Consider the following 57671-nt stretch of genomic DNA (forward strand, 5'->3'; position numbering starts at 1 on the left):
AGAGTTCTTTGAGCAGCGCTTGCCATTCACTCGGCAGACACCGCTGCCACGCCAGATAGGCCGCGCTGAGGTGTTTGGCATGGCCGTCGTCAGTCATCCGTTCGAGCATGTCGAACAACTGCCCACGATCATCGATACCCCAACTGTCTTTCAGATCGATGTAGCGATCGTCGCAGAACGCGGGGTCGTCGTAGCTGGCGCCGGTATTGATCGCCGCCATGGGTGCAGACAGGGCGCACAGCCAGCGCTGCTGAATATCGTCCATGAAAAAAGGCTCCAGGCCGACCGGTGAGGAATGGGGGTCGGCAAAACTGCGGCGGATTGTAGAGAAACCGCCGCCAGCGGCAAAGTCGAACAGCAGGTTTCTTTCACCCACAAAAAAGGCCCCGACGTATCGGGGCCTTCATTCAGCGGCTCAGCGCCTGTTCAGACGATTGTGTTGCGGCACATCACTCAGTGCTGCAGAGCCGGTTTCTGCGTCCCGTTGATCGGGATGCGTTTGGCTTTCGCCTCTTCCGGGATCACCCGCAACAGGTCGATGCTCAACAGACCGTTGCTGAGGTCGGCGGCCTTGATCTCGATGTGATCGGCCAGACGGAAGGACAGCTTGAAAGCACGTTGGGCGATGCCCTGATGCAGGAAGGTCACGCCTTCGTTGGCATCACGTTTGCCGCCACTGATGGTCAGCACACCCTTCTCGACTTGCAGGTCCAGGTCTTCTTCCTGGAAACCGGCGGCGGCCACGACGATGCGGTATTGATCGTCACCGTGCTTTTCGACGTTGTAGGGTGGATAGGTGCTGCCTGGCTCGTTGCGCAGAGCGGTTTCGAACAGGTCGTTGAAACGGTCGAAACCTACCGAGGAACGGAACAGTGGCGCGAGGGAAAATGCAGTACTCATGGTTCAAATCTCCTGAAAACAATCAGCAAGGTTTTGTGTCTCCGCGACCCGAATTCGGCATCGCGTAACCCTTAGATAGGGACCGCTGAAATGTTTTCAAGAGACTGTTTGCAGATTTTTTCAGGCCGCTTCGGCGACCGGCAGACCGAGCAAGCGCGAGACTTGATCCGGCTCCGTCTCGCGGCGCAGGACAGTGAACAGCTCGGTGGCCTCGGGATAATTGCGCGTCAGCATCGCCAGCCATTGCTTCAGACGGCCCGGCGATTGGCGGGCGGTCATCTGCGCCTTGGCCTGTAACCAAAAGTCCTGGATCAGCGGCAGCAGCTCGGCCCAGTTCATCTCGATCACTTCTTCGCCAGCGCGGGCGGCGGCAATCTGTTTTGCCAGATCCGGGCGCGAAACCAGGCCGCGGCCGAGCATGATGTCCTCAACACCGCTGATCTCGCGGCATCGACGCCAGTCATCGACGCTCCAGATATCGCCGTTGGCGAACACCGGCACCTTGACCACGTCCTGCACGCGCGGGATCCACTCCCAATGCGCCGGCGGTTTGTAGCCGTCCATTTTGGTCCGTGCGTGCACCACGATGTGCTCGGCGCCGCCTTCGGCCAGCGCCGTTGCGCAGACCAACGAACCGTCCGGACTGTCGAAGCCCAGACGCATCTTGGCGGTCACCGGAATGTGCGCGGGAACGGCACGACGCACGTGCTCGACGATCTGGTTGAGAAGTTCCGGCTCCTTGAGCAGGACCGCGCCGCCACGGGATTTGTTGACGGTTTTGGCCGGGCAGCCGAAGTTGAGGTCGATCACTTCAGAGCCGAGTTCACAGGCCAGCGCCGCGTTTTCCGCCAGACACACCGGATCCGAACCGAGCAACTGCACGCGCAGCGGCACACCGGATCGGGTGCGGGCGCCGTTGAGCAGCTCCGGACCGAACTTGTGGAAGTAGGCCGGCGTGAGCAACTGGTCGTTGACCCGGATGAATTCGGTCACGCACCAATCGATGCCGCCAACGCGGGTCAGCACGTCGCGCAGAATGTCGTCGACCAACCCTTCCATGGGCGCCAGAGCAATTTGCATGGGAAAACACTACTTGAGGAAAAAACGTGCGGCAGTTTACTGGATTACGAGAAAAACCGCAGAAACCTGTGGGAGCGGGCTTGCTCGCGAAAGCGGTAGGTCAGTTGAATAAATGCTGACTGACAGGACGCCTTCGCGAGCAAGCCCGCTCCCACATTCAGATTTTCACTGCCTCTGGAGACCGGATCGCAGGACCATAGCCCTCGATGAATTCGGCCGGCATGCGCTTCGGTTTGCCGGTGGACAATTCGATGCAGACAAACGTGGTTTGCGCACGTAAGAGCGTGGCGTTATCGCTTGGGCGGATCAATTGGAAATGCCGGGTCATTTTCAGGCGCTGATCCCAATCGACGATCCAGGTCGCCAATTGCAGTTCATCGCCTTCGTAGGCAGCGGCCAGATAATCGATCTCGTGGCGCACCACGGCCATCGCCCGATCCAGGCGCCGGTACTCGACCAGATCCAGCCCCAGACGCTGCGAATGCCGCCAGGCGCAGCGCTCTAGCCAGGTCACGTAGACCGCGTTGTTCGCGTGACCCAGCCCGTCGATGTCCTCGGCGTTCACTTGCAGATCAATGGTAAACGGCGTTGCCCGATCCCAGCCCATGCCCCAACTCCCGGTCAATTATTCAACCGGGGCAGTGTAACGGAGCTCACGCCGATTGGCGCGCCTGAAGGCTGCGACCGGCCAGCAGTGATAACACCCCATCAATCACCCGAGGGTCGGCCAGCACACGCTGATGACCACCGCTTTCGAGGCGCAACAAACGACTGTCGAACCAGGACTCGTGGATCAGTTGCGATTCTTTGACCGAGACAAAGTTGTCATCCTCGGCATGCACGATCAGGCCCGGCATATCCAGTTGATAGTGGGCGACATCAAGGGTCGCGGCGCGCATACCGACGTCCCGCTCGACCTGACGAATGAACGCTGAACGCGCCCGTGGCGGCATGCCGACATAACGTGCAAAACCTCTCAGCACACCGAGAATGCGTGCGGGAGCGGCGATGCTGACCAGGGTTTCGGTACGCAAGCCCAATTGCACGGCCAGCATGGCGCTGGCGCCGCCCATCGAGTGACCGATGACCGCTTGCAGTGGCGGCAGCTCGGCGGCGGCTTCGAGCATGGCACGGGCGAATAACACAACATTCGCCTCACGCCCCGGCGAACGACCGTGGGCCGGGCCATCAAGAGCAACAACGGTGTAACCGGCTTCAACCAACGCCGTGATCAGCGAGGCGAACTGCGTGGGCCGCCCTTCCCAACCGTGCATCAGCAGCACCGTCGGGCCTTGGCCCCAGCGCAAGGCGGAGAGACCAAAGCGCAAGGTGATCCGCTCGGCGTTGGCCAGTAGCGGCAACTCCCAGTCGCGCAGCGGCAGCGCGCGTGGTGTCATGAACGCCAGACGCATTTTGCTTGCTACCTGTTGCGGTGCAATCCAGCCCAAGGTGCCATTAACGCCACGAATCCACTTCAACGTGTTCATCGCTCTCTCCTCAGGCGTGTTGCCTTCAGGTCAACGCACCGCCGACTTGGCAGCGCGCAGCAATCGATCAGACAAATCTCCAGGGCCGAGCGCTCTTGCGAGCGCCAGACCACCCACCATCAAGGCCACGTCGGCCAGGGCTTTGTCGGTGTCCTCAGGGCTGGACGCCAACTGCGCAATCATCAATTCCAGGTGTTCGTTGAGCGCCAGGCGGAACGACTCCGGCAAGCGACCCAACTCACCGATGGACGCCGGAATCGGGCACGCCGCTTCGCTGGAGTCGCGATGCTTGCGTGACAGGTAAAACGCAGCGACCAAAGCGCGGCGCTCTTCACCGGTCAGCTCGGCGTCCATGTCGGCAATCAGATCGCGGCGGCGCCCCAGCAACTGCTTGAACGCTTCGAGCATCATTGCGTCCTTGCTTTCGAAGTGCGCGTAGAAGCCGCCAACAGTCAGGCCGGCCGCGCCCATCACTTCGCCCACGCTAGGGTCTGCAGGACCACGCTGAATCAGTGCAGCGCTGGCAGCCTTGAGGATGCGTTCGCGGGTTTGAGCTTTTTTATCGTTCATCGTTGCCTCCGAATATTACGACTAGAATATTATTCACATAATAATATTCTGCAAGTCAAGGATATGACCGCTGGTCTGAAGCACAGTGTAAGGAAAAAGGAGATTTGGCCAAACGCCAGACAAACAAAAGGGCCATTCAATAATTGAATGACCCTTATAAATCCCGCAGAGCGGGTAATCGTGGCGTCCCCTAGGGGACTCGAACCCCTGTTACCGCCGTGAAAGGGCGGTGTCCTAGGCCACTAGACGAAGGGGACACAAACCCTTCTATACAACTGATCAGTGCTGAGATCTGATCGATTCAAGGCCGGTGTGGCCAGACCTTGAACTGTAAAATTGGTGGAGCTAAGCGGGATCGAACCGCTGACCTCCTGCATGCCATGCAGGCGCTCTCCCAGCTGAGCTATAGCCCCGGATTTTTCGCCTCGCGGCGGAGCGACATCTTGCAACATCGCTTCTGTAAAACTGGCGTCCCCTAGGGGACTCGAACCCCTGTTACCGCCGTGAAAGGGCGGTGTCCTAGGCCACTAGACGAAGGGGACGCAAACCCTTCTATACAACTGATCAACGCTGAGTGTTGATCGCTTCGGAGCCGGTGTGGCCAGGCTTCGAAGTGTAAATTGGTGGAGCTAGACGGGATCGAACCGTCGACCTCTTGCATGCCATGCAAGCGCTCTCCCAGCTGAGCTATAGCCCCTCATCGTTGATGTCATCGCTGAGGACGGGGCGAATCTTAAGGGCGTATCGAAAGGCTGTCAAACTTATTTTTGAAATTTTTCAAAATTTTTTGTCGGCATAACAATCACTTACCGCCCTCCCCCCGTAAAATCGGGGGAAAACGCCGAAGGCCGGATCAAATGATCGCGGCCTTCGGTGCTTGCAACAGAGTCAGACCCGCTTAAGCGATAGCGCCCAGCAGCTTCTCCCACTCTTTGTTTTCTTTCTTCGACACGCCGCCCAACAGGTCAATGGCCTGACGCAGGCGATAACGGGTCAGGTCCGGCCCGAGAATTTCCATCGCGTCGAGCACCGACACCGAACTCGCCTGCCCGGTAATCGCGGCAAACATCAGCGGCATCGCATCGCGCAGCTTCAGCTCGAGGGATTCGACCACTGCCTGAATCGTCGCGGTGATGTTGTCCTTCTCCCACTGACGCAGGCTTTCCAGTTTCCACAGGATCAACTGCATCAACTGGCGAACCTGATCGCCCGAGAGCTTTTTCGATTCGAACAGCTTGGCATCCGGATTCACGCCACCGGCAAAGAAGAAGCCGCCCAGCGGTGCAACCTGGCTGAAGGTTTCAACGCGGCCCTGAACGTGCGGCGCGATCTTCATCATGTATTCGGAATTGAACGCCCACTTCTGAACGCGAGCGGCGAACTCTTCCACAGGCAGATCACGCAGCCACTGGCCGTTGAGCCACGACAGTTTCTCGATGTCGAAAATCGGCCCGCCCAGCGACACACGCTTGAGGTCGAAGTTGTCGACCATTTCCTGCAGCGAGAACTTCTCGCGCTCGTCCGGCATCGACCAGCCCATGCGGCCGAGATAGTTGAGCATTGCTTCCGGCATGAAACCCATGCGCTCGTAGAACGTCACCGAAGTCGGGTTCTTGCGCTTGGACAGCTTGCTCTTGTCCGGGTTGCGCAGCAGCGGCATGTAGCACAGCTCCGGTTGTTCCCAGCCGAAGTATTCGTAGAGCAAGATCAGTTTCGGCGCCGATGGCAGCCATTCTTCGCCACGCAAAACGTGAGTGATGCCCATCAGGTGGTCGTCGACCACGTTGGCGAGGAAGTACGTCGGCAGGCCGTCGGTCTTCATCAGCACTTGCATGTCCATGCGATCCCACGGGATCTCGACATCGCCACGCAGCATGTCCGGCACTACGCAGACGCCTTCGCTCGGCACCTTCATGCGGATCACGTGCGGCTCGCCGGCAGCCAGACGACGGGCGACTTCTTCCTTGGACAGCAGCAGCGCACGGCCGTCGTAACGCGGGGTTTCGCCGCGGGCCATTTGCTCGGCGCGCATCTGATCCAGTTCTTCAGCGGTGCAGAAGCACGGGAACGCATGGCCCATGTCGACCAGTTGCTGGCAGTACTTCTGGTAGATGTCGCCGCGCTCGCTCTGACGATATGGGCCGTGCGGGCCGCCGACGTCCGGGCCTTCGCTCCAGTCGATGCCGAGCCAGCGCAGGGCGTCGAAGATCTGCTGTTCGGACTCGCGGGTCGAACGCAACTGGTCGGTGTCTTCGATGCGCAGGATGAACTCACCGCCATGCTGCTTGGCAAAGCAGTAGTTGAACAATGCGATGTAAGCGGTACCTACGTGGGGGTCCCCGGTAGGCGATGGCGCGATGCGAGTGCGGACGGTGGTCATGGCATGTCTCGAAAAGAATGAAAAGCAAAACTATCAAGCGGCGAATGGTAACAGGCGACACCCGCCCCGCTCCAGCGGGCAGGGCATTTAAGCCAAGTTTGCGGCTGGAGCGCCCATAGACCGTGATGAATGGCCGAATATCAACAGACGGCATTTACCGTTTATCGGCTGTATGCCAGATTCGCCTGCTGATAACTTTCCTTACAATTCCTCGACTACAGTTTGCCCATGCCTGCTCAACTCAAGCGTCGCCTGTTCATTTTCCTGTTGCTGGTCCTGTTGATTGCCGGGGGCTTCTTCGCCCATTGGTTTTTCAAGGGACGCTTTTATGAAAGCACCGACAACGCCTATGTCCAGGGCGAAATCACCCGAGTGTCGAGCCAACTGAGCGCGCGCATCGACGAGGTGCTGGTGCAGGACAACCAGCATGTGGAAAAAGGCCAGTTGCTGGTGCGCCTTGAACCCAATGATTTCCGTCTGGCCATTGATCGCGCCAATGCCGCCCTCGCCACCCGCGAAGCCGAACGCCTGCAAGCACAGAGCAAACTGACTCAGCAATCGAGCCTGATTGCCGCCAGCGATGCGCAAGTAGCGACCACGCAAGCCACGCTTGGCCGTTCGCAGATGGATTTGTCGCGCGCAGAAACCTTGCGCAAACCCGGTTACGTCTCCGAAGAACGGGTGACCACCCTCTCCGCAGACGCCCACATTGCCCGCTCGCAAGTGGCCAAGGCCCAGGCCGACGCGCAGGGTCAACGCCAACAGGTCAACGCCCTGAGCGCCGAAATCAAACGCCTCGACGCGCAGATCGCCAACGCCCGAGCCGACCTTGCACAAGCCGAACTCAACCTCACGCGAAGCGAAATCCACGCGCCGATCAGCGGCCTCGTCGGCCAGCGCGCCGCGCGCAATGGCCAAGTGGTGCAGGCCGGCGCCTATTTGTTGTCGATCGTCCCTGACGAAGACATCTGGGTGCAGGCCAACTTCAAGGAAACCCAGATCGGCCACATGCAGCCCGGGCAGAAAGCCGAGCTGACCTTCGACGCCTATGGTGACACGCCGATCGAAGCGCGGGTCGACAGTCTGTTCGCTGCTTCCGGTGCGCAGTTCAGCCTGTTGCCACCGGACAACGCCACCGGCAACTTCACCAAAGTCGTGCAACGGATTCCGGTGAAACTGACCTTCAAGGCTGATAACCCGCTGCACGGCAAAATCCGTCCGGGCATGTCGGTCACCGCCACTGTGAACATCAAAGACACCCCTGACGATGGCCGGTGATTCGCTGATCCGCCCGGTCGGCGAACCGACCCGGCGGGACTGGATTGCCGTGATGAGCGTGATGCTCGGCGCCTTTATGGCGGTGCTCGACATCCAGATCACCAACTCCTCGCTCAAGGATATTCAAGGCGCGCTGTCGGCGACGCTGGAAGAAGGCTCGTGGATTTCCACCTCTTATCTGGTCGCGGAAATCATCATGATTCCGCTGACCGCCTGGCTGGTGCAGTTGCTCTCGGCGCGGCGACTGGCGGTATGGGTGTCGCTGGGGTTTCTGATTTCGTCACTGCTGTGCTCAATGGCCTGGAGCCTGGAAAGCATGATCGTCTTCCGCGCCATGCAGGGCTTCACCGGCGGCGCGCTGATCCCGCTGGCGTTTACCCTGACGCTGATCAAACTCCCCGAACATCACCGCGCCAAAGGCATGGCAATGTTCGCCATGACCGCGACGTTCGCCCCCTCCATCGGCCCGACGCTGGGCGGCTGGCTCACGGAAAACTGGGGCTGGGAATACATCTTCTACATCAACATCCCGCCGGGCCTGATCATGATTGCCGGGCTGATGTATGGACTGGAGAAGAAAGAAGCGCATTGGGAACTGCTGAAAAGCACCGATTACACCGGCATCCTTTCGCTGGGGATCGGCCTCGGCTGCTTGCAGGTTTTTCTCGAAGAAGGCCATCGCAAGGACTGGCTGGAATCGAGCCTGATCGTGACACTGGGCAGCATCGCCCTGCTGAGTCTGATCACCTTTGTGATTGTGCAGATTTCCAAACCCAACCCGCTGATCAATCTCGGCATCCTGCGCAATCGCAACTTTGGCCTGTCGAGTATTTCCAGCCTGGGTATGGGCGTCGGACTGTACGGCTCGATCTATCTTTTGCCGCTGTATCTGGCGCAGATACAGAACTACAACGCGCTGCAGATCGGCGAAGTGATCATGTGGATGGGCGTGCCGCAGCTGTTTCTGATTCCGCTGGTGCCGAAACTGATGAAGTTCGTCTCACCGAAATGGTTGTGCACGATCGGCTTTGGCCTGTTCGGTCTGGCGAGTTTTTCTTCGGGGGTGCTCAACCCGGATTTCGCCGGGCCGCAGTTCAATCAGATCCAGATCATTCGCGCGCTGGGGCAGCCGCTGATCATGGTGACCATCTCGCTGATCGCCACGGCCTACATCCTGCCGCAGGACGCCGGCTCGGCGTCGAGCCTGTTCAACATCCTGCGCAACCTCGGCGGTGCGATCGGCATCGCTCTGCTGGCGACGCTGCTGGATGCACGAACCAAAACTTACTTCGATTATCTGCGTGAAGCGGTGGTGCCGACCAATCCTCAGGTGGCCGAGCGACTGGCATCAATGACGGACAGGTTTGGCAGTGACACGGCGGCGCTGGGCAAGTTGAGCGAGATCGTCCACCAGCAGGCGCTGATCATGGCTTACAACGATGCGTTTCACTTTGTCGGGATTGCGCTGGGGATCAGCATGTTGGCGATTCTGTTGACCAAGAAACTGCCACAGGGACTCAAGGCTGGGGAATCTCATTGAGACCGCGTCGCCCCATTCGCGAGCAAGCCCGCTCCCACATAGGATTTGTGAACGGCACAGATCCAATGTGTGGGGCTTGCTCGCGAAGAGGCCCGACCAGACGATGAAGATCAAACCGCCAAAAGCCGCTCACGCAGTTTGGCAATCTCATCGCGCATCTGCGCCGCCGCTTCAAACTCAAGATCGCGCGCCAACTGATACATCTTCTCTTCCAGCGCACGAATACGCTTGGTGATCTCGCTCGGTGAACGCAGTTCGGCTTCGTACTTGGCGTTTTCCTCGGCGGCCTTGGCTATGCCCTTGCGCTTCTTGCTGCGCGAGCCCGGCACCGTGGCGCCTTCCATAATGTCGGCGACATCCTTGAACACGCCTTTGGGCGTAATACCATTTTCCAGGTTGAAGGCGATCTGCTTGTCCCGCCGACGCTCGGTCTCGCCAATCGCCCGCTCCATCGAACCGGTCATGCGATCGGCATACAGAATCGCCCGGCCATTGAGGTTGCGCGCGGCGCGGCCGATGGTCTGGATCAGCGAGCGCTCGGAGCGCAGGAAACCTTCCTTGTCCGCGTCGAGAATCGCCACCAGCGACACTTCCGGCATGTCCAGACCTTCACGCAGCAGGTTGATACCGACCAGCACATCAAAAGTGCCGAGACGCAAGTCGCGAATGATTTCGACCCGCTCGACGGTGTCGATGTCCGAGTGCAGATAACGCACACGCACGCCGTGGTCGGCCAGGTAATCGGTGAGATCTTCGGCCATGCGCTTGGTCAGCGTGGTCACCAGCACCCGCTCCTCGACCGCCACACGCTTGGTGATTTCCGATAACAGATCATCAACCTGAGTCAGCGCCGGCCGCACTTCAACCTGCGGGTCGACCAGACCGGTCGGACGCACCACTTGCTCGACCACGCGCCCGGCATGCTCGGCTTCGTAGTTGCCCGGCGTCGCCGAGACGAAAATGGTCTGCGGGCTGACCCCTTCCCACTCGTCGAAACGCATTGGCCGGTTGTCCAGCGCCGACGGCAGACGGAAGCCGTATTCGACCAGCGTCTCTTTACGTGAGCGGTCGCCCTTATACATCGCGCCGACCTGCGGCACGCTGACGTGGGATTCGTCGATCACCAGCAAGGCGTCGGCCGGCAGGTAATCGTAGAGAGTTGGCGGCGCGGCGCCGGCCGGGCGTCCGGACAGATAACGCGAGTAGTTTTCGATGCCGTTGCAGTAACCCAGTTCGAGGATCATTTCCAGGTCGAAACGGGTGCGCTGCTCCAGACGCTGGGCTTCCACCAGTTTGTTGTTGCTGCGCAGGTATTCGAGGCGTTCCTGCAGTTCGACCTTGATGTGTTCGATGGCGTCGAGCAGGGTTTCGCGCGGCGTCACGTAGTGGCTTTTCGGGTAGAAGGTGAAGCGCGGCATCTTGCGGATGACTTCGCCGGTCAGCGGGTCAAACGCGGAAATGCTCTCGACTTCGTCATCGAACAGTTCGATGCGGATCGCTTCCAGATCGGATTCTGCCGGATAGATATCGATCACATCGCCGCGTACGCGGAACGTGGCGCGGGCAAAATCCATGTCGTTGCGGGTGTATTGCAGGTCGGCCAGACGCCGCAGCAACGCTCGCTGATCGAGCTTGTCGCCGCGATCAACGTGCAACACCATCTTCAGATAGGTTTCCGGGCTGCCCAGACCGTAGATGCACGACACCGTGGTGACGATGATCGCGTCTTTGCGTTCGAGCAGCGCTTTGGTCGCCGACAGCCTCATCTGTTCGATGTGGTCGTTGATCGACGCGTCCTTCTCGATGAAGGTGTCGGACGACGGCACATACGCTTCGGGCTGGTAGTAGTCGTAGTAGGAAACGAAGTATTCGACGGCGTTGTTCGGGAAGAACGCCTTGAACTCGCCATACAGTTGCGCGGCGAGGGTCTTGTTCGGCGCCAGTACCAGCGTCGGGCGCTGTATCTGCGAGATGACATTGGCGATGCTGAAGGTCTTGCCCGAGCCGGTCACACCGAGCAGCGTCTGGTGCGCCAGCCCGGCTTCGATGCCCTCGACCAGTTGGCGTATGGCTTCCGGTTGATCGCCGGCGGGTTCGAAGCGGGTGACGAGCTGGAATTCGGACATATACACCTCTGGATCGCGGCACTCCGAGCAAAGCGGAACACCACGGGGACGACCGCAAACGACCGGTGTCGCGCAAGAAAAAACCTGGATTGTGCTCAATGTGGTGGCGATTGCCTGTCCTTTCAAGGCAAACGTCCTACATCGGGTAGAGACTCTGACACGGCCAAGCGACTAACGGTCGAGAAATAATCCGAAAAACTTGGCCTGAAAGCCCAATCGCCTGTCGCCATTACTCGGTGATGGCCTCTATACTAGCTCCCCGTTTGTGCACCGCTCTAGTGCATTCGGCTGGAGCGCGACACGTCCCTCCACTCTCCATTCAGAGCCGCCGTAATAATGAGCCTGTTCTCCGCTGTCGAAATGGCACCCCGTGATCCAATCCTGGGCCTCAACGAAGCATTCAATGCCGATACCCGGACCGACAAGGTCAACCTGGGCGTAGGTGTTTACTGCAACGAAGAGGGGCGAATTCCCCTGCTGCGCGCCGTTATTGAAGCCGAAACAATTCGCGCTGCTCAGCACGCTTCCCGTGGTTACCTGCCGATCGACGGCATCGCCGCCTACGATCAGGCGGTGCAAAAGCTGCTGTTCGGTCACGACTCGCCGCTGATCGCAGCCGGTCGCGTCATCACCACTCAGGCCGTCGGCGGGACCGGCGCACTGAAAATCGGTGCCGATTTCCTCAAGCAACTGCTGCCGAACGCCGTTGTAGCGATCAGCGACCCGAGCTGGGAAAACCACCGCGCGCTGTTTGAAACCGCCGGTTTCCCGGTGCAGAACTACCGCTACTACGACGCCGCCACCCACGACGTGAACCGTGCCGGCCTGCTCGAAGACCTCAACGCCTTGCCGAACGGCTCGATCGTTGTCCTGCACGCTTGCTGCCACAACCCGACCGGCGTCGACCTGAGCCCGGCTGACTGGAACAACGTGCTGGAAGTGGTCAAGACCAAAGGTCATGTGCCGTTCCTCGACATGGCGTACCAGGGCTTTGGCGACGGTATCGACGAAGACGCCGCCGCTGTGCGCCTGTTCGCTGAATCGGGCCTGACCTTCTTCGTTTCGAGCTCGTTCTCCAAGTCGTTCTCGCTGTACGGCGAGCGCGTCGGTGCGCTGTCAATCATCAGCGAATCGAAAGAAGAAAGCGCACGCGTGCTGTCGCAGGTCAAGCGTGTGATCCGCACCAACTACTCCAACCCGCCGACTCACGGTGCAAGCATCGTCGCCGCCGTGCTGAACAGCCCGGAACTGCGCGCGCAGTGGGAAGAAGAGCTGGCGGAAATGCGCCTGCGCATTCGCGGCATGCGTGAGCAAATGGTCAACCTGCTGGCAGAGAAAGCACCGGGCCGTGATTTCAGCTTCGTCGGTCGTCAGCGCGGCATGTTCTCCTACTCCGGCCTGACCACCGCTCAGGTTCACCGCCTGCGCAACGAGTTCGGTATCTACGCGCTGGACACCGGCCGCATCTGCGTGGCCGCGCTGAACCAGAGCAACATCAAGGCTGTGACAGACGCGATCGTTCAGGTCATCTGATTGGCCGCGCGAATAAAAACGGGAAGCCTTCGGGCTTCCCGTTTTTATTTGTCTGAAGCCAAGCCCCATACCCTCTAGACTGCATACAAATGTCAATTGTGGGAGCGGGCTTGCTCGCGAAAGCAGTGTGTCAGCCAACATTGATGGCGGCTGACCCGGCGCCTTCGCGGGCAAGCCCGCTCCCACAGGGTATGAGTCAACCCGAGAATTCTGCGAGAACCCAAATGAAAAACGACAACCTGCGCGCCGACCGTGACGATCTGGATGACTTTATCCCCCGCGCCCCGGCCAAGCGTGAGAAAAGCCTGGTGCTGCAAGTCGCGACCGGCGTGTTTCTTGGCGGACTGGCCCTCTGGCTGGTGCAACTGGCGGCGACCGCGGCCTACGCCAAGCTGTTGCTGGGCACCATTACCTTCGGCAGTTAAGCCAGTTCCGTCGCCCGCTGGCTGGCGGCATCGTCATAAGCGACGTACAGCGATTCGGCGATCTGGCTTTTGATTGCCTTGGTGCTTTCCAGACCAAGGACAAACCCTTCAGCCTTGCCGCCGGCGCGGTTCAGTTCTTCAGCCGTGCTGGCCTGAGTGATTGCGTCGAAGAGTTTTTCGGCGTGCGGGCCTACCCCTTTGGGCAGGCTGATCTGAGCGATGCTCATGCGAGCACCTCATTGTTGCGGGACAAATGATTCATGGCGCGTACCTTTTCGGCGAATGGCCGGTAGCGCGTGTGACCACTTCCGGGCGGCCATGGTAGACCCCTGCTGCGATTCTGGTAACCGCCAATCGCGGATAAACCGCCGCCTGTCCCACGAATTCACTTATTTTCACAAACGACGCTTGACTTCTCTTTTTGAATCAGTAACATACGCACCAATTCCGCAATAGCTCAGTTGGTAGAGCAAATGACTGTTAATCATTGGGTCCCTGGTTCGAGTCCAGGTTGTGGAGCCAAATAGCAAAGCCCCTGAATCGAAAGATTCAGGGGCTTTTTTGTGGACGCTCGAAAAGGTCAAAAGAAAAGGGCCGATCTCATCACAGATCGGCCCTTTTCTGTTCAGACGCAGCGGTCAGACATGCTCGCTGCTCTTCACATGCGCTTTCGGCGCGCCATGTCCGTGGTCGTGATCATCAGGTTCGATCACCGGCACTTCATTGCCATCGCAGTCATGCAGCTTCCCGTCGCTGAAGTAATCGCCTTCACGCAGCGCAGCCAGATCGCGATAACGCAGGGTCCGCTCCTCCGCTGCCGCAAACACCGACTGCTGATCCGAGTTGCCTGCGGTGAAATGGTTGAACGCCAGATTCAGCAGGATCGCCATGATCGCCGACGAACTGATGCCCGAGTGGAAAATGGTCGCGAACCAGCTCGGAAAGTGATCGTAGAAGTTCGGTGCGGCAATCGGGATCATGCCGAAACCGATTGAAGTGGCGACGATGATCAGATTGACGTTGTTGCGGTAATCAACCTTCGACAACGTGCGAATGCCGCTCGCTGCCACGGTGCCGAACAGCACGATGCCGGCGCCGCCGAGTACCGACGTCGGCACCGCCGCGATCACTCGGCCCATGAACGGCAGCAGACCGAGAATCACCAGGAAGATACCGCCAGTGGCGACCACGTAACGGCTCTTGATCCCGGTCACCGCCACCAGCCCGACGTTCTGGGCGAACGCACTCTGGGTGAACGAACCGAAGATCGGCGCGAACATGCTCGACAGCATGTCGGCCCGCAGGCCGTTGCCCAGACGCTTGGAGTCGACCTTGGTGCCGATGATTTCACCGACCGCCAGGATGTCCGCGGAGGTTTCCACCAACGTCACCATGACCACAATGCACATCGACAGGATTGCCGCGAAGTGAAAGGTCGGCATGCCGAAATGGAACGGTGTCGGGAAGCCGAACATTGGCCCTTGGGTGACGTTGGAAAAATCCGCCATGCCAAGGAATACCGCCAGCACCGTGCCGATCACCATGGCCAACAGGATCGACAAACGCGAGATGGTCGAACTGCCGACCTTACTCAGCAGCAACACCAGCACCAGCGTCACGGCTGCCAGACCGATGTTCTGCATGCTGCCGAAGTCCGGCGCATGGCTATTGCCACCCATGGCCCAGCGTGCGGCCACCGGCATCNNGATGCCGGTGACCAGCGGCGGGAAGAATTTGGTGATTCGCGAGAACACCGGGGTAATCAACAAGCCTATCAGCGAGGCCGCGATCACCGCACCCAGCACCGACTGGAAACCGCCCTCCCCGCCACTGCTGACAATCGCGACCATGGTCGCCACGCCGGAGAACGAAACGCCCTGAACCAGCGGCAACTGACAACCAAAAAGCGGTAGACCCAGGGTTTGCAGCAACGTCGCCAGCCCCCCCGCAAACAATGAAGCAGCAATCAACAATCCAATGTCCGCCGGCGACAGCCCGGCAGCCTGACCGATGATCAGTGGCACCGCGACGATACCGCCATACATGGTCAGAACATGTTGCAGGCCGTAAGCCATATTCGCGCCGACCCCGAGATTTTCGTCCTCGGGCCGTTGGTGTGAAACATGGGGCGTTTTCATGGTGGGGGGTTCCCTGGTTTTTGTTATGCGCACACTGTATTCAATACTCGTGACAAATGTCCATAGAGTTGTATACAACTTATCAGTCACATAATGGATAGGTAGCCACCCAACCTTCTACCCGGCGCTTGCATCGCCCACAAATCCGGCAACACATCCCCTCCTGTCCGCCGTCCCTGCACTACTAGGCTGAAGTGTTCATGGCGACCGACGGTGCGGTCGCGCTCTTTTTTATACATATAAAGTATGCATAATGAAGTCATTCGACATTCAATACGACAAAAGCAAGAACGCAGCCAACAAACTCAAGCACAAAGGGCTGAGCCTCGCCGAAACGGAACCGGTGTTTCACGACGAACGCGCGCTCACAATTGAGGACAACGACCATGACGAACAACGCTGGATTACCCTCGGCCTCGACGCCAAGGGGCGTTTACTGGTCGTTGCGTACAGTTACCGTGAAGTGAATGTCGTTCGAGTTATTTCCGCACGTCTCGCCACACCGAGCGAACGTCACACATATTTTCAGGAGGATTGATCGATGAAAGACGAATATGACTTTTCTCAGGGCAAACGCGGTGCATTGGCGCCAAACAAGGGGAAAACCCGCATCACCATCATGCTCGATGACGCAGTCATCGAGGCCGCACGCGAGCAAGCCGAGAACGAGGGATTCGGTTATCAGACGGTGATCAACACCACCCTGCGCCACGCCCTGCTCAATACCGCCAGACCGGAGCAGGTCGACTCAACCACCCCTTCCGGTCAATTCAAGAAAGGCATCACCGCCACCGATCTCAAGAGCCTGGAGAGAAAGCTCTCGGCCGCCATCGGTGAAATCCGCCGGGTACTCGAACCCGAAGCCAAGCCGTAAGCTTCAGCCCGGCACGATCAGCCTCTCGAACCCTTGGCGCATGGACGGCTGATCCGCAACCTGCAGGTCGAACTCCGTTGTCAGCACATCGATCAGCTCACCGATGCTGGTCAGTTCGCGACGCTCGCTGTCGGCGCCTATGCGGTGGATGGCGAAACTGCCGTTGTTCAAGGTCTTGCGCCAGCCGTCGCCGGTGCGCGCAACCATCAGACGCTGAGCGAACGGTGAATCCGGGTGCGTCGAGACGTACCAGTTACCGATGGTGTAATCGATGTCTTCCTGGCGTTGCAGATCGAACAGGTACATCGACCGCCACTCCCCGGCCACCCTGGCGCGCAGCATGTAGCCATCGGTTTGTTTTTCGATGCGATAGGGTTCGTGGGGTGTCTGCTGCTCGGCGTCGGTGTCGAGGATCAGCGGCGCCGTCGGCACCATGCCGCCGAAGCCGACATCGGTGATGTAGCGCACGCCATCAAGGGTGACCAGACTCAAGCGGTGAGTCCGCGCCGTCCAGGTGCCTTCAGGCTGATTCATGACCACGCGACCGCTGATGGCCTTCGCGTCAAAACCCAATTCCAGCAGCAAGGTAAAAAACAGCTTGTTGAGCTCGTAGCAGTAGCCGCCACGGCCATCGTGCAGGACTTTCTGCTCGATCGAGGCGAGATCGATCGGCACGGCCATGCCGCTGATGGTCGACAGATTTTCGAAGACAAAGGCGCCGGTATGGCGCAACTGCAACTGGCGTAGCGTTTCCAGGGTCGGTGCCGGCGGTGCGTCGAACCCCAGGCGCTGCAGGTACAGTTTCCGATTCGTCAGGCGTGGCTCGCTCATTGCTCAATCCTTATGCATGGGGCCGCAGTTCACTGCGTTGATGGACGCCATGTATACGGGATCGGGCATGGGTTTCGACAATTGATTTCACCAATCGCCTCTAGCGTTTTTTCCTTGAACCAATGCAAATTTAAGTCTACTCGCGCCGGGGCGCTAACATCTCAAAATACCAACGACAGTAACTTATTCGGACAACCTACTCCCCGAGCAAGCTGCCGGCCCGCTTATTCAGTCATCTCGCGCCAAGGCATTTAACTCGTCTTTATATGGTAGCCTAGGAGAGTACAAATTGTGAAACGCTCGCCCAATGGCACCAGAAAAAATTATCAACTGTGGATTATTAGTACCTCCCATCAGGATATGGGTTACAGCAATCCCTGGATATGGATCTATATAATAAATCTCTTTTATACCTAACTGATAGGCCTTCTTCGAACATAGTTCGCAAGGGCTGGCGGTGGTAAACAGCTTCCCACCCTCAACAGGCCTTCCACCATACTTAGATATTTGTAAAAACGCGTTTTCCTCCGCATGCAACGACCGAGTATGAACTTGGTTTTTTTCTTTCTTTAGACTATTATACTCACTCTTAAAACAGTAAGACACATTCCTTCCCGTGCTGGCGATTTTTTGGTACTTAGAGTTCTCCCCACTAAATCGCTCAATATACGTCACATCAGTTTTTTCATATTCAGAATAAGCAACTTGATCATAGCCACTAACAAGATCGAATCGATTACGCAGACTGCAAGGCACTTGCCCATAGGGAGTATCGTTCCAGCCAACTGACTGCACAGAAAAATTTAAATCTGTAACGACTGCTCCTACCTGCCTCGAGATACAGCCAGAGTTTAATTTTGCAGTATAAGCCATCTGCATACATCTTTCTAAAGGTGTAGGCGTAACAAGACCCGGCCTTGTCATTAACGACACAAAAGTTATTAGTTGATTTGCCAAACTAGAAAAATCCGAAACAGCATTCTCTGAATCGGGATTACTGATATATAGTTCAGACCGCTCTAAGCAAGCCTGGATATCTTGCTTTATATATGTTGAGTGCTGATCAAGACCTCGAGAACTATATTCTTCATTATCGATCCTGTTTACCTGTTCGTCCGTATACCCTAAAAGCCGTAATCGCCTTCTACGCTGTTCATCCTCACAGGATACGGCCATCAAATAAAACGATGAATATCGATCTTGAAAATAAGTCGCTTCAAATGGGTTGCGAATAGCGTCGATAACAATGAAGGTTTTTTGCCCTTTCCCTCTAGCAGAACGTATAGATTTTATAATTTCATTTATTTTATCGGCCAATGAGTAGAAGCTACCGCCCTTAAGCTCACTAGAAGTAGGATTACCTGAATTTCGGAGGTTATTACCGACCTGCTGAAACAACTTCACATAACCTGACCCCCCAATTACTAGCTTCAGCTTTTCATTTTGCCCAGGTAAAAAATCCGCATAATACCTTCTCAGACTTTTTATATCCTCCTTTACCAAGGGCTCATTCTTTATTTCTTGCAATACCTCTACAATCCCCAGCTTAACTTTATCATCTATACCCTCAACCGAACCCAAAAAAACTGATGACTCTGTTATATCAAGCTCTGACAACATAAGAGTAAGAACCGAGCTTGCCTGAATAGTGACAAACGGTTGCCAAGTTTTTTCGAAGTTCTTTAGGACGATCTTCTGTTTTCTTTGAGGATTTGAATCAGGATTATTACCAGAAAACAAGGAATGCTTAATTTCTGCCTGCGGCTTTGAAAGTATCTTGGCAACTGTAGAGCACCCGCTCCCCGTTCGACCTGTTAGCCCAATAATTATGAAGTCGTCATCATCACCATAAATTTTTGAAATTGCATCTTTGAAATAACTGGCCATCCGTTTCGCTCCGTCGTATTTTTATGCGTCCAATAACCCAAAACTACGACATTCAGAACCAAAAAGCCACTACGGGAAGTTTGCTGCTACCAATGTATTCTGACAAACATTCTCAAATACGGTTATTTCTTATTAACGCTTTTTACGTGAACCGATACGAATCCACGTCGGCGCATGGTCACTGGCATGCGGCTCGTTGCGCACCCAGGCGTCGACGCCGGCCTCATGCAAATAAGGGCTCAGCGCCGGGTTGAGCAGCAGATGATCGATGCGCAGACCGGAATTGCTTTGCCAATGCTGGCGAAAGTAATCCCAGAACGTGTAGAGGCGGTCTTCGGGATACAGATGCCGCAGTGAATCGGTCCAGCCCTGATCGAGCAAGCGCTGATAACACGCACGGCTTTCGGGTTGTAGCAACGCGTCCTTGAGCCACGAGCGCGTGTTATAGATGTCCCTGTCGGTCGGCACCACGTTGTAGTCGCCGGCGAGCACCACCGGATGATCGCTGCCTTGCAGGTCTTTCGCGTAATCGATCAAGCGCTCGAACCAGGCCAGTTTGTAATCGAACTTGGGCCCCGGTTGCGGGTTGCCATTGGGCAGATACAGGCAACCGACCAGCACGCCATGCACCGCCGCCTCCAGATAACGGCTGTGTTTGTCATCAGGATCGCCCGGCAAGCCGCGTCGACTTTCCAGCGGTTGCGCGTCCCGGGCGAGAATCGCCACACCGTTCCAGGAAGCCTGGCCGTGCCAGATTGCCCCATAGCCGGCGACCTCAAGCTCTGCTGCGGGAAACGCGCTGTCCAGGCATTTCAGTTCTTGCAGGCACACGATGTCCGGTTGCTCGCGCTTGAGCCATTCGACCAGGTTCGGCAGCCGTGCGCGCAGGCCGTTGACATTGTACGTGGCGATACGCAGGTTTTTCATCGGCTGAGGCTCCTGCTCGTGGCATGTGAGCATTGTGACCTTGCGATCACCGTGCGGGTTGCATCGGATCAGGCCGTTACGGCGTAATAGGCGCTCGCCTTTGCCTGAACTGTCGAGAGCCACACTCCATGCACACCACACTGCAAGGCCAGGGCATTGTCCTGCGCCCGCTTGAATACTCGGACGCCGAAGCGCTGGTTCGCGCAGCCGCTGACGGCGAACTGTGGAACCTCACCGTGACCGTCGTCCCTTCAGCGAGCACCGTCGACAGCTACCTGAAAAAAGCCCTCGACGGGCGTGACGCCGGCACGGTGCTGCCGTTTGCCATCACTTTGAAGGACAGCGGCGAAGTGATCGGATCGACGCGTTTCTGGAAGATCGACTCGCTCAATCGCAAACTGGAAATCGGCAGCACTTGGATCTCGGCAAGCTGGCAGAAATCCTTCGTCAACACCGAAGCCAAATACCTGATGCTGCACCACGCGTTTGAGGTGTTCAACTGCGTGCGCGTGCAGTTCACTACCGACGAAAACAATCAAAAGTCACGCAACGCGATCCTGCGCCTCGGTGCGCAGCAGGAAGGTATCGTCCGGCATGAGCGGATCATGCCGGACGGGCGCAAGCGCAACTCGGTACGCTTCAGCATCATTGACGATGAGTGGCCGCAAGTGCGCCTGCAGCTGGAAAAGAAACTCGCCGACTACAACGCATAAGGCTCAGGCGCGATTGCGCAACCACTGCAAGAAACCCTTTTTCGGCACGACCACCGGCACATCCTCGGTCAGGGATTGTGCTTTGTGCAGGCGGTAATCGAGCAAGGTTTTCATCGCGTCACTGATGTCATGGCGGGCATCGAGGCACGGCTTCAAGTAAGTCTTCTCGATGCGATACATCGCACAAAAGGTTTTCGCGGCAAACGTCGCCGGCACCGACGTATCGGAAAGAATCCCCGCTTCGCCAATCACCTCGCCCGGCCCCATGCGCCCAGACTCGAAAGGCGTGCCGTGACGGGTCAGCGTCACGGTGACAACCCCGGACTCAATGATGAACAAGTGATCGCTGACCTCCCCGGCGGCGAGGATGGTTTCACCGGCACGGAAGGTTTGCAGGGTCATGTTCTGGCTGAAGGTTTCTTTCTCCTCCTGGCGCAACGTCGAGAAAATCGGCGAGCTGTCGAGCAACGCCCGTGGCCGGGAAAGGTTAGTCGGCGCGTTGTTTTCGTCGCTCGACAGCAGATTGACCCCGGACGCCTGCAAATGCCGGAACGCCAGATCGAATAGCTGATTGCGCACCACGCGCTTTTCGCCCATCGAGGCGACGAATCCACTGATTTCATATTCCGCGCCGCTGCTGCCGGAGCTTTTCAGTGCGACGCTCGGCGCAGGCGTGTCGAGCAACTGCCGACAACCCTGCATCGCCCGCTCCAGAGCATCGATCACCGAGTTGGGCCGCGCGTGCGGGCTGACTTGCACGCTGACCGCGACACCGAACATGTTGCTCGGCCGACTGAAGTTGATGATCTTGGCCTTGGCCGCCAAGGAGTTGGGAATCACCGCCATGCTGCCCTGACTGGTTTGCAGGCGCGTGGCGCGCCAGTCAATGTCGGTGACCCGGCCCTCGGTGCCGTCGATGGAAATCCAGTCATCCAGCTGATACGGCTTGGTGGTATTGAGCACGATCCCGGAAAACACGTCGCTCAAGGTACTTTGCAACGCCAGACCGACGATGATTGCCAAAGCACCGGACGTTGCCAACACGCCTTTGACCGGCAGATCCAGCACGTACGCCAGTGCGGCGATGATCGCGATCAGGAAAATCACCGCGCCGAGCAAATCCTGCAAAAGCCGTCCGGTGTGCCCGACACGCTGCATCATCACCGCGCCAATCAACACTGTCAGCGTGCGTGCGCCGAACAGCCACCAGCCAATCTGCAAACCGGTCGCCGCCAGGTGCAGCGGCACATTATCGGCCCACGGCGCCGGCTCCATCGGATTGAGCCCTTCGTTGAACAGCAACACGCTGAACAACGTGAAAATCAGCACCCGCACCAGCAGTTTCCACTCACTGCCACGGGAGCTGATCAGGCGCCACAGCCCCAGGTCGAGCAGGATCAGGATCAACGCGCAAAACAACGGATGTTCAGTCAGCAGAGACAACATCAAACCACTCCACAGGGGGTGTGATGGCAGGGTCAGCCGTGCATGCGACCGAAACGGCCCGACTGGAAGTCCGCGAACGCCTGATGGATTTCCTGCTCGGTGTTCATCACGAACGGGCCGTGGCCAACAATCGGCTCGTCGATCGGCTCGCCGCTGAGCAGCAACACCACCGCATCCTCGCTGGCTTCAAGGCTGAGCTGCTTGCCCTCGCGGCCAAACAACACCAGTTGCCCTTCACGCGCCGACTCCAGAGCGTTGACCTCAACCGAACCTTTCAACACCACCAGCGCGGTATTGCGACCTTCATGCAGATCCAGGGTCAACAACTTGCCCGCGTTCAGACGCAGGTCCCACACGTCAATCGGCGTGAAGGTGCGTGACGGGCCTGTATGGCCGTCGAACTCACCGGCGATCAAACGCAGGCTGCCGGCATTGTCCTTGAGCGCGATGTTCGGGATGTCGGCATCGAGAATGGTCTGGTAGCCGGGTGCTGCCATTTTGTCTTTTGCCGGCAGGTTGACCCACAGTTGCACCATTTCCAGCTTGCCACCTGTTTTGGCAAAGTTTTCCGAATGGAACTCTTCATGCAAAATCCCGGAAGCAGCGGTCATCCACTGCACATCGCCCGGGCCGATGGTGCCGCCGCTGCCGGTGGAGTCGCGGTGCTGCGCTTCGCCGTCATACACAATCGTCACGGTTTCAAAACCACGGTGCGGGTGTTGCCCCACGCCGCGCCGTTCGGTGGTCGGGGTAAATTCGGCGGGGCCCGCGTGATCGAGCAGCAAAAACGGGCTGATGTGTTGACCCAGATTGTCGTAGGAAAACAGTGTGCGAACCGGGAACCCATCGCCGACCCAATGCCCGCGCGGGCTGGTGTAAATACCGATGATGTTTTTCATGGTTGCCTCCAATTAGACGGGTGACGCTATGGATTAAGCTTAATCGCATCACCAGTTCCGCACTAGACGGGGAAAACCGGCCTCAGTGTTCTACCAGAAGGACAATCATCTGTAATTCAACGCCGAACCGATCTGCCGACAACACACGCTCCAAAAAAGATTCATGACTTGCGGTCAACAGTGCTTTGCCCCACCAGCTGTTTTTCTCAACGATTCAGACACGGATACTCCAGCCCATTCCCACTGCAATCCTGGAGTCCTTCATGTCTGTTCCCGCTTTCGGTCTTGGTACGTTTCGCCTGCAAGGTCAGGTCGTCATCGACTCCGTGCGCACCGCCCTTGAACTCGGCTACCGGGTCATCGACACCGCGCAGATCTACGAAAACGAAGCCGATGTCGGTCAGGCCATCGCGGCCAGCGGAATCCCTCGTGAAGCGTTGTTCATCACCAGCAAAATCTGGGTCGCCAACTTCGCCAAAGAGCGTCTGATCGACAGCCTCAAGGAAAGCCTGCAGAAGCTGCAGACCGACTACCTCGACCTGACCCTGATTCACTGGCCATCGCCCGAAAGTGAAGTGCCTGTCGAAGAGTTCATGGGTGCTTTGCTGGAGGCAAAGCGCCTGGGTCTGACCCGTGAAATCGGCGTGTCCAACTTCACCATCGATTTGATGAAACAAGCCATCGCCGCTGTCGGTGCAAAGAACATTGCGACCAACCAGATCGAACTGCACCCGTATCTGCAAAACCGCAAAGTGGTCGAGTTCGCACACAGCCAGGGCATTCACATCACCTCCTACATGACCCTCGCTTACGGTGAAGTGCTGAAGGATCCCGTGATCCAGCAGATCGCAGAACGCCTGCAAGCCACGCCTGCGCAAGTCACTCTGGCTTGGGCGATGCAATCGGGTTTCGCGGTGATTCCGTCATCGACCAAGCGCGCCAATCTGCAGAGCAATCTCGGCGCAACGGCGCTGACCCTGAGCGATGCCGACATGGCCCTGATTGCCACGCTCGAGCGCGGTCATCGCCTGACCAGCCCGAAAGGCATCGCCCCGCAATGGGATTGATGGGTCAAGCCGAAAGGCGTTGTTCGAGGCCGTGCATGGCCTCGAACAACACGCTGATTGCCGTTTGAACGTCCGATGTTTTTGCCTCGCGGCAAGCCTGTTCAAGGTCGGAGCATGCCGATATCACTCGCGCCGCTCCGACCATCTGCGCACCGCCCTTGATCCTATGGGCCAGATCACACAGCGCGGCCTGATCGGGCTTACTTCGTAGCTCGTCGAGTTGCAGCAGGTCACTGTGAAGGCTGTTCAACATCTCCTTGAGCAAGCGATCGATCATCGAGCGATCATCCCCGGCCATTTGCTCCAGCGCGCCCAAGTCGATATCCATCTGTTGCGACGGTTGTGGCCAGTCAACGACACTTTCACCGTGGTTGACTCCCTCCAGCGCCAACACAAGATCGCCCAGACCAATCGGCTTGAACAGGCAATCGTCCATGCCGGCCTCGAAACAGCGAAGCCTCTCTTCAGCCAGCGCATTGGCGGTAAAACCGAGAATCAGGCAAGGCATTCTGTCCCCCCTCACCTCTTCATCACGAATCGCCCGCGTCAGTTCATAACCATTGCGTCTGGGCATGTTGCAGTCGGTAATCACCACGTCGAAGTGTTGTTCACGCCACCGTTCCAGCGCCTCATCGCCGTCCGCCGTGTCAACGGTGCGATGACCGAGTTCGCTGAGTTGCCAGCACAGCAGCAAACGGTTTACCGGATTGTCGTCCACCACCAGCACGTCCAGTGCCTGCGCAGGCAAACGCTCTGATTGCGGGATAACCGGATCCGACTCCATAGCGTCCAATAATGCCAGCTCAAGACTGAACGTAACCTGCGTGCCGACCCCCGGCTTGCTGTCCAGACGCAGCGTGCCGCCCATCATTTCGCAAAGATTGCGGCTGATCACCAGCCCCAGCCCGGATCCGCTGCGCGCCGATTGTCCATGATTGCTCGCCTGCACAAACGGGCTGAACAGGCGTTGGCGATCTTCGGCGTCGATACCGATTCCGCTGTCGGCGATGACAACTGTGAAAGCCATGCGCTCGGCCGGTGTCGCAGTCACTGACAGCGACAAGCTGACCTCGCCCTCCTGGGTAAACTTGATTGCGTTGCTCAACAGGTTCGACAAAACCTGCTTGAAGCGCGTCGGATCAATCATCACGTCAACGTCGCTGCGTGCATCCAGGTCAATGTGCCAAAGCAGACGCTTCTGCCGCGCCAGCCCTTCGAAGACCCGACTCACCGACGCCACCAATTCGCGCAGATTGGCTCGCTCCGGGACGAGTGACAAATGCCCGGACTCGATGCGGGCGATGTCGAGAATGTCGCCGATCAGCGCCAGCAATTGCTGCCCGGCATTCGATGCCACCTGAATGGCGAGGCGATCGGTCACGCCTTCCTCGGCTCGTTTCAGTGCCAGTTCGAGCATGCCGATCAAGGCATTCATCGGCGTGCGGATTTCGTGGCTCATGGTCGCCAGAAAAGTGGTTTTGGCGCGATTGGCGTCATCGGCAGCGTCCTTGGCAGCCTGCAATTGCTGCAACCATTGGTGACGCTGACGGATCTGCCGGCGCTGAAAGGCAATCCAGCCGAGCGCTAACACCAGCAATCCCGCTGCGGCGGCGAAGCCCAAAAGGATCTCGCGGCGGTGGCGCAGCCAATAGCTCTCCTCCACCACCACATCATGGCTCCAGCGCTCGACCAGTTCGTCGATCTGCTGCGGCGCGATGCTCAGCAAGGCCTTGTTCAAGATCGAGTGCAACGCCGCTGCCTGCGGGTCAGTGGCCAGGGCGATACGCGCCGGTTGATCGCCAATGGTGCTGGCGATGCGCAGGCGTTCACGGTATTGGCGGGCGATCAGAAACCGCGCCACCAACAATGAGCTGACGGTCGCGTCCACTTGGCCCTTGGCGATCATTTCCATGCCTTCGGCCGGGCTTGTGGCGTCGACCAGACGAATCTGCGGCACCCGGCCTTGCAGGTACGCGCGCAACGGGTGACCGCGATAAATCGCCAGGCGTTTGCCGGCCAGATCGTCAAGGTTGCGTGGACTCTGCGCCGTCGTCGCGCTGACCAGCACAAACGGATTGTTCAGGTAGGCCCGGGTAAATTGCAGTTCGGATTCGCGCTCGCTGCTGGGCGTCACCACCGGCAAAACATCGAGTTCACCGACCTTGAGCTGTTCAATCTGTTGATCCAGTGAGCGTCCGCGCACGATCTCGAAATTCAAACCGCTGCGTTGTGCGATCAAGGCAAGCAACTGCGCCGAAAGACCACGAAAACGGCCTTCGGCATCAAAAAATGTCAGCGGCGCGAAATCCTCGATGACGCCGACCCGCACTCGCGGGTGTTGCGCCAGCCATTGCTGTTCGCTGGCGCTGAGCTGTATCCGTGATTGCTCGGCCATCTCGGCCCGCCCCGCACTCCAGCGTTGCTCGATCAGCTGACGTCGCGCCATCGGGATCGCCATCAATGCCCGATCGATGATGCGTTTGAGGCGAAGCTCCTTGCGTAACAAGGCGAAGCCGAACGGGTTGGCATCGAGCCCCGACGGCCCGGCCAATTGCAGGTCGTTGCGATAGTTGGTGTTGATCAGGTAATTAGCACTGATGAAGTCGCCCAGGTACACGTCATCGGCATCGAACGCCACCGCTCCCAGGGCATCCATTGCCGAGGGATAACGCTGCACCGTCGCATCGGGATAGAACCCTTGCACCGTCGCCAGCGGCAAATAATCCTCGGCCATGGCGATACGTTTACCGGCCAAACGAGGCGGGAGCACCTCATCGATCCGGCTCACCAGCATCGGCTGATCTTCAGCGTAGGCGCGGGACAGAATGATATCCGGGTCGGTGGTTTCGAAACTGTTGGAGGTGCCCAGCAGCTCCAGATCGCCGCGCTTGAGGGCCGCCATCAATGCCTCGCGGCTGGCAAAGCGCTGGACCTCGATGCGCACACCGAGCAGGCGCGCCATCAGGTTGGCATAGTCAGCCGTGAGGCCTTCGAGTTCCTGCTGATTGCGGGTGATTTCGAATGGCGGGTAATCCGCCCCGGAAACACCCATGCGCAACACCGGGTGTTCGCCCAGCCATTTTCGATCCTGCTCATCCAGTCGAATCTGCAGTTTGTGCTGGCTCTCACGCGTCAGCACTTCGAGTACCCGGGGCGCTTCACCGGCCCAGCAGATGGTGGCAACGTTCAGCCAGAGCAAACACGCCCAACGCAGCAATTTCATGCTTGGCGACTCACAGCAAATGATTGCGAAGGGCAAAACCGCGCAAGTGCACCACCGAGCGGACGCCGAGTTTTTTCATCAGACGGGTTTTATAGGTGCTGATGGTTTTGTGGCTCAGGTGCATTTCCTCGGCGATCGTCTTGTTGAGTTTGCCCTGTGCCAGCTGGACGAAAATGCTCAATTCGCGGTCGGACAACTGCTCGATCATCTGTTTTTCGGTGAGTTGTGCCGGACTCATGACACCGCTGTCGGCCAATGCACAAAAATAGCTGTAGCCCGACATCACCCCACTTATCGCCCTGCTCAGCTCTTCCAGTTTGTTGGTTTTGGTCACGTAGGCCAGCGCTCCGGCGCGCCGGCAACGCTCCTGATAAAACAGGGGCTCGTGGGAGCTGAAAACCAGAACCTTGCAATGCAGGTTGTTGGTTCTGATGCGCACCATTACCTCCAGACCATCGAGTACCGGCAAACGCAGATCGAGTATGACCAGACTGGGATTGTGCTCGCGGATCAGTGACAGCACTTCATTGCCGCTGGATGCTTCATGAATGATTTTGAAACCCAGACGCTGCAGCACAATGATGATGGCGGCACGCACCACCGGGTGATCGTCGACGATCAACGCTGACTTCATGTCCACTCCCCGGACGAATACTGAGCAAGTCGCCAGTGTTGCGGACGAAGCCGCACACAATGGCTGCGCAGAGACTGTTGCACGGAAGTGGAGAGGAAACACCTGTCAGACCTGACAGTTGTGCAAAGTTGAATTTTATGCGTTAGCCCGACGTTGCAGCACCGGCTCCGGTTTCCAGTCCGCCAGTGCAGAAGCGGTTTCGGCCACATCGACCAACGCCATCAAATGCCCGATGGTCTGGGCACCGGGCAACGCCGCATGACTGATCTGTACGTTTTCCTGAGCGAAACCCATCGCCACTTGCAGCGGCGCCGAAGGCTCGTTGTAGATCAATGCATGGCGCACCTGCGGGTTATCGAGGAAAAAACCCAGCAGATCCAGTGAGCCTGCCGCCAGTTCGGCGTTGATCACCACCACATCGAATGGCTCACAGCCGTAATCCACCAGCGTCAACAGCTCGCCTAGGCTTTGCACCGGCGCGACACGGTAATAACCGAGACCGTTGAACAGGCGCTCGATTTTCATCCGGTGAAAGTGCTGCGGGTCGGCAATGAGGATACGCAGGGCTTTATTGATCATGCTCAATCTCCCGGTGGTCAGGGTTTCTGGGTGCGCCAAGGCTACGCAAGCCTGCCAACGTGATCTGTAGGACGTTTCCTAAAAAACCGGTCACTCATCCGGAGGGGAGCTGCCAACACAGTGTCGATGCAGCATCCCCCTCACATCGGCCGCGCGTGCCAGGAAAAGGTCTTAAACATCGAGTTGCTCCAACAGCGATTTCAGCGCTGGCCGGTCGGGAGTCTGGATCAGACGCAACTGCCGGCGTTGATTGGCGTAAACCGTTTCGGCGTGTGGCTGACCACGCCGCGCGTCGTGGATCACACCGTGGCGAATCTGCGAATTGCTTTGAAAGAACCGCACCGGGTCGACGCCGGCCGCCGCCAACAACTCACCGTTGATGATCAGCAGATCAAAATGCTCGAACGGCTCATGCGAGTAATGGGTCACACCGAGCAGTTCGCGAAAGGAGCGCGCCCGTGTGATATGCCGACAGCCCAGCTCCCTGAAGGCTTTTTCGATTCTGTCTTGCAGAGTGCTGTGCTGTTCGGCGATCAGAATTCGCCAGCATTTGTAGGACATGGGCTTTCGACAGTTAAGGAAAAGGCGTAGGCACGCGATGGAAATCACGCTAACCGAATCCACTTTCGAAAAACCTAGGAAAAGTCTGAAAAATCGCTGGAAACTTCCTACAGAGTTCCAAGAAAACTGTGGGTGGGGGCGAAAGTTTCCCGCTTTATTCGGTGGTACTCGGACTCCAGAACGCCTGCACCACCAGCGCCGATGTCGAGATCCGCGCCACCAGCGCGTCCAACTCATCACCATCGACCGAGGTGGTCGCCAGTGTCGCCTCGATTTCAATTTCGTCGGCGCCGAAGGCATGCACGTCGACATCGCTTGCCGGGTAGTTGCTGCGTTCCAGTTCGGCTTCAAGCAAGGCGAACACGGCTTTCTGCTGCGAGCGTCGGGCGATGACGTAGACGATGTTGGTGACTTCCGCCGAGACCACATCCAGTGGCTGACGGTTGATGTTGTTGACGATCGGCCGCAACAAGGTGTTCGCGGCCAGAATGAACAGCGTGCCGAGCACGGCTTCGGCGAGCAGGTCGGCACCGGCGCAGGCACCGACGGCTGCCGAAGTCCACAGGGTCGCGGCGGTGTTAAGGCCGCGCACGTTGCCTTCTTCGCGCATGATCACCCCGGCGCCGAGAAAGCCGATACCGGAGACCACATAAGCGACGACGCGCACCGCGCCTTCAGCACCGGCGAGTCGGTTGGCCATGTCGACGAAAATCGCCGCACCGACCGCCACCAGCACATTGGTGCGCAGGCCGGCGGTGCGTTGCCGGTATTGACGCTCGAAGCCGATCAGGCCGCCGAGAATGAACGCGGCGCTGAGGCTGACGAGGGTGTCGAGCAGCGAGTCGAGGTTGAGGTTGTTGATGGCTTGCATCGTCATCTCCCTGAAAAAACACACATCCCCTGTGGGAGCGGGCTTGCTCGCGAAGGCGTCGTGTCAGTCAAATATTTTCAACTGACACACCGCTTTCGCGAGCAAAACCGGTCCCACAGGGGGAATAGCGTTGTTCGTGCTGTTATTGCCAGCCGAACTTACGGATGTAAAAACCTTTCACCGCCTGAGTCAGCGCCATGTATGCCAACAGGATCACTGGCAGAAACACGAAGTACAGCGATGGCAGCGCCTGCAATTTGAAGTAGTGCGCCAACGGGCCCATCGGCAGGAAGATCCCCATCGCCATGATGATCCCGGTCATCACCAGCAGCGGCATGGCTGCGCGGCTTTGCAGGAACGGAATCTTCGGTGTGCGGATCATGTGCACGATCAGCGTCTGGGTCAGCAACCCGACCACGAACCAGCCGGACTGGAACAGCGTCTGGTGATCCGGGGTGTTGGCATCAAACACGTACCACATCAAGGCGAACGTGGTGATGTCAAAGATCGAACTGATCGGCCCGAAAAACAGCATGAAACGACCGACATCACCCGGCTGCCAGCGTTGCGGTTTCTTGAGCATTTCCTCGTCGACGTTATCGAACGGAATAGCAATCTGCGAAATGTCGTAGAGCAGGTTCTGCACCAGCAGGTGCATCGGCAGCATCGGCAGGAACGGAATGAACGCACTGGCGACCAGCACCGAGAAGACGTTGCCGAAGTTGGAGCTGGCAGTCATCTTGATGTACTTGAGCATGTTGGCGAAGGTGCGGCGCCCTTCGAGTACGCCCTCCTCCAGCACCATCAGGCTCTTTTCCAGGAGGATGATGTCGGCCGCTTCCTTGGCAATGTCCACCGCGCTGTCCACGGAAATACCGATGTCGGCCGTACGCAGCGCCGGCGCATCGTTGATGCCGTCGCCCATGAAGCCAACGACGTGACCGTTGCCCTTGAGGATGCGCACGATGCGCTCCTTGTGCGACGGCGTCAGTTTGGCGAAGACGTTGGTTTTCTCCACGGCCACGGCCAGTTCGGCATCGCTCATGCGCTCGACATCATTGCCCAGCAACAACCCCTGTTGCGCCAGGCCGACTTCGCGGCAGATCTTCGCGGTCACCAGCTCGTTGTCGCCGGTCAGCACTTTCACCGCCACGCCATGCTCGGCCAGAGCCTTGAGCGCCGGTGCGGTGCTTTCTTTCGGTGGATCGAGGAACGCCACATAACCGATCAGCGTCAGCTCCTGTTCATCGGCCAGGCTGTAGGTGTCACGGCCCTCAGGCATCGAGCGGGCGGCCACGGCCACCACGCGCAAGCCTTCAGCGTTGAATGCTGCGGTGACCTGACGAATCCGGGTCAGCAATTCATCGCTCAAGGCTTCATCGACCTCGCCGTGACGCACGCGGCTGCACACCGCCAGCACTTCTTCCACCGCACCTTTGCAAATCAGCTGGTGCGGCTGACCGCGCCCTTCGACCACGACGGACATGCGCCGGCGATTGAAATCGAACGGGATCTCATCGACTTTGCGAAACGCCGTGCCGACTTTCAGTTCACGGTGAATTTCCACGTGTTCCAGCACCGCCACGTCGAGCAGGTTTTTCAGGCCGGTCTGGTAGTAGCTGTTCAGATAGGCCATTTCCAGCACGTCATCGGAGTCTTCGCCCCAGACATCGACGTTGCGCGCCAAAAAGATTTTGTCCTGAGTCAGGGTGCCGGTCTTGTCGGTGCACAGCACGTCCATGGCACCGAAGTTCTGGATCGCATCGAGGCGTTTGACGATGACTTTTTTGCGCGACAGAAACACCGCGCCTTTGGCCAGGGTCGAGGTGACGATCATCGGCAGCATTTCCGGGGTCAGGCCCACGGCAATCGACAGTGCGAACAGCAGCGCTTCGGTCCAGTCGCCCTTGGTGAAACCGTTGATGAACAGCACCAGCGGCGCCATCACGAACATGAAGCGGATCAACAGCCAGCTGACTTTGTTGACGCCTTGCTGGAACGACGTGACCGCGCGATCAGTCGCGCCGACACGCTGGGCCAGCGCACCGAAATATGTGCTGTTGCCGGTGGTGAGAATCACCGCCACCGCCGTGCCGGACACGACGTTGGTGCCCATAAACAGGATGTTGTCCAGCTCCAGTGGATTGCGCGTGTCGCGATCAGCCTGACGCGGAAACTTTTCCACCGGCATCGATTCGCCGGTCATCGCGGCCTGACTGACGAACAGATCCTTGGCGCTGAGCACTCGGCAATCGGCAGGGATCATGTCGCCGGCCGAGAGCACAATGAGGTCGCCGGGCACCAGTTGCTTGATCGGCAACTCGCTGCGCGGTGCGTCCCGGCGAATCACCGTGGCGGTATTGCTGACCATGGCTTTCAGTGCATCGGCGGCTTGGTTGGATTTGCTTTCCTGCCAGAAGCGCAGCAATGTCGACAGCACGACCATGGAGAAAATCACCACAGCGGCCTTGAGATCTTCGGTCAGCCACGAGATGACCGCCAGCAAGGTCAGCAACAGGTTGAACGGGTTTTTGTAGCAGTGCCACAGGTGGGTCCACCACGGCAGCGGCTGCTCGTGTTCGACTTCATTGAGGCCGTGTTGCGCACGCAGCGCATCGACTTCGAAATCGGTGAGGCCTTCGGAGTGAGTGCCGAGTTGTGACAACAGGACGCCGCTGTCGCAATGCGCGGCATCGACCAGGGTGTTGGCCAGTGTGGGCGGCACTTCACGGCTGACCGTGGTGTCGTTGATCGATTCCAGCAGCGCCAGGCGACGGAAATGCCGGGCGATGTGGCGAGTGCGCAGGAAGCCTGCGAAAAATTCCTTGAGCGTAAGTTTCATGGCTGTTGCCCCTATGGTCAGCCGGGAAACCGTCGAGCAGGTACGGCCGCGCCTCGTCCGCCGGAAAAACCGGCACGGCAAGGTCTGGCGCGCCGGTCAGAAAAGACAAGCGTGTCGATAGGGCTGCGATCACGACGATGACGTCGAAACCACGCTCTTTCAGTGTCGATGAGAAGGACGTCGGGACATGACCACGGACGGGCCATGCACGGGATGCCGCTGCTCGCTTTTACGGCGAGACAACGGCAGAGAGAAACTGCGCGTTATCTTGCCGAGAATCTGCCGGTTACCGAGACCGGCCGACAACTGTCACTCGAACAAGTACCCACTGTGGGTCTCCGCAATTGATGAAAACGCGCGAAGCTTACGCCCCGATGTCTGGAGAGTAAACCCGCTAAAGGAAGTGTGTCGGGGAATTGCAGGAGGCTTCAGGATTGGTTCAGGTTTCAAAACCTGCAGTGTTCGCAAGACCCTCTTCGCGAGCAAGCCCGCTCCCACATTAGTCGTGCATACACAGATCCAACGTGGGAGCGGGCTTGCTCGCGAAGGCGGTTTGACTGGCGCCGCAAATTTAGCTGGCAGTCGCCAACAACAGATCCGCCATCGAACGATGCCCACGATTCTTGCCGTGCTCATACAGCGAGCCGGCAATCTCGTCCGCACGAATCGGCAGCACCGACAGTAGCGTATCGCTCAGACCGTGGCTGGCCTGGCAGAAGCCCTGCATGTAGATGCCGGCCTTGCAGCGCTCGTCAGTGATCAGTTTGTAGTTACGATCCACTTCGAAATCGCCCAGGTATTCTTCCAGCGGCGCCAGCAGTTTGCGGTGCATCTGGCGCTCGTAACCGGTGGCCAGTACCACGGCGTCGTAAAGACGCACGGTGACTTCGCCGGTGGCGTTGTTGCGCACGGCCAGTTCGATACCGTTTTCGGTCGCGGTGGCTTTCTCGACAGTGGTCAGGGTGCGGAAGGCATGACGGGCAATCCCGGAAACCTTCTGGCGATAGAAGATGCCGTAGATGCGTTCGATCAGATCGATGTCGACCACCGAGTAGTTGGTGTTGTGGTACTCGTTGACCAAACGCTCGCGCTCGGCACTGTTCTGCTGGAACACAAGGTCAGTGAACTCCGGCGAGAACACTTCGTTGACGAACGGGCTGTCATCCGCAGGCTTGAGTGCCGAACCACGCAGGATCATGTCGACCTGCACCGACGGGAACGAATCGTTCAGATCGATAAAGGCTTCCGCCGCACTCTGCCCACCGCCGATGATCGCAATGCTCATCGGCTGATTGTTCACGCACGGCTGTTTGGCCATTTGCGACAGATATTGCGAATGGTGGAACACGCGGGTATCGCCCTTCAGCGCCTTGAACGCCTCCGGAATACGCGGAGTGCCGCCGGCGCTGACCACCACCGAACGGGTGGTGCGTACGTGTTGTTGGCCCTGGGTGTCACGGGAGATCACGCGCAATGCTTCAACCTGATGGTTGTGCAGCACCGGTTCGATGGTGAGCACTTCTTCACCGTAACGGCTCTGCTCGGTGAACTGTCCGGCGACCCAGCGCAGGTAGTCGTTGTACTCCATGCGGCACGGGTAGAAGGTGCCCAGGTTGATGAAATCAACCAGACGACCGTGGTACTTCAAGTAGTTGACGAACGAGTACGGGCTGGTCGGGTTGCGCAGGGTCACCAGATCCTTGAGGAAGGAAATCTGCAACTCGCTCTGGGTCGACAGGGTGTTGCCGTGCCAGCTGTAGTTGGGTTGTTTGTCGAGGAACAGCACATCCAGTTCACCCTGGATCGGGCCGCGCTCTTGCAGAGCGATGGCCAGCGCCAGGTTCGACGGGCCGAAACCGACGCCGATCAGGTCGTGAACGATGGGCGATGCAATTGCCTGTGTCATTTCCAGTGTCCTCTGGATGAACCCGTCAACAGCGGGAATAAAGCCTGGGTGACCTGACCGGCCCGGGAGCAGGACAGCAGATCGTCTGTTGAGTAGGAACGAGGACGGTGAAAAAAAATTTAACGAGGAAGGATCAATGGGCGTCCCATTGTTTGATCCGCACCCGGCAATGCTTCATGGCATTGACGATGTGCTTTTCGACCAGCGCCTTGGAAATGCCAAGGGTCTCGGCGATTTCGTTGTGCGACAGGCCTTCGATCTTGCGCAGCAAAAAGCTTTCACGGCATACCGGTGACAACTCTGCCAAGGCGCGCTGGAGCATTTCCAGACGTTGGCCATGATCGAGAGTGCCTTGTGGCGACGGCGAGAAATAGCGCTCTTCATTGTCGAGCACATCGAGCGGTTCGACCTGGCGCAAGGCGTTGCGTCGATGATCATCGATGACCAGGTTCAATGCCGTGCGATAAAGAAAGGCCCGGGGTTGCTCGATCGGCGTGTCACTGGAACGCTCCAGCACCCGTAAATAGGCGTCATGCACCACATCCTCGGCAACCTGGCGGTTGCCCAGCTTGGCGTTGAGGAAACACACCAGCTCGCGATAGTAGTTTTCCAACATGACTCCCGGCCGCAGCGAGGCGGTTTCGATCCTTGAGCCAGATCCGCCACGGTCAAAACGACAATGGCACGATGGTGGCAATTTCAGGTGCGTAATTTATAGTAATTCTCATATAGATTTAAAGCGCTGTTTCGATTTGCCCGACAAATTGTTAACGCCTATACCTGTTACGGCATTTTTCAGCGCTTAAATTACCCGCCTCCTGCCTCGTTTAAAGGACAGCTCCCCGTGTCTGTCGCCTCCTGCGTCAGCGTTCGGCTGTGCCCCGCGTGCGGTGCCCACTGAATGACGGGTCGATTCCCACTGGCCGGAACCCTGCATGAAACGTCCCCGCCCCGCCCGACGCGCCCTGCTCGCAGCCCTTTGTCTGATCCCTGTTGTCGCCGTAGCCGCCTGGCAGATTCTGCCGCCCGGCCGCGACAAGTTCGCCACCGTGCAAGTCAGTCGCGGTGACATTGAGAGCAGCGTCACCGCCCTCGGCACCCTGCAGCCACGGCGTTACGTCGATGTCGGCGCGCAGGCGTCGGGGCAGATTCGCAAGATTCATGTCGAGGTTGGCGACGTGGTCAAACAGGGCCAATTGCTGGTGGAAATCGATCCCTCCACGCAAAAAGCCAAGCTCGACGCCAGTCAGTTCTCCATCGAAAACCTCAAGGCGCAACTGCAGGAACAACAGGCCCAGCACGAGCTCGCCAAACAGAAATACCAGCGCCAGCAGAACCTCGCCGCTGGCGGCGCCACCCGTGAAGAAGACGTGCAGACCGCGCGCGCCGAACTCAAGGCGACGCAAGCGCGCATCGACATGTTCCGTGCCCAGATCCGTCAGGCCGAAGCCAGCCTGCGCAGCGATCAGGCCGAGCTTGGTTACACCCGAATCTATGCGCCGATGGAAGGCACCGTGGTCGCTCTTGACGCTCGTGAAGGCCAGACCCTCAACGCTCAACAGCAAACGCCATTGATCCTGCGAATCGCCAAGCTTTCGCCGATGACGGTGTGGGCCGAGGTTTCCGAAGCCGATATCGGCCATGTCAAACCGGGCATGACCGCTTACTTCACCACGCTCAGCGGCGGCAACCGGCGCTGGAGCAGCACCGTGCGGCAGATCCTGCCAGTGCCGCCCAAACCTCTGGATCAAACCAGCCAGGGCGGCGGCAGTCCGGCCAGTTCGAGCAAAAGCGGCAGCGCGCGAGTGGTGCTGTACACCGTGCTGCTGGACGTCGATAACGCCGACAACGCCCTGATGGCGGAAATGACCACTCAAGTATTCTTTGTCGCCCATCAAGCGAAGAACGTCCTGACCGCACCGGTCGCCGCCCTGCAAGGCAGCGCCGTGGCCAATCGACAAACCGCGCAAGTGGTTGCCGCCAATGGCCAGATCCAGTCGCGCGAGGTGCAGACCGGCATCAGCGACCGTTTGAAGGTGCAGATTCTGGATGGCCTCAACGAAGGCGATCATTTGCTGGTCGGCCCGGCCGACGGCAGCGGAGGCTGAATGCAAACGCCTCTGATCGACCTGCAGGACATCCGCAAATCCTACGGCGGCGGCGACGCCCCGCAAGTCCATGTGCTGCGCGGGATCGACCTTTCGATCCACGCCGGCGAATTCGTGGCGATTGTCGGCGCGTCCGGCTCCGGCAAATCGACGCTGATGAACATCCTAGGCTGTCTCGACCGGCCAACCTCGGGCGAATATCGTTTCGCCGGCGAAAACGTCGCCGGCCTCGACAGCGATGAGCTGGCCTGGTTGCGCCGCGAAGCCTTCGGTTTCGTGTTTCAGGGCTATCACCTGATCCCGTCCGGCTCGGCCCAGGAAAACGTCGAGATGCCGGCCATCTACGCCGGCACCCCGGCCGCCGAGCGCCATGCGCGCGCGGCCGCCCTGCTCGATCGCCTCGGCCTCGCGTCACGCACCGGCAACCGCCCCCACCAGTTGTCCGGCGGCCAGCAGCAACGGGTGTCGATTGCTCGCGCCCTGATGAACGGCGGCCACATCATTCTCGCTGACGAACCGACCGGCGCACTGGACAGCCACAGCGGCAAAGAAGTCATGGCGCTGCTCGATGAACTGGCGAGTCAAGGCCATGTGGTGATCCTGATCACCCACGACCGCGAAGTGGCCGCGCGAGCCAAACGCATCATCGAAATCCGCGACGGCCTGATCATCAGCGACAGCGCCCGGGACAACCCTGAGGCGCAGACCACTGCCAACCCCGGCGCTCTGCAAGCGGTCGATCTGCGCAAGCGACTGGCCGAAGGCGCCGAAGCCACCGGCGCGTGGAAAGGTGAACTGATCGATGCCTTGCACGCCGCGTGGCGGGTGATGTGGATCAACCGTTTTCGCACCGCGCTGACCCTGCTCGGGATCATCATCGGCGTGGCGTCAGTGGTGGTGATGCTCGCGGTCGGCGAAGGCAGCAAGCGCCAGGTCATGGCGCAAATGGGCGCGTTCGGCTCGAACATCATTTATCTGAGCGGCTCGGCACCCAATCCGCGCACGCCGCCGGGAATCGTCACGCTTGACGATGTCCACGCCCTGGCGAGCCTGCCGCAAGTGCAGCGGATCATGCCGGTGAACGGCTCCGAGGCCGGCGTGCGCTACGGCAATGCCGACCACTTGAGCTACGTCGGCGGCAACGACACCAACTTCCCGGCGATCTTCAACTGGCCAGTGGTTCAGGGCAGTTACTTTACCGAGGCCGATGAACAGAATGCCGCCGCCGTTGCAGTGATCGGGCACAAGGTACGGAGCAAACTGCTCAAGGATGTGCCCAACCCGATCGGCCAATACATTCTGATCGAGAACGTGCCGTTCCAAGTGGTCGGGGTGCTCGCGGAAAAAGGCGCCAGTTCCGGCGACTCCGACAGCGACAACCGCATCGCCGTGCCCTACTCCGCCGCCAGCGTGCGCCTGTTCGGCACACGCAATCCGGAATACGTGGCGATTGCCGCCGCCGACGCCCGCAAGGTCAAGGAAACCGAACACGCCATCGAGCAGTTGATGTTGCGCCTGCACGACGGCAAGAAGGATTTCGAACTGACCAACAACGCCGCCATGATCCAGGCCGAAGCGCGCACGCAAAACACCCTGTCGCTGATGCTCGGTTCGATTGCCGCGATCTCGCTGCTGGTCGGCGGCATCGGCGTGATGAACATCATGCTGATGACCGTGCGCGAACGCACTCGCGAGATCGGTATCCGCATGGCCACCGGCGCCCGTCAGCGCGACATCCTGCGCCAGTTCCTCACTGAGGCGGTGATGCTCTCGGTGGTCGGCGGCATTGCCGGGATCGCCCTGGCATTGATCGTCGGCGGCGTGCTGATTCTCAGCGAAGTCGCCGTGGCGTTTTCCTTGATGGCAGTGCTTGGCGCCTTTGGCTGTGCCTTGGTGACCGGTGTTGTTTTCGGCTTCATGCCGGCCCGCAAAGCTGCCCGGCTCGACCCGGTCACGGCCCTTACCAGTGAATGATCGATCTATGAAACCGCGCCTCAGCCTGTTGACCGCATGCCTGATTCTCAGTGCCTGCGGCAGTCCCCCGCAACGTCCCGACAGCGGCATTGTGCCGCCCGCCGCGTGGCAGTCCCCGCACAACACCAACGCTTTGCGCGATGACGCGCGCTGGTGGACACGCTTCGCCAGCCCGCAACTCAATCAACTGATCGAACAGGCTCAAGTCGGCAGCTACGATCTGGCTGCCGCCATCGCGCGCGTCCGTCAGGCCCGCGCGGGGACAGTGATCGCCGCCGGCTCGCAATTGCCGGAGATTCAGGGCACCGGCAATGCCAATCGACAGAAACTGCTGCGCGGCGATGGCTACCGTCAACTGGATGCCGACAGCAACAACAAGGCGGTGGACTACTTTGATATCGGCCTGAGCGCCAGTTACGAAATCGATTTCTGGGGCGGCAAGCGTGCCTCCCGTGACAGCGCGCAATTGAGCTTGCAAGCCAGCGAGTTCGACCGCGCCACCGTCGAGCTGACGCTGCTCAGTGGTGTCGCCAACAGCTATGCGCAATTTCTCTCCCTGCAGGAACAGAGTCGCATCGCCGAACTCAATCTGGCCAATGCGCAAAACGTCCTGCAACTGGTGCAGACCCGCTATAACGCCGGCTCCGCCACGGCGCTCGAACTGGCCCAGCAGAAAAGTCTGGTGGCGGCGCAGCAACGGCAGTTGCCGAACGTTCAGCAACAGGCCCGCGAAGCACAGATCAGCCTGGCTGCACTGCTCGGCCGACCGGTGCAGGACTTGCCGGCCAGCCATGAATCCTTCGATCAGTTGCAATGGCCGGCCATCGCCGCCGGCCTGCCCAGCGAACTGTTGACGCGCCGCCCGGACATCGCCCGCGCCGAAGCGCAACTGGCCGCCGCCCAGGCGGACGTCACCGTCGCCCGCGCGGCCATGCTGCCGAAACTGACCCTGAGCGCCAGCCTGGGCTCTGGCGCCAATCAGGCTGATGATGTGTGGCGCAGCCCGTTCTACAACCTCACGGCGGGACTTGTGGCGCCGATTTTCAATAACGGCCGTCTCGGTGCCGAGCGCGACAAGGCCACGGCCCGCCAGGAAGAGCTGTTGCAAACCTATCGCGGCGCAATCATCAATGGCTTCGCCGACGTGGAAAAAGCCCTGAACAGTATTCGTGGCCTCGATGAACAGCGGCAGTGGCAAAGCGAAGAACTGAATCAGGCGCAGACCGCTTTCAATATCGCCCAGAGCCGCTATCAGGCCGGCGCCGAGGACTTGCTGACGGTGCTGGAAACCCAGCGCACGCTTTATGCCGCGCAGGACTCGAATGTGCAGCTACGCCTGTCGCGGCTACAAGCGAGCATCGCGCTGTACAAGGCACTGGGTGGGGGATGGCAGGCGCTGTAATTGCCCCGCCCTTCAGACTGTCATCGTTGAGTCGCCGCCCGGAGCAGGCTGCGACTCGACGATTGAACGATAACGCGGCCCTCAGACTGCGTCGGTTTTAGCCTTCAGATTGCGCGCATACCACGGTCGCTTCGGCACTCGCCGGAACAATCCTTCGAGCTTCTTCTCATCCGAACCGAACACGATTCGCAGCGCCAGCTTCATGGTTTCCGGATCCATCTCCACCGACTTGCCGACCTGCAACCCCGGCGTGGTGCTGCAACCGTGGGTGGTCGGACCGAGCCACGGATCCGCGACTTCGACCCAGCGTCCCGGCGCAAACCATTTCACACCATTGACTTCAAGCCGCGTGACCTGGCCCGGATGGAAACGCTCATGGGCGCGGAACCAGTCTTCCACACGGTCATCGATCCAGCCGTGGAAATGCCAGAACACCGGGTTCACATGAGATGAAAACGGATCGCCGAGGAAGTCGTTTTCCGGGGCGAACCAGCGCGCGGCGAAGTCGTCCAGATCCCGGGCCAGCGGCACCGGCTGACCGTTGGACGGATCGCGCGGCACCGAAGCCCAGCGCATGTGCAACCAGTCGTGCAGCCCCAGTTCTACTTCGGAGCCGAACTGACCGAGGGTCATCTTCGACAGATATTGTGGATCGCGGTACTGCGACTCCCAGACTTCGAAGTTGCTCTGATAGGTCTCGGCGGTCTTGATGTCACTGACCCACTGGCTGAATTCATCGTCGCCATCGGCCAGCCAGGTCGGCGGCAGCGCGGTGCCGTCGTGGTTGTCGAAATAACGGGCAAAACCCTGACGGTCGCGCACCAGTTCCGGCTGCGGCAGCGGGAAGAACTCCCACGACGGCAGATCCTGCAGGGAGCGCGCCGTCCCGAGCATGTGCCGGTGCATGAAAAAGAAATCGATGCCTGAACCGTTGCGATCCTTGCGCTTGCCCCGGGCGTCACGCTCCTGATCGCGGGGGCCGGGCTGCCAGCCGAGGCCGCGTATGGCGTTGCGTTTGTCCTCGGACAGGGTGTGCCATTTGTCCCGCGTTGCGTGCCACACCTGGTGGAACAGCCGATGCTCGGGCGACACCAGCCAGGCCAGCAAAGGCCCATTCAGCGGCGTGCGCTGGCGGGCTTCGGGGAACAGGCATTTGACCGCGATGAAACGGTGATCCTGCGCCGGCAAGGCCAGCGCCCGGTCGAGGCGCTGGACGCTGCCGCTGAGGGTGCCGCTGCCGGCATTGCCGAAGTCCGCCCAGACCTCGTCGAGGATCATGTTCAGTTCGTAGTCGACGCTGCCGCCGGTGCCCAGCAGGCGCCAGCTGAGCTTCGAGACCTCGGCGCCGGCAAGATCGCCGAGTATTCGGTAACGAGGTGTGTCGGCAGAGCGCAGACGCTCCGGCGTGTCGAGAAAACCGCACACGCCCCGGCCTTTCTGACCGATGTCGAGGAACACTTCCAGGCCTTGGGCCGGCAAACCGTCCAGGCCCGCGTCACGCCCAACGAAGCGGATCTTCCAGACCCCGCGCAACGCATTCGCCAGGCGTTGCCCGGCCACGTCGGCGACATCGAAAGACGCCTCACCGGGGGTGATCGTCGGGTCGGGCTTCGTCCATTCGCGATGCCCGAAATAAGCTGCAGGTACGGCAGCGCCGGTCAGCGCCAGGCCTGCCATGAACCATCGTCGAGAAATCCTCATTGCCCTACCTGTGTTCAGCCCTGAAGCAGGCTTTATCCAAGCTAGAACGTTTGCTGAGCGAACAAATTTAAGCGCCATCGCGGCGGACTAATTTTCTTCCGCGCCCGCTCGTTCTTCCCAGATAGCAAAGGCCTCTGTGCCTGCACCTCGACGGCGAACCTGACTGAGATGGCAATGACAAAACCACGTTCGAAAAAGGCTCTTTACATCGGCCTGCCGCTGGCCCTGGCGATCAGCGCCGGTGCCGGTTTCGCGGTCTGGGATATCTGGTTCAAGGACAATCCCGGCTACCCTCGCAAAGTCATGCAGCAGGCCGAAGAGCTGCACGAACACATGCTCTCGTTCGACAGCCACATCACCATCACCCAGAACTTCGGCACCACCGGCCACGAAGTCGACAAGGACGGCAGCGACCAGTTCGACCTGGTCAAGGCCAATCGCGGACGCCTGTCCGGCGCGGCACTGACGATCTTCGGCTGGCCGGAAATCTGGAACGGCGCCAATGCCCCGCACAAGCCCACCGCCGGTTTCGTCGACGAGGCGCGCAACCAGCAGGAAATCCGCTACAAGATCATTTCCGGCATGGTCCGCGACTTTCCCAACCAGGTCGGCATCGCCTACACCGCCGACGACTTCCGGCGCCTGCACGGCGAAGGCAAGTTCGCAATCTTCATCAGCATGCTCAACGCCTACCCGCTGGGCCACGACCTGAACCTGCTGGATCTGTGGACGGCGCGCGGCATGCGCATGTTCGGCTTCAGCTATATCGGCAACAACGACTGGGCCGACTCGTCGCGCCCGCTGCCGTTCTTCAATGATTCGCCGGACGCCCTCGACGGTCTCTCGGATCTGGGCAAGCAAGCGGTGAAACGCCTGAACGACTTGGGCGTGATCATCGACGTGTCGCAGATGTCGACCAAGGCTCTGGAGCAAGTCGCGCAACTGAGCCGCACCCCGCTGGTGGCGTCGCACTCGGCGCCGCGCGCCATGGTCGATATCCCGCGCAACCTCAGCGACAAGGAAATGCAGCTGATCAAGAACAGCGGCGGCGTGGTGCAGATTGTCGGCTTCTCGCAGTACCTGCGACCGCTGACCCAAGAGACCCAGGACAAGCTCAACGAACTGCGCAAACGCTACGACCTGCCGCCACTGCCGAACCTGGCCGTGGCCCTGATGCCGGGCGATCCGATCATCTCGGCGTGGTCGGAGCAGAAGTTCGGCGAATACGCCGGCCAGCTCTACGCGATCCTCGAAGGCGAACCCAAGGCCAGCCTCAAGGATCTGGGCGACGCCATCGATTACACGGTGCGCAAGATTGGTATCGACCACGTCGGCATCAGCTCGGACTTCAACGAAGGCGGCGGCGTCAAAGGCTGGGAGAACGTCGGCGAGATCCGCAATGTGACCGCTGAACTGCTGTCGCGTGGCTACTCCGAAGCCGATATCGCCAAGCTCTGGGGCGGCAACTTCCTGCGGGTCTGGGACCAGGTGGAAAAATCCGCCAAACCGGCACTGGCCACCGCCCGGGAAGTCGCCAAGCCATGAGCAACCGCCGTGACTTTCTCAAGCAAGCCACAATCCTTGCCGCCGCATTGCCACTGGGCGCCAGCCTGCCAAGCCTCGCCAGCACTTCGAGCGCCGCTGCCCCGCTGCCCCGCAACAAGTGGGCGCAGTTGCAGCAATTGTTCGATCAGGATCCGGCCTGGCTGCACTTCTCCAACTTCCTGATCACCACCCATCCGCGCCCGGTGCGCGAGGCCATCGAGATGCACCGCGCCGCCCTCGACAAAAACCCGGGACTGGCGATGGATTGGGATCACGGCGTCACCGAAAAACGCGAGGAAGCCGTGCGCGTGCTGGCCGGCCAATACGTGCAGGCCGATGCCCGGCAGATTGCGCTCACCGGCAGCACCACCGAAGGCCTGGCGATGATTTACGGCGGCGTGCAGGTGCGTGCCGATCAGGAAATCCTCACCACGGCCCATGAGCATTACGCCACTCACACCATCCTCGAACTGCGCACCCAGCGTGACGGCACCAAGGTGCGCAAGATCCGTCTGTTCAAGGATCCGCAACAGCTCAGCAAAGACGAAATCCTGACCAGCATCGACCGCGCCATCCGCCCCGAAACCCGCGTGCTGGGCATGTGCTGGGTGCATTCGGGCAGCGGCGTAAAACTGCCGCTCGCCGACATCGGCGCGCTGGTCGACAAACACAACCGCGGGCGCAGCGAAGCCGATCGCATCATTTACGTGGTGGACGGCGTGCACGGTTTCGGTGTGGAAGACCTGAGCTTCCCGGCCATGAACTGCGACTTCTTCATTGCCGGCACCCACAAATGGATGTTCGGCCCGCGCGGGACCGGGATCGTCGTCAGCCGCACGCCCGAGGTGAAATACGTCACGCCGATCATCCCGACCTTTTCTGAAGCCGAGCACTTCTCCACCACCATGACCCCGGGCGGTTACCACGCCTTCGAACATCGCTGGGCGCTGACCGAAGCCTTCACCTTGCACCTGCAATTGGGCAAGGCCGACGTGCAGGCGCGCATTCATGAACTCAACAGCTACCTGAAAACACGCCTGCTGCAACGCCCGCAAATCGAGCTGGTCACGCCGTTGAGCCCTGAGTTTTCCGCCGGCTTCACCTTCTTCCGGGTCACTGGCAAGAACAGCGACAAGATCGCCGCGCACTTGATGGCCAACAAGGTCGTGGCCGACGCCGTGGAGCGTGATGTCGGGCCGGTGATCCGCACCGCGCCGGGCCTGCTCAACGACGAAGCACAGATCGACCGCCTGCTGGCCGTGCTGGATCAGGCGCTGTGAGCCGAACCTTTTTCTTTTTACAGAGACTCGAAATGAACAGTGAACTGCCTCGTTTTGCCCTGAAAAGCCTGTCGGCGCTGACACTCGCCGCCCTCGCCGCCTGCCTGCTGCCGACCACCGCCCAGGCCGCCACCCCACCGGCACCTGGCAAAGTGTTCAAGGACTGCAAGGACTGCCCGGAAATGGTCGTGCTGCCCACCGGCACGTTCACCATGGGTACGCCTGAAGATGAAGTCGGCCGTGAGCCCGACGAAGGCCCGTTGCACCCGGTGACGTTCGCCAAACCGCTGGCGATCAGCCGTTTCCAGGTGCTCAAGGGCGAATGGTTTGCCTACCTCAAGGACACCGGTTACGTCATGCCCGATGGCGATACCCGCCCGGGCCGCGCGTGCAAGGCCGGGATCCCGGATTACGCCGGCAGCGACCCGCGCAAGCAGTACACCGATAAGCACCCGGCAGTGTGCATGGACTTCGCCGAGGCCAACGCCTACGTGGCCTGGCTGTCGAAAAAGACCGGCAAGCAATATCGGCTGGTGAGTGAGTCCCTGCGCGAATACGCCGCCCGTGGCGGCACCACCGGGCCGTTCCCGTTTCCGTTCGATGAGGGCAAGGAATACAGCATCGCCAAGCACGCCAATACCTACGGTGCGGCCGATGGCTACAACTTCACCGCGCCGGCCGGCAGCTTCGCGCCCAACGCCTTCGGTGTGTACGACATGCACGGCAACGTCTACGAATGGACTGCCGATTGCTACAACGAAAACTACGAAGGCGCGCCGAGCGACGGCAGTGCGTGGGAGACCGGCAAGTGCCAGTTCAAGCGCATCCGCGGCAACGACTGGGGCGAAGCGCCGGTGTTCTCCCGCTCCGGAAACCGCAATGCGCTGGTGCCGACCGAGCGCGGTGACTGGATCGGATTTCGCGTGGCGCGCGACCTGTAAGCGAGAGCACCGCAGCGGCAGCCGCCGCTCGCTCGTCGCTTGAGTCCTTGATAAACCCGCGGGCGGCTAAATCGCTGCCCGCGGGTTTCGTCTTTTAACCAGCCCTACCTTTGAACCAATGCCTTGACCGGCACTAAAAGCGGAAACCTCCATGACCACAAAATCGCGCGGAGCCATCAGTGAAGTCCTCGGCCTGCTCAAGCCTTATCGGGTCGTCGTGGCGCTGTCGATCCTGCTCGGCATGCTCGGTGGCGTCAGCGTCACCGCCCTGCTGGCGACCATCAACAAAGCCCTGAACGGCACTGGCAGCCCTTCGGCCACGGTATTGGCGACGTTTGCCGGCCTCTGCGCCTTTGCCCTGTTGACCTCGATTCTGTCGGACATCGGCACCAACCATGTCGGCCAGCACATCATTGCCGGGCTGCGTAAATCCTTGGGTGAAAAGGTCCTGCTGGCGCCCATCGAACAAATTGAAAGGTTCCGCAGCCACCGCCTGATTCCGGTGCTGACCCATGACGTAGATACAGTCAGCGATTTCGCCTTTTCCTTCGCGCCGCTGGCCATCGCCTTTACCGTGACGCTCGGCTGCCTGGGCTATCTGGCGTTCCTGTCCTTGCCGATGTTCATCCTGTTGCTGGTGGCCCTGGTGGTCGGCATTGCGGTGCAATACGTCGCCCGCAACAAAGGCATCAAAGGCTTCGAAACCGCTCGCGAAGCCGAAGATGAGCTGCAAAAGCACTACAGCGCGATTGCCGCTGGTGCCAAGGAATTGCGCATTCATCGGCCGCGCCGCCAGCGCATGTTCAGCCAGCGCATCGAAGGCACCGCCGATTTCATCTGCCGGACCCACATTCGTTCGGTCAACATTTTCGTGATGGCCAAGACGTTCGGCTCGATGCTGTTTTTCGTGGTCATCGGCCTGGTGCTGGCCCTGCAGTCCTTGTGGCTGGGCACTGACAAAGCGGTGCTCAGCGGGTTCGTGCTGGTGCTGCTGTACATGAAAGGCCCGCTGGAATACCTGATCACCACCCTGCCGGTGATCAGCCGCGCGAACATCGCGTTCAAGCGCATCAACGACCTGGCCGAGCAGTTTTCCTCGCCGGAGCCGCACCTGCTGCTGAGCGAATCCGCGCCGGTGAGCAAAACTCCGGTCCAGCAGCTGCAAATGCACAACGTGCATTACGCCTTTCCCCCGGTCAAAGGCAGCGCCGCCTTCGAACTGGGCCCGGTCAATCTGAACATCGCTCAGGGCGACATCGTGTTCATCGTCGGCGAGAACGGCGGCGGCAAGACCACCCTGATCAAACTGCTGCTGGGGCTGTATGCACCACAGCGCGGTGAAGTCCTGCTCAACGGTCAGGTGGTCGATGCCCGGGCACGTGATGATTACCGCCAGCTGTTCACCACGATTTTCGCCGACTACTACCTGTTCGATGAGCTGGTACAGGGCGATCAACAGGTCCCTGCCGATGCCGGCCGTTATCTGGAGCGCCTGGAAATCGCCCACAAGGTGAGCATTCAGGACGGCGTGTTCAGCACCACCGATCTGTCCACCGGCCAGCGCAAGCGTCTGGCCCTGATCAACGCCTGGCTGGAGGAACGTCCGGTGCTGGTGTTCGACGAATGGGCCGCCGACCAGGACCCGGCGTTCCGGCGGATCTTCTACACCGAGTTGCTGCCGGAACTGAAACAGCTGGGCAAGACCATCATCGTGATCTCCCACGACGACCGCTATTTCGACGTCGCCGATCAACTGGTGCGCATGGAGGGTGGCCGGGTCGTCACCCACAAAAAGCCCCTCGAAACCGCCTGAGCGAAAGCGCCCTTTCAGCCGTCAGCGCCTGTGCGCTGTCGGCCTTCAACCTGAATGTTTATCGCCGTGGACCCGACTGTCGGCAACGCCGTCAGCGACCACGGCGCTGCCAACCACGAGAGACCGATGAACGACTTACTCGATGATGAAGTGCTGGCGCTGCTGATGGCTGATGCCGGCGTGCAACTTCAAGGCATTCCGGCCCGCCCCCGTCTGGTCCCGGCGCCGCTCTCCTTCGCCCAGCAGCGCTTGTGGTTCGTGCAACAGCTGACGCCCGACAGTGCCGCCTACAACCTGCCCCGTGCCGTGCGCCTGAACGGCGTTGTGCAAGCCCGGCATCTGCAAGCGGCGCTGAACAAAGTCATCGCCCGCCACGACGTGCTGCGCAGCACGATCGTCGAGATCGACGGCGTGGCGATGCAGGTCGTCGATGAACACGCGACACTCAAACTGGCCTTCGAAGACCTGCGCCACCTGAGCGGCGAAACACGCGACCCCGAACTTGCCCGACGCATCGCCGTCGAGGCCGGTCTGCCCTTCGATCTGAAAACCGCGCCGCTGATGCGCGCAACGCTGCTGCAGACCGCCGACGATCAACACCTGCTGCTGATGAACATGCACCACATCGCCTCCGATGCCTGGTCCAACGCCATTCTCATGCAGGACCTGATGCAGGCCTATGAACAGGTCGTGGCGGGCGATCCGTCGCCGCTGCGCCGACCTGCCATCCAGTACGCCGACTACGCCAACTGGCAACGCGGCGAATACCTCAACAGCCCTGCGTGCACCGACAGCGCTGACTATTGGCGCAACTACCTGGGGCAGACCCTGCCGCCGCTGGAACTGCCGACCGACTTTCCTCGTCACGAACAGCAGACTCACCCGGCCGGCAAACACGACTTCAGCCTGCCGACGGCGCTGACACAGAATTTGAACCGCTTCTGCCAACAGTGGGGACTGACGCCGTTTGTGGTGGCGCTCGGCGCCTGGCAATTGCTGTTGAGCCGCTACAGCAACCAACAGGACTTCACGGTCGGCGTGCCGAATGCGAGCCGCAATCGCAGCGAAACCCAGGAGTTGGTGGGCTTTTTTGTCAGCGCTCAGGTCTATCGCGTACGCATCGATCCACTGCTGTCGTGCGAGGATTTTCTCCAGCGCCTGCGCCGCGAAACCCTCGCCGCGCTGGACCATGCCGACTACCCGCTGGAGCTGAGCTTCGACGACCTGCAACTGCGGGCGAACGGGCAGATCAATCCTTTGTTTCAAACGCTGTTCAACTGGCGCACCGAGGCCTCCGGCGAAGGCCCGCTGATGTTGGGCGACCTGGCGCTGGACTTCCTTCCGGCGGACACGACCCAGGCCAAATTCGACCTGTCGCTGGACATCGCCTATTCGCTGGAGCGCATCGACGCCAGCCTCGAATACAGCCGCGACCTGTACACCCCCGCGACCCTTGAACGGCTGGCCGGTCACTGGCAGAACCTGCTGCACGCCATCATCGAAGATCCGGGCCGAGCGCTGAGCGAACTGCCACTGCTGAGTCGCGATGAACGCCGCGTGCAGCTCGAACAATGGAACCCGCCGCCCTCGGCCTTGCCCGAGGAAGGCGTGCACCAGTTGTTCGAGCGCCAGACGCTCGCCACACCGGACGCGGTGGCACTGATCGTCAATGACCTGCACGTGAGTTATGCCCAGCTCAACTCGGCGGCCAACCGACTGGCGAACACCTTAATCGCAAGCGCCGTCGGCCCCGAAGTCCGCGTAGGCATTGCCGTCGAGCGCTCGGCGCACATGATCATCAGCCTGCTGGCGGTGCTCAAGGCCGGCGGTGTCTATGTGCCGCTCGACCCCGACTACCCGCAGGAACGCCTGACCTGGATGATCGAAGACAGCGGCCTGGATGTATTGCTGACGCAGGATTCGCTGCTTGAGCGGCTGCCGTCGGCGCCGTCGGTCCAGGTGCTGTGCGTCGATGAGGTTGATCCCCTCGATGACCGACCTGTCGACAACCCGCCCTGCCGCACCTTTGCCAGCAATCTGGCGTACGTGATGTTCACCTCGGGCTCCACCGGTCGTCCGAAAGGTGTGGGCATCACTCACGGTGCATTGGCCCGTCACGCGCAAATCGGCCGGGAATTCCACGGTCTGACGCCTGCCGACCGCTTGCTGCAATACGGCACGTTCAATTTCGATGCGTTTGTCGATCAGCTCTATCCGGCGCTGATTTGTGGCGCTTCGGTGGTGCTGCGCGGACAGGATATCTGGGACAGCGAAACCTGGTACCAGCAGTTGCTGGAGAAAAAATTCACCGTCAGCGAACTGACCACGACGTACTGGAATCTGCTGGCCAAGGACTTCGCGGCCGCCGGCCCACGAGATTACGGATCGCTGCGTCAGGTGGTGGTCGGCGGCGAAGCCATGCCGCCGGAAGCGGTCGCGGCCTGGGGCCAGGCCGGCCTCGGCCACGTGCGCCTGCTCAATGTCTACGGCCCGACGGAGGCGACCGTCGACTCCACGCTGCTCGACTGCAGCGACTACGTCACCGGGTGCCTGCCACTGCCCAAAGCCATGCCGATTGGTCGGCCGCTGGCCGGTCGCGCCGTGTATCTGCTCGACAGCGGCGGTCAGCCGGTGCCCGTCGGCACCATAGGCGAACTGATGATTGCCGGCGAAATGCTCGCGCGGGGCTATTTCAATCGACCGGAACTGACCGCCGAGCGCTTCATCCCGGATCCGTTCAGCACAGGGGGTGGCCGCCTCTATCGCACCGGCGATCTGGCACGCTATGGCGCCGACGGCGTGATCGAATATGTCGGGCGCCTCGACCACCAGGTGAAAATTCGCGGCTTCCGTATCGAGCTTGGCGAAATCGAGTCCTGCCTGCTGCAATGGCCCGCCGTACGTGAAGCGGTAGTCATCGCCCACGAAGGCGCGACCGGCACGCAATTGATCGGCTATGTCGTGCCGCATGCGAGCGAGCCACCAGAGGACGAACTGCGCGAAGCCCTCAAGGCAGAACTGAAAAGCCGCCTGCCCGGCTACATGGTCCCCGCTCACCTGATGGTGCTGAACGCATTGCCACTGAGCCCCAACGGCAAACTGGATCGCAAGGCGCTGCCATTGGCCGATATGCATCAGGCACACCGGCCGTTCCGTGCGCCGCAAACGCCCCTCGAAACAGCACTGGCCGAACTCTGGCAGGAGGCGCTGCATGTCGAGCACGTGAGTCTGGACGACAATTTTTTCGAGCTGGGCGGTCATTCGATTCTGGCCATTCAGTTCATTTCCGCCTTGAACGCGCGCCTGGGGATCAAACTGGCCCTGCAGCAAATGCTCGCGCACCCCACGGTCGAAGTGCTGGCCCGGTTTATCGGCATGGAGCATCAACAACAGGTGCAATGCGTGGTCGATTTGACCGGCGTGACATCAACCGCCACACCGCTGTTCTGCCTGCACCCGAGCGGCGGCATTGTTTTCTGTTATCAGCCGCTGGCCAAGCGCCTGAGCAAGCACGCGCGCACCTTCGGCATCATGCACAAAGGCTTCGCCGACAAGGACGCCAGCACGCAAACCTGGCCCGAGATGATTGCCGAGTACACCGAGCAGATTGTCGAAAAACACCCCGACGGCCCCTATCGCCTGATGGGCTGGTCGCTGGGTGGCGCGATCGCCATGGACGTGGCTGCTGCACTGGAACGCCAGGGTAAACAGGTAACCTTCCTGGGCCTGGTCGACACCACCCTGCCGGAAAGCATCTTCCCTGCGGACCTGCCACGCAAACCGCTGGAGGAAGACAACCCCGAGTACCTCAGCGCAGACAACGAACTGTCCGTTGCCGTGGAAATGTTCAGCCTGATGTTTGCCCATCTGGAAGAGCCGGCGGCGCGTTACATCGCCGAGAATCCGACGACCAGTCTCAAGGCCTTTTATCAGTGGGCCAGCCAGCAAGCCGCCACCGACGAACAGGAAATGATCGCCACGCTGGAGGCCATCAAGCAGGAAATCATGAACGCCCAGGCGTTCGACATCCATGAGCGTCTGGTCAAGAGTTTCGATGCGTTCTCGCTGCCAACCCTGAAGGTCAAGGCCAGTTGCTGGTGGTCGTTGCAGCACAAGACCCTGGAGCAAGTGCTGCACTCGGAGAAGGTCTTGCGTCAGTACAACGTCAGCGGGCAGATACAAGGCTCCGTCCACTCGCCACTGCCGCACCGCAGCATGATCTATGGCGAGAGTCTGCTGGACTCGTTTGAATCCGTGCTTCTTGCCTGCGAAGGCGTGACGCGGGACTGACCCTTCGGTTACACCAACAAAAACGCAGAAGCCTCGGCTTATGCGTTTTTTTATGCCTGCAATTTTGTCCGGGGCTTTCTGCGTGCCCACAGGAATTGCGGGCATAAAAAAACCGGCCCACCCTCCTTGTTCAGGAGCGTGGGCCGGTTCGGCGCCCGATCAGTTCATCAGAACTGCGGGGTGTACTTCACGGAGAACATCACGTTGCGAGGATCACCAAAGTTGTTGTTACCGCTGAGCTGGTTATAGGCAGCATTCACGTAGTTCTTGTCGAACAGGTTGTTGGCGTTGACCGCCAGACCGATTTCCGGCGTCAGTTGGTAGGCAACACGGGCGTTCCACACGGTGTAACCCGCCACCTCGTAAGTGCCTTCATAGCCCAGGGTATGGTTCTGAGTGGTGAAACCCAGCCCTGTGCTCAGACGGTTCAAGTCACCGGTGAACTGGTAGTTGCCCCACACGCGCAGCATGTGTTTCGGCGTCCAGGTGCTGAAGGTACGACCTTCCATGTCCGGGTCGTCGAGGTACTTGGTGGTGTTGTAGGTGTAACCGGCAAACAGTTGCAGGTTATCGGTCACAGCACCACTGATTTCAGCGTCCAGACCCTGGCTGCGCACTTTGCCCGCCGCCGTGGAGCAGTACCAGCCGTCACATTCCATACCGCCGGAGATATCATCGACCGCACGGTTTTTCTGGTCGTAGCGAAACAGCGCCAGGGAGGTGTTGACCCGACCGTCCATCAGCTCGCCCTTGAGGCCGATTTCGTAGTTGCTGCCGATGATAGGCTTGAGCATCGAGCCATTGGCATCGCGCACCGTCTGCGGCTGGAACACGTCGGTGTAGCTGGCATACACCGCCCACTCGCGGCTCAGGTCATAGACGATACCGGCGTAAGGAGTGACTTCCCCGGTTTCGTTCGATTTGCTCGGATCAGCGTCGACATATTCATCGCTGAAAGCCGCGCGGTTCTTGGACTTGTAGCTGAAGTCATACCAGCTGACACGCGAACCCAGCACCAGCGTCAGGTCATCGACCGGTTTGACGCGCCAGGTGCCGTACAGACCCTTCTGACGAATATCGTACTTACTGTCGATGGCACGGCCGCCGGCGGTATTGAGCAGACTGTCGTAGCTGATGTCCGGACGATCATGATTGACGTTGAAGATCGTGTCGGTGGTGTTGTTGTTGAAAGTACGGGCGAGCTGGTCATCCGTTTTCAACTGGGAATAGTTGCCGCCGATCATGACTTCCTGCTGCATCGACAAGGCTTCGAACTTGCCGGTCAGGTTCATGTCGAGACCGACCTTGGTGGAGTCGAAATCGGTGATGAAGTCGGCGTACTGAATGCCAGTGCCATCAGGCTTGAGACCGGCACCGGAGCTTTGCAGACGCTGGCTTTTCGACTCGTTGGTTTCCGTCATCTGCACGGCACCGACCTTGAACGCCCAGTCGTCGTTGAAACGGTGTTCGAGATCAGCGTAAAGAGTGGTGACGTTGATCTGCGAGTGGTTCCATTTCGCGCCGCCGTAGGTCGAACGCGAAACGTCCGGCATTCTTCCGTCGGAATAACGCGGCAGGCCACGGATCATCGGACGCGACTCGGCTTCCGTGCGGCTGGCCGCCAGGCCCAGGGTGGTGTCTTCACTCAGGTCGAAGTCCAGCGAGCCGTACAGCGAGTGGGTCTTGCTCCATTCGTAGTCGACGAAGGAATCGCTCTGGTCTTCATCGGCAACAAGACGGCCACGGATCGTGCCGGCCTGGTTCAGCGGGCCGCCAGCATCCAGTTGCAGACCGTAGTGATCCCACGAACCGGCCTTGCCGGTAATGCTCACGGTCGGTGCCGTCTGCCCGCGCTTGCGCACCAGGTTGATCGCACCGCCAGGGCTGCCGGTGCCTTGCAACAGGCCGGACGCACCGCGCAGGATTTCCAGACGGTCGAAGAAGATCAGGTCCTGAGTTGCCCAGTTGCCCAGCGAGTAGGTGTTACGTGGAATCGGCACGCCGTCGTACTGCCAGTCGTCGATCTGGAAACCGCGCGAAGACACGATGATGCCCTTGCCGACACCCTGCAGGCCGACGATGCCGGTAGTCTGGTTAAGCGCGTCCTTGAGGTCGACCAGATCCTGATCGTCCATCTGCTTGCGGGTCATCACGGTGACCGACTGCGGAATTTCCTTGAGGGTGTGAGTGCCCTTGCCGATCGTGACGGCGTTGGAAGTGTACGAGTTGCTGCCTTCAGTGGTTGCCCCGACCTGTTGCGCACTGATATTGGTTGCGCCCAGTTCCAGGCCCTGTGTGGCCGTGCCGCGCACCAGCATCAGGGTGTTGCCCTCGATGCTGTAACGCACGCCGGTGCCGCGGAGCAATTCGGCAATGGCCGCCTGCGGGCTCATCTTGCCGCTGACCGCGTGGCTCTTGAGCCCGGCCATGTCATCAGCGTTGTAGATCACTTGCTGGTTGGTCTGTTGACCGAATGCCTGCAGCGCTTGCGGCAGCGATTGCGCCGGAATATTGATGCTGACGTCTTGCGCCATCACCTGAGCGCTCAGCGGCAATACGCAGACCAGCCCCAGACCGGTCAACACTCGGCGCGAACGCAGGCCGCGGGACATGACGAGTGCCTTGAACAGAGGTTTCAACTCATGAATTGCTGACATCGTGCTCTCTATTATTGGTAGATGTGAAAGTCCATTGGGCCGAAGGGCCCGCCTCTGCCTGCACAAGTGAGCCACGTACTCGATGCCTCTCAAGGCGATCTGTCAGTGCGTGCCGACCGGCCCCTCCCCGGGCACGGTCATCTGGCTGGACAGCGGCGAAATTTTGCGCTGAACAAATCCGGTGACCTGGCTGCCCTGCCCGACCCGATTTGCCCACATACCTTAGTAAGACGGAGCACCTCCAAAAAACCGGAATGAGTTTATTTATCATTAGCGCGAAAAGTTAAAAAAAAGGCCGACGCTGTTGGGCGACGGCCTTTTGTTTCATGTCATGTCAGCTGCCTTGTGCAGCTTTCGCGGCTTGCAGCTGCCGCGCCTGCTCGGCCAGTCGGGCCTTTTCCTCGGGGCTCATCGCGTCCATGCGCAGACGTACCTGGGCGATTTTCTCCAACTGGCCTGGGCTGCTTTCCACCCCTCGCAACGCCAGGGCCAACGACGCCACGGTCGGATGATCGAAGACCAGTCCCGGATGAACTTCGCACTGCAACAACTTGCGAATCCCCGCCACCAGCTTGATCACCAGCAACGAATGGCCACCGGCGGCAAAGAAATCGCGATCAACACCCAGGCGTTCGAGCCCGAGCAACTGCGCCATGCGCGAGGCCAGCAATTGCTCGAGTGCATCACGCGGTGCGACGCCCTCGTCATCCGCCGCCCTGCCCGCCTGTTGCTGCAATGCCTTGCGATCGATCTTGCCGTTGGCCAACCGTGGGAAACGGTCGATCAGTTGCAGATGCTGCGGCACCATCACGCCGGGCAGACGTGCGCTCAGTTCGGCGCGTGCAGCGTCCAGCAACCCCGCCGACTGGCCCTGATGTGCAACGACAAAGGCCAGCAATCCCTGCTCGGCCGACGCGGCCGGCAGCACCAGCGCTTCCGCCACCGGCGGCAGACGCAGCAGCTCGGCTTCGATCTCCGCCAGTTCAATGCGGAATCCACGCACCTTGACCTGCTGATCGCGCCGACCTTGCAACTGAATGCCGCCGTCCACGCGATAGCGCGCCAGGTCGCCGCTGCGATACAGACGCTGCGCCGGATCAAACGGGCTTTGAATGAACGTCTGCTCATCAGCTTCGGCATTCAGGTAGCCACGGCACAACTGCGCCCCGCCCAGGTACAACTCGCCCAGCACACCGACCGGTGCCAGACGTAACTGCGCGTCCAGCACGTAAACCTGGTTGTTGCCCAGCACCTGAGTCAACGCCGAACAATCGCCGGCCGCACCGTGCAGATCCAGCGGATGAATCATGACCCCGACCGTCGCTTCGGTTGGACCGTAGTGGTTGAACACGCGGCAGTCGCTGCGCAGCCGCGCAATGCGCTCGATCAGCGTCGCAGCAATCGGCTCGCCGCCCAGCACCAGCGTGCGCGGCAGGGTTGCCCGCTCGCTGTCGAGGAGCGCGGCGAGGTGTGACGGCACGATCTTCAGGCAATCGATCTGCTGTTGTTGCAGGTACTCGGCGAACAATGCCCCATCCTGCATCTGCTCATCGCTGGCAACGTGCAGAGTGGCCCCGTTGAACAACGCCCCGAACAACGCGGTGTTGCCTAGATCCGCCGCCACCGTCGAACTGAAACCGACGTTGCGGCACTGCTCAAGCCCCAGCGCCTGGCTGGCCTGAGCCGTGTAGTTCAGCAGTTGCCGATGCTCGATCACCACGCCTTTCGGCACGCCGGTGGAGCCGGAGGTAAACAGCACATACGCAATGTCCTGGCCTTGGGTGGCGAGCGCCGGCAACGGTGCGGCCGACTGGCCGACGTCAAGCAGAGTCAACGCCTTATACGGCTGCCCCAGCCAGGCCGGCAGATGCGCGGCGTCGGTCAGCAGCAGTGCGGCGCCGGCCTGCTCCAGCATCAAGGCCTGACGTACCGGCGGCCATTGCACATCCAGCGGCAGATAGGCCGCACCGATGCGCCAGCTCGCCAGCATGGCGATCACCAGATCCGCCGAACGCGGCAGTGCCAGCGCAACGATCGAGCCTTCGCCCAGCCCCTGTGCCTTGAGACCTTGCGCGACGCTGTCCACGCGGGCTTGTAACTGGCCGTAGCTCAATGACTGCCCGGCATCGGTCAGGGCAATCGCATCCGGGGTGCTCAGCATCAGCTCGGCGATCCGCTGCGGCAGATAACGGTTGTCGGCCAATGGCTGCACTGACGGATTGATGGCCAGCAAACGCTGCTTTTCGGCATGACCGAGCAGGTTGAGCTGCGCCAGCGGGGTGTTCGGGGCGGCCAGGATAGAATCCAGCAGAACGCTGAACTGATCCAGCACCACGGTCGCTGCTGCCGGCGAATAACGCGAACTCGCGTACCGCAGTTCCACCGCCGCCGGTTGCTGTGCGTTGTCCAGTTGCACCTGCAACAAGCATTCAAAGGCATCCGGCTGCACCGGCAAGGTATCCGACACCGTCCAGCGCAAACCGCCGCTGTTACCGCTGCGACCGGCCTGGCCGAGGGTAAAGCCGTAGGCCGGGCGCGCTGCATCCGGCGCCAGATCCGGGGTCCAGTATTCCTGCCAGGTGCGATGTTCTTCGAGACGCGCCGCCAGTTCAAGCAGCCAGTCGCTGAATGCCGCGCCGGCCGGCAACGATACGGACAGCGGCAAGGTTTTCTCGAAAACGCCCACGGCGCTAGCGAAGTATTCATAGTCGCTGCGGCTGTCATGGCGTACACCGACCAGTGCCTGCTCAAGCCCGCTTATGCGGCCCAGCAACACCCACCACGCACCTTGCAACAGCGTGGCGACAGACAGGCCGAGTTGCTCGGCAAGAGCCTGCAAGCCTGCGCGTTGCGCCGGTTGCAACGTCAGTGACAGGCGCTTGTCGGCAGCAGCCGTTGCCTGGCCGGCGCTGCGGGTGGCCAGCCACGGCGTGGCGATGTCGACCTGAGCACCTTGCAGCTGTTGCTGCCAATAAGTCCGCGCCGTGGTCGCATCCTCGTCGAGCACCACTTCACTGCGCCATTCCAGGTACTGGCTGAACTCGCCCGGTGCCTCATCTTCGGCAGACTCAGTACCGGCGAAGGCTTGCTGCACCTGCTCCAGCAGTAGATTCAGCGATTGCGCATCGGCGCTGTGGCGAGCGATACCGATCAGGCACTGCCATTGCTGCGGCGCCAGTCGATAGAGCATTGCCTGGAAACCCGCCGATTCGCCGACCACAAAGGCGCGACTCATCGACTCGT

The 57671-nt window shown here is 59.8% G+C and carries 42 protein-coding genes and 5 tRNA genes (2 of these 47 cut by a window edge); 17 read left to right on the forward strand and 30 right to left on the reverse strand.

What is annotated here, in order from left to right; all coding sequences use genetic code 11:
* From F2P67_RS09975 to gltX, 11 genes are all read right to left on the reverse strand, one after another.
* Positions 1-265, reverse strand: partial view of a DUF1266 domain-containing protein gene (locus tag F2P67_RS09975; RefSeq protein WP_166219859.1) — the 5' portion only. The gene continues 431 nt to the left of window position 1, outside the view; 265 of the gene's 696 nt are visible here — the first part of the coding sequence; the start codon lies at positions 263-265; the stop codon falls past the left edge of the window.
* 188 nt (positions 266-453) lie between these two features.
* Positions 454-900, reverse strand: coding sequence for an Hsp20 family protein (locus tag F2P67_RS09980; protein WP_166219861.1), 447 nt, complete (start codon positions 898-900; stop codon positions 454-456).
* Positions 901-1020: 120 nt separating this feature from the next.
* Complete coding sequence (locus F2P67_RS09985; RefSeq protein WP_166219863.1) at positions 1021-1980, reverse strand: tRNA dihydrouridine synthase; 960 nt, start codon at positions 1978-1980, stop codon at positions 1021-1023.
* A gap of 157 nt (positions 1981-2137) precedes the next feature.
* Complete coding sequence (locus tag F2P67_RS09990) at positions 2138-2587, reverse strand: acyl-CoA thioesterase (protein WP_166219865.1); 450 nt, start codon at positions 2585-2587, stop codon at positions 2138-2140.
* A 46-nt stretch (positions 2588-2633) separates the two neighbouring features.
* Positions 2634-3467, reverse strand: a complete 834-nt coding sequence (locus F2P67_RS09995; protein WP_166219867.1) for an alpha/beta fold hydrolase — start codon at positions 3465-3467, stop codon at positions 2634-2636.
* Between the two features lie 30 nt (positions 3468-3497).
* Positions 3498-4037: a TetR/AcrR family transcriptional regulator gene (locus F2P67_RS10000; RefSeq protein ID WP_166219869.1), complete on the reverse strand. Its 540-nt coding sequence runs from the start codon at positions 4035-4037 to the stop codon at positions 3498-3500.
* 181 nt (positions 4038-4218) lie between these two features.
* Positions 4219-4294, reverse strand: a tRNA-Glu gene (locus tag F2P67_RS10005).
* Between the two features lie 80 nt (positions 4295-4374).
* A tRNA-Ala gene (locus F2P67_RS10010) sits at positions 4375-4450 on the reverse strand.
* 53 nt (positions 4451-4503) lie between these two features.
* Positions 4504-4579 (reverse strand) — tRNA-Glu (locus F2P67_RS10015).
* A 79-nt stretch (positions 4580-4658) separates the two neighbouring features.
* A tRNA-Ala gene (locus tag F2P67_RS10020) sits at positions 4659-4734 on the reverse strand.
* Positions 4735-4935: 201 nt separating this feature from the next.
* On the reverse strand, positions 4936-6417 hold the full coding sequence (gltX, locus tag F2P67_RS10025) for a glutamate--tRNA ligase (protein ID WP_166219871.1): 1482 nt from the start codon (positions 6415-6417) through the stop codon (positions 4936-4938).
* A gap of 228 nt (positions 6418-6645) precedes the next feature.
* On the opposite strand from gltX, the gene F2P67_RS10030 reads away from it, so the two are divergent.
* Complete coding sequence (locus F2P67_RS10030) at positions 6646-7695, forward strand: HlyD family secretion protein (protein ID WP_166219873.1); 1050 nt, start codon at positions 6646-6648, stop codon at positions 7693-7695.
* Positions 7685-9235, forward strand: a complete 1551-nt coding sequence (locus F2P67_RS10035; protein ID WP_166219876.1) for an MDR family MFS transporter — start codon at positions 7685-7687, stop codon at positions 9233-9235. The genes F2P67_RS10030 and F2P67_RS10035 overlap by 11 nt, the downstream gene beginning before the upstream one ends.
* A 110-nt stretch (positions 9236-9345) precedes the next feature.
* Here F2P67_RS10035 and uvrB read toward each other — a convergent pair whose 3' ends face one another.
* Positions 9346-11361, reverse strand: a complete 2016-nt coding sequence (uvrB, locus tag F2P67_RS10040; protein WP_166219878.1) for an excinuclease ABC subunit UvrB — start codon at positions 11359-11361, stop codon at positions 9346-9348.
* A gap of 336 nt (positions 11362-11697) precedes the next feature.
* Between uvrB and F2P67_RS10045 the strand changes: the two genes are divergently transcribed.
* Positions 11698-12894 carry an amino acid aminotransferase gene (locus tag F2P67_RS10045; RefSeq protein WP_166219880.1) on the forward strand — a complete coding sequence of 399 codons (1197 nt, stop codon included), beginning with the start codon at positions 11698-11700 and terminating at the stop codon, positions 12892-12894.
* Positions 12895-13118: 224 nt separating this feature from the next.
* The gene (locus F2P67_RS10050; RefSeq protein ID WP_166219882.1) at positions 13119-13319 is read left to right on the forward strand and encodes a hypothetical protein; all 201 of its coding nucleotides are present in this window, start codon (positions 13119-13121) and stop codon (positions 13317-13319) included.
* On the opposite strand, the gene F2P67_RS10055 is transcribed toward F2P67_RS10050, so the two are convergent.
* Positions 13316-13546 carry a hypothetical protein gene (locus F2P67_RS10055; protein WP_007943502.1) on the reverse strand — a complete coding sequence of 77 codons (231 nt, stop codon included), beginning with the start codon at positions 13544-13546 and terminating at the stop codon, positions 13316-13318. The genes F2P67_RS10050 and F2P67_RS10055 overlap by 4 nt on opposite strands.
* 219 nt (positions 13547-13765) lie before the next feature.
* Between F2P67_RS10055 and F2P67_RS10060 the strand changes: the two genes are divergently transcribed.
* Positions 13766-13841, forward strand: a tRNA-Asn gene (locus F2P67_RS10060).
* Between the two features lie 116 nt (positions 13842-13957).
* On the opposite strand, the gene F2P67_RS10065 is transcribed toward F2P67_RS10060, so the two are convergent.
* The gene (locus F2P67_RS10065) at positions 13958-15457 is read right to left on the reverse strand and encodes a nucleobase:cation symporter-2 family protein (protein WP_166219884.1); all 1500 of its coding nucleotides are present in this window, start codon (positions 15455-15457) and stop codon (positions 13958-13960) included.
* Positions 15458-15710: 253 nt separating this feature from the next.
* On the opposite strand from F2P67_RS10065, the gene F2P67_RS10070 reads away from it, so the two are divergent.
* Both F2P67_RS10070 and F2P67_RS10075 read left to right on the forward strand, forming a co-directional pair.
* Positions 15711-15995, forward strand: coding sequence for a BrnT family toxin (locus F2P67_RS10070; RefSeq protein ID WP_166219887.1), 285 nt, complete (start codon positions 15711-15713; stop codon positions 15993-15995).
* Positions 15996-15998: 3 nt separating this feature from the next.
* Positions 15999-16331, forward strand: a complete 333-nt coding sequence (locus F2P67_RS10075) for a BrnA antitoxin family protein (protein ID WP_166219889.1) — start codon at positions 15999-16001, stop codon at positions 16329-16331.
* A 3-nt stretch (positions 16332-16334) separates the two neighbouring features.
* Here F2P67_RS10075 and F2P67_RS10080 read toward each other — a convergent pair whose 3' ends face one another.
* The 3 genes from F2P67_RS10080 to F2P67_RS10090 form a co-directional block, all read right to left on the reverse strand.
* Complete coding sequence (locus tag F2P67_RS10080) at positions 16335-17162, reverse strand: arylamine N-acetyltransferase family protein (RefSeq protein ID WP_166219891.1); 828 nt, start codon at positions 17160-17162, stop codon at positions 16335-16337.
* 228 nt (positions 17163-17390) lie between these two features.
* Positions 17391-19049 carry a cytidine/deoxycytidylate deaminase family protein gene (locus F2P67_RS27650; protein WP_218583248.1) on the reverse strand — a complete coding sequence of 553 codons (1659 nt, stop codon included), beginning with the start codon at positions 19047-19049 and terminating at the stop codon, positions 17391-17393.
* A gap of 132 nt (positions 19050-19181) precedes the next feature.
* Positions 19182-19976 carry an exodeoxyribonuclease III gene (locus F2P67_RS10090; protein WP_166219894.1) on the reverse strand — a complete coding sequence of 265 codons (795 nt, stop codon included), beginning with the start codon at positions 19974-19976 and terminating at the stop codon, positions 19182-19184.
* Positions 19977-20104: 128 nt separating this feature from the next.
* Here F2P67_RS10090 and F2P67_RS10095 point away from each other — a divergent pair, with 128 nt between their 5' ends.
* Entirely contained in the window at positions 20105-20689 is a 585-nt protein-coding gene (locus F2P67_RS10095; protein WP_166219896.1) for a GNAT family N-acetyltransferase, read from the forward strand.
* Between the two features lie 3 nt (positions 20690-20692).
* Here the strand turns inward: F2P67_RS10095 and F2P67_RS10100 are convergent, their stop codons facing one another.
* Together F2P67_RS10100 and F2P67_RS10105 are read right to left on the reverse strand one after the other, a co-directional pair.
* Positions 20693-22135 carry a mechanosensitive ion channel family protein gene (locus F2P67_RS10100; protein WP_166219898.1) on the reverse strand — a complete coding sequence of 481 codons (1443 nt, stop codon included), beginning with the start codon at positions 22133-22135 and terminating at the stop codon, positions 20693-20695.
* Between the two features lie 32 nt (positions 22136-22167).
* The gene (locus F2P67_RS10105) at positions 22168-23034 is read right to left on the reverse strand and encodes a pirin family protein (protein ID WP_166219900.1); all 867 of its coding nucleotides are present in this window, start codon (positions 23032-23034) and stop codon (positions 22168-22170) included.
* A 263-nt stretch (positions 23035-23297) separates the two neighbouring features.
* Between F2P67_RS10105 and dkgB the strand changes: the two genes are divergently transcribed.
* Positions 23298-24101 (forward strand): 2,5-didehydrogluconate reductase DkgB, encoded by an 804-nt coding sequence (gene dkgB, locus F2P67_RS10110; RefSeq protein WP_166219902.1) that lies wholly within the window; start codon positions 23298-23300, stop codon positions 24099-24101.
* A gap of 4 nt (positions 24102-24105) precedes the next feature.
* Here the strand turns inward: dkgB and F2P67_RS10115 are convergent, their stop codons facing one another.
* From F2P67_RS10115 to F2P67_RS10150, 8 genes are all read right to left on the reverse strand, one after another.
* Positions 24106-27324 (reverse strand): ATP-binding protein, encoded by a 3219-nt coding sequence (locus F2P67_RS10115; RefSeq protein WP_166219904.1) that lies wholly within the window; start codon positions 27322-27324, stop codon positions 24106-24108.
* Positions 27325-27334: 10 nt separating this feature from the next.
* On the reverse strand, positions 27335-27958 hold the full coding sequence (locus F2P67_RS10120) for a response regulator transcription factor (RefSeq protein WP_166219906.1): 624 nt from the start codon (positions 27956-27958) through the stop codon (positions 27335-27337).
* A gap of 135 nt (positions 27959-28093) precedes the next feature.
* Positions 28094-28537: an ANTAR domain-containing protein gene (locus F2P67_RS10125; protein ID WP_166219908.1), complete on the reverse strand. Its 444-nt coding sequence runs from the start codon at positions 28535-28537 to the stop codon at positions 28094-28096.
* 171 nt (positions 28538-28708) lie between these two features.
* The gene (locus F2P67_RS10130) at positions 28709-29098 is read right to left on the reverse strand and encodes a hypothetical protein (RefSeq protein WP_166219910.1); all 390 of its coding nucleotides are present in this window, start codon (positions 29096-29098) and stop codon (positions 28709-28711) included.
* 154 nt (positions 29099-29252) lie between these two features.
* Entirely contained in the window at positions 29253-29969 is a 717-nt protein-coding gene (locus F2P67_RS10135; protein WP_008084043.1) for an MgtC/SapB family protein, read from the reverse strand.
* Between the two features lie 142 nt (positions 29970-30111).
* Positions 30112-32811, reverse strand: a complete 2700-nt coding sequence (gene mgtA / locus F2P67_RS10140) for a magnesium-translocating P-type ATPase (RefSeq protein ID WP_166219912.1) — start codon at positions 32809-32811, stop codon at positions 30112-30114.
* A gap of 571 nt (positions 32812-33382) precedes the next feature.
* Complete coding sequence (locus F2P67_RS10145) at positions 33383-34717, reverse strand: lysine N(6)-hydroxylase/L-ornithine N(5)-oxygenase family protein (RefSeq protein ID WP_166219914.1); 1335 nt, start codon at positions 34715-34717, stop codon at positions 33383-33385.
* Between the two features lie 133 nt (positions 34718-34850).
* Positions 34851-35333: a sigma-70 family RNA polymerase sigma factor gene (locus F2P67_RS10150; RefSeq protein ID WP_166219917.1), complete on the reverse strand. Its 483-nt coding sequence runs from the start codon at positions 35331-35333 to the stop codon at positions 34851-34853.
* Positions 35334-35652: 319 nt separating this feature from the next.
* On the opposite strand from F2P67_RS10150, the gene F2P67_RS10155 reads away from it, so the two are divergent.
* The 3 genes from F2P67_RS10155 to F2P67_RS10165 are packed head-to-tail and all read left to right on the forward strand — an operon-like array spanning position 35653 to position 40201.
* A complete protein-coding gene (locus tag F2P67_RS10155; protein ID WP_166219919.1) occupies positions 35653-36825 on the forward strand; it encodes an efflux RND transporter periplasmic adaptor subunit in 1173 nt (390 codons plus the stop codon).
* Positions 36826-38799: a MacB family efflux pump subunit gene (locus tag F2P67_RS10160; RefSeq protein ID WP_166219921.1), complete on the forward strand. Its 1974-nt coding sequence runs from the start codon at positions 36826-36828 to the stop codon at positions 38797-38799.
* A 7-nt stretch (positions 38800-38806) separates the two neighbouring features.
* Positions 38807-40201: an efflux transporter outer membrane subunit gene (locus tag F2P67_RS10165; RefSeq protein WP_166219923.1), complete on the forward strand. Its 1395-nt coding sequence runs from the start codon at positions 38807-38809 to the stop codon at positions 40199-40201.
* Between the two features lie 81 nt (positions 40202-40282).
* On the opposite strand, the gene pvdP is transcribed toward F2P67_RS10165, so the two are convergent.
* Entirely contained in the window at positions 40283-41902 is a 1620-nt protein-coding gene (pvdP, locus tag F2P67_RS10170; RefSeq protein ID WP_166219925.1) for a pyoverdine maturation tyrosinase PvdP, read from the reverse strand.
* 174 nt (positions 41903-42076) lie between these two features.
* On the opposite strand from pvdP, the gene pvdM reads away from it, so the two are divergent.
* The 5 genes from pvdM (at position 42077) to F2P67_RS10195 (ending at position 51771) form a co-directional block, all read left to right on the forward strand.
* Positions 42077-43447: a pyoverdine-tailoring dipeptidase-like protein PvdM gene (pvdM, locus tag F2P67_RS10175; RefSeq protein WP_166219927.1), complete on the forward strand. Its 1371-nt coding sequence runs from the start codon at positions 42077-42079 to the stop codon at positions 43445-43447.
* The gene (gene pvdN, locus F2P67_RS10180; protein ID WP_166219929.1) at positions 43444-44727 is read left to right on the forward strand and encodes a pyoverdine-tailoring periplasmic protein PvdN; all 1284 of its coding nucleotides are present in this window, start codon (positions 43444-43446) and stop codon (positions 44725-44727) included. Before pvdM ends, pvdN begins: the two co-directional genes overlap by 4 nt.
* 32 nt (positions 44728-44759) lie before the next feature.
* Entirely contained in the window at positions 44760-45668 is a 909-nt protein-coding gene (gene pvdO / locus F2P67_RS10185; RefSeq protein ID WP_166219930.1) for a dihydropyoverdine dehydrogenase, read from the forward strand.
* 151 nt (positions 45669-45819) lie between these two features.
* A complete protein-coding gene (locus F2P67_RS10190; protein WP_166219932.1) occupies positions 45820-47481 on the forward strand; it encodes a cyclic peptide export ABC transporter in 1662 nt (553 codons plus the stop codon).
* Between the two features lie 126 nt (positions 47482-47607).
* A complete protein-coding gene (locus F2P67_RS10195) occupies positions 47608-51771 on the forward strand; it encodes an amino acid adenylation domain-containing protein (RefSeq protein WP_166219934.1) in 4164 nt (1387 codons plus the stop codon).
* Positions 51772-51938: 167 nt separating this feature from the next.
* Here the strand turns inward: F2P67_RS10195 and F2P67_RS10200 are convergent, their stop codons facing one another.
* Positions 51939-54428 carry a TonB-dependent siderophore receptor gene (locus F2P67_RS10200; protein ID WP_166219936.1) on the reverse strand — a complete coding sequence of 830 codons (2490 nt, stop codon included), beginning with the start codon at positions 54426-54428 and terminating at the stop codon, positions 51939-51941.
* Positions 54429-54762: 334 nt separating this feature from the next.
* Positions 54763-57671: the 3' portion of a non-ribosomal peptide synthetase gene (locus F2P67_RS10205; RefSeq protein ID WP_166219938.1), read on the reverse strand. The gene runs 322 nt beyond the window's last position; only the last 2909 of its 3231 coding nucleotides appear in the window; the start codon falls outside the window, past its right edge; its stop codon occupies positions 54763-54765.

This window comes from Pseudomonas atagonensis (assembly GCF_011369485.1).
Classification (GTDB): Bacteria; Pseudomonadota; Gammaproteobacteria; order Pseudomonadales; family Pseudomonadaceae; genus Aquipseudomonas; species Aquipseudomonas atagonensis.

Bases quoted from the DNA above. Each gene is read 5' to 3' on its own strand.
- F2P67_RS09980 (WP_166219861.1), bottom strand. From the start codon at position 900: ATGAGTACTGCATTTTCCCTCGCGCCACTGTTCCGTTCCTCGGTAGGT.
- F2P67_RS09985 (WP_166219863.1), bottom strand. From the start codon at position 1,980: ATGCAAATTGCTCTGGCGCCCATGGAAGGGTTGGTCGACGACATTCTG.
- F2P67_RS09990 (WP_166219865.1), bottom strand. From the start codon at position 2,587: ATGGGCTGGGATCGGGCAACGCCGTTTACCATTGATCTGCAAGTGAAC.
- F2P67_RS09995 (WP_166219867.1), bottom strand. From the start codon at position 3,467: ATGAACACGTTGAAGTGGATTCGTGGCGTTAATGGCACCTTGGGCTGG.
- F2P67_RS10000 (WP_166219869.1), bottom strand. From the start codon at position 4,037: ATGAACGATAAAAAAGCTCAAACCCGCGAACGCATCCTCAAGGCTGCC.
- gltX (WP_166219871.1), bottom strand. From the start codon at position 6,417: ATGACCACCGTCCGCACTCGCATCGCGCCATCGCCTACCGGGGACCCC.
- F2P67_RS10030 (WP_166219873.1), top strand. From the start codon at position 6,646: ATGCCTGCTCAACTCAAGCGTCGCCTGTTCATTTTCCTGTTGCTGGTC.
- F2P67_RS10035 (WP_166219876.1), top strand. From the start codon at position 7,685: ATGGCCGGTGATTCGCTGATCCGCCCGGTCGGCGAACCGACCCGGCGG.
- uvrB (WP_166219878.1), bottom strand. From the start codon at position 11,361: ATGTCCGAATTCCAGCTCGTCACCCGCTTCGAACCCGCCGGCGATCAA.
- F2P67_RS10045 (WP_166219880.1), top strand. From the start codon at position 11,698: ATGAGCCTGTTCTCCGCTGTCGAAATGGCACCCCGTGATCCAATCCTG.
- F2P67_RS10050 (WP_166219882.1), top strand. From the start codon at position 13,119: ATGAAAAACGACAACCTGCGCGCCGACCGTGACGATCTGGATGACTTT.
- F2P67_RS10055 (WP_007943502.1), bottom strand. From the start codon at position 13,546: ATGAGCATCGCTCAGATCAGCCTGCCCAAAGGGGTAGGCCCGCACGCC.
- F2P67_RS10070 (WP_166219887.1), top strand. From the start codon at position 15,711: ATGAAGTCATTCGACATTCAATACGACAAAAGCAAGAACGCAGCCAAC.
- F2P67_RS10075 (WP_166219889.1), top strand. From the start codon at position 15,999: ATGAAAGACGAATATGACTTTTCTCAGGGCAAACGCGGTGCATTGGCG.
- F2P67_RS10080 (WP_166219891.1), bottom strand. From the start codon at position 17,162: ATGAGCGAGCCACGCCTGACGAATCGGAAACTGTACCTGCAGCGCCTG.
- F2P67_RS27650 (WP_218583248.1), bottom strand. From the start codon at position 19,049: ATGGCCAGTTATTTCAAAGATGCAATTTCAAAAATTTATGGTGATGAT.
- F2P67_RS10090 (WP_166219894.1), bottom strand. From the start codon at position 19,976: ATGAAAAACCTGCGTATCGCCACGTACAATGTCAACGGCCTGCGCGCA.
- F2P67_RS10095 (WP_166219896.1), top strand. From the start codon at position 20,105: ATGCACACCACACTGCAAGGCCAGGGCATTGTCCTGCGCCCGCTTGAA.
- F2P67_RS10100 (WP_166219898.1), bottom strand. From the start codon at position 22,135: ATGTTGTCTCTGCTGACTGAACATCCGTTGTTTTGCGCGTTGATCCTG.
- F2P67_RS10105 (WP_166219900.1), bottom strand. From the start codon at position 23,034: ATGAAAAACATCATCGGTATTTACACCAGCCCGCGCGGGCATTGGGTC.
- dkgB (WP_166219902.1), top strand. From the start codon at position 23,298: ATGTCTGTTCCCGCTTTCGGTCTTGGTACGTTTCGCCTGCAAGGTCAG.
- F2P67_RS10115 (WP_166219904.1), bottom strand. From the start codon at position 27,324: ATGAAATTGCTGCGTTGGGCGTGTTTGCTCTGGCTGAACGTTGCCACC.
- F2P67_RS10120 (WP_166219906.1), bottom strand. From the start codon at position 27,958: ATGAAGTCAGCGTTGATCGTCGACGATCACCCGGTGGTGCGTGCCGCC.
- F2P67_RS10125 (WP_166219908.1), bottom strand. From the start codon at position 28,537: ATGATCAATAAAGCCCTGCGTATCCTCATTGCCGACCCGCAGCACTTT.
- F2P67_RS10130 (WP_166219910.1), bottom strand. From the start codon at position 29,098: ATGTCCTACAAATGCTGGCGAATTCTGATCGCCGAACAGCACAGCACT.
- F2P67_RS10135 (WP_008084043.1), bottom strand. From the start codon at position 29,969: ATGCAAGCCATCAACAACCTCAACCTCGACTCGCTGCTCGACACCCTC.
- mgtA (WP_166219912.1), bottom strand. From the start codon at position 32,811: ATGAAACTTACGCTCAAGGAATTTTTCGCAGGCTTCCTGCGCACTCGC.
- F2P67_RS10145 (WP_166219914.1), bottom strand. From the start codon at position 34,717: ATGACACAGGCAATTGCATCGCCCATCGTTCACGACCTGATCGGCGTC.
- F2P67_RS10150 (WP_166219917.1), bottom strand. From the start codon at position 35,333: ATGTTGGAAAACTACTATCGCGAGCTGGTGTGTTTCCTCAACGCCAAG.
- F2P67_RS10155 (WP_166219919.1), top strand. From the start codon at position 35,653: ATGAAACGTCCCCGCCCCGCCCGACGCGCCCTGCTCGCAGCCCTTTGT.
- F2P67_RS10160 (WP_166219921.1), top strand. From the start codon at position 36,826: ATGCAAACGCCTCTGATCGACCTGCAGGACATCCGCAAATCCTACGGC.
- F2P67_RS10165 (WP_166219923.1), top strand. From the start codon at position 38,807: ATGAAACCGCGCCTCAGCCTGTTGACCGCATGCCTGATTCTCAGTGCC.
- pvdP (WP_166219925.1), bottom strand. From the start codon at position 41,902: ATGAGGATTTCTCGACGATGGTTCATGGCAGGCCTGGCGCTGACCGGC.
- pvdM (WP_166219927.1), top strand. From the start codon at position 42,077: ATGACAAAACCACGTTCGAAAAAGGCTCTTTACATCGGCCTGCCGCTG.
- pvdN (WP_166219929.1), top strand. From the start codon at position 43,444: ATGAGCAACCGCCGTGACTTTCTCAAGCAAGCCACAATCCTTGCCGCC.
- pvdO (WP_166219930.1), top strand. From the start codon at position 44,760: ATGAACAGTGAACTGCCTCGTTTTGCCCTGAAAAGCCTGTCGGCGCTG.
- F2P67_RS10190 (WP_166219932.1), top strand. From the start codon at position 45,820: ATGACCACAAAATCGCGCGGAGCCATCAGTGAAGTCCTCGGCCTGCTC.
- F2P67_RS10195 (WP_166219934.1), top strand. From the start codon at position 47,608: ATGAACGACTTACTCGATGATGAAGTGCTGGCGCTGCTGATGGCTGAT.
- F2P67_RS10200 (WP_166219936.1), bottom strand. From the start codon at position 54,428: ATGTCAGCAATTCATGAGTTGAAACCTCTGTTCAAGGCACTCGTCATG.